Raw genomic sequence first — 57,394 nt, 5'->3', positions numbered from 1 at the left:
CAACGGCGTGCTGCTGGAGCGGATCGCGCTCAACCTGGTGCAGAACGCCGTGCGGTACAACGTTCCCGAGAAGGGCTGGGTCGAGGTGGCCACCGAGGTCCGGCACGGGCAGGCGGTGCTCACGGTCACCAACACCGGACCGGTGGTGCCGGCGTACGAGATCGACAACCTCTTCGAGCCGTTCCGCAGGCTGCGCACCGAGCGCACCGGCAGCGACAAGGGGGTGGGTCTCGGCCTGTCGATCGTCCGGTCCGTGGCCCGGGCGCACGGCGGTCACATCCTGGCCCAGCCCCGCGAGGGCGGTGGTCTGGTGATGCGCGTCACCTTCCCGGTGTGACCGAAAACGACACACGCGGGGGATGTTCGCTTTACGCGGAATTTTTCGACCGGTGGACCGGGTTCTTCCTGTGTGATCGATCACATGGGCGGAATTCCGGCCATGTACGCACTGTGATCATGACAGAAGGTGGAAAGCCGGGAAAGTCCTGGTTTTCAGGGCACTTGATCACGGGAAGTACACGGTGAGGCGCCTTTGAGGTGCGGCATTCGAACCGTGTACGGTCCTCACCGCCAGCCAAGCCGATCACTCTCGGGAGGTCGGGTTGGGTGTCGATTGAGTAACAGACCTTGATGTGAGGCAAAATCTCCGCCTCAGGTCGGGCACAAGTCCGGCCTCTCACGCGTTACGTGCGCTGGAGACACCGCAGACACCCAGAGGGGGAGAGCGATATGGCAACCGATTACGACACTCCACGCAAGACCGACGACGACGTCGACTCGGACAGCCTTGAAGAGCTGAAGGCCAGGCGGAACGACAAGTCCACCTCATCGGTGGACGTCGACGAGTTCGAGGCCGCCGAGGGACTCGAACTGCCCGGAGCAGACCTCTCCAACGAGGAGCTGGCCGTCCGGGTGCTGCCCAAGCAGCAGGACGAGTTCACCTGCATGAGCTGCTTCCTGGTGCACCACCGCAGCCAGCTGGCCCGGGAGAAGAACGGCCAGCCGATCTGCCGCGACTGCGACTGAGGACGGGTCGGCCATGTCCGGCTCGACCCCTCCTCGGAAGCGCCGCTTCCACCTGCGGAAAGCGGACCAAGGGCCGGTCGACGGCCCGCACGGCGCGCGTGACGACGAGCGGGGCTCACCCGGAACGGGAGCCTCGCTCGGGCAGGCGCCCGACCGGGGCGGCCCGCCGGCGTCGGCACAGCCCCCCGCACCCGTCGCCCGGCGCCGGGCGACGGCGATCCGTGAGAAGGCCCGGGAACTGACCCGGGAAGGCGCCCGCAAGGGCGGCAGCCGGGCCCGCGCGGGGCTGGCGTACCTCACGGACCGCATCATCGACATCGCCCCGCGCGTCCCCGTACGCGACCTCGCGACCCTGCGCGGGCAGTTCCCCGGGCTCGGACCCGAGGAACTCGCCGACAAGCTGGTGGCGGGCGCGGCGGCCGGCACCTCCACGGTCGGAGCCGGGATCGGAGCGGCGGCGATGCTGCCGGTGCCGCCGGCCATGCCGACCGAGCTGGCCGCGGAGATCACCGGCGTCGCCGCGATCGAGCTGAAACTGATCGCCGAACTGCACGAGGTCTACGGGGTCCGCCCGCCCGGCGGTCTCAAGGCCCGCACCACCGCGTATCTGTCCTCCTGGTCGGAGGAACGCGGGGTCGACGTGATGAAGCCGTCGACCTACGACACGGCCCTCGGCGGCCGGATGAAGCGCCAGCTGCGCCAGCAGATCATGAAGCGGATGGTCCGCAACCTGCCCAACCTGATGCCGTTCATGGTCGGAGCCGCGGTCGGGGCGGTCATGAACCGCCGGGACACCAGAAGCCTCGCCGCCCGCGTCCGAGCCGACCTGCGCAGGATCCAGGTGCCGTGGGACGCGCTGCCGGAGCTGCCGCCCCTGGAGAATCCGGCCGAACCCCTCTCGCTGCGCGACCTGCCCGACGAACCCTGAGGGGCGCGGCCGAGGCCGCCCGGGCGGGTTCTAGGCGTGCGCCGTGCGCGCCGCCTCGATGGCCGCGGCCAGCCGCTCCGGCTCCCGCGTCGACAGGTACAGGTACGGCGTCGGGTCCTGCGGGTCCGTGACCTCCACCCGCAGCGCCGTCGGGATGTAGGCGCGCAGCAGCAGGAAGGCACGCGTGTCGGCCTTGTACGTCCGCCAGGCGCGGGCCTCCTCCGCGTCCAGCACCTGCGTCGCGCCCAGCGCCGTCACCGGGATCTTCGCCTCGCCCGCGATCAGGGAGTCGCCCACGACCCGGATGCGCGGGGAGCCGTAGGAACTGGCCACCACGGCCGCGGCCGCCGTACCGCCCACCAGGCCGCCGAGCAGCGGCAGGGTGCCGAACGGCAGCAGGATCAGGGCGAACGAGACACCCACCAGGAAGCTGATCAGCCACCACGAGCGGGGGGCGGTGAGACGTTCTTCGTAGGGGGCGGCGGAGAGCTGCATGGAGCCAAGCTTGGCACGGGATCGGTAACCGGCCGACGCGCGGGTAAGGTCTGCGGCTGTGAGTGGTAGTTCCCCAGCTCTTCAGCCCCCCGCCGACGCGGCGAAACCGGTACGGCACCCCGACGCGCCCGCGCCCGGGGAGCTTCTCGGCGCCCACTACGAACACTGTTTCGGATGCGGCCCCGGGCAGCCCCACGGACTGCACCTGGAGGCCCGCGCCGGCGAGGGCGTCTCGCTGACCGCCGAGTTCACCGTGCGGCCCGCCCACCAGGGCGCCCCCGGCCTCGCGCACGGGGGAGTGCTCGCCACGGCCCTGGACGAGACCCTCGGCTCGCTGAACTGGCTGCTGCGCACCATCGCCGTCACCGGACGGCTGGAGACGGACTTCGTGCGGCCCGTGCCCGTCGGCAGCACCCTGTATCTGGAGGCCGAGGTGACGGCCGTCGCCGGGCGGAAGATCTTCTCCACCGCCACCGGACGCCTCGGCGGCCCCGACGGGCCGCTCGCCGTGCGCGCCGACGCCCTCTTCGTCGAGGTCAAGGTGGACCACTTCATCGACCACGGCCGCAAGGAAGAGATCCAGGCCGCCATGAGCGACCCCGACCAGATCCGGCGCGCCCGCGCCTTCGAGGTGAACCCGTGAGCCGAGACCCGCTGAACGTGCTGCTGCGGCGCATCGATCCGGACGTACCGCTTCCGGCGTACGAGCATCCCGGGGACGCCGGGGCCGACCTGCGCACCACCGAGGCGTGCGAGCTGAAGCCCGGCGAACGGGCCGTTCTGCCCACGGGCGTGTCGATCGCCCTGCCCGAGGGGTACGCGGCCTTTGTGCATCCGCGCTCCGGCCTCGCCGCCCGCTGCGGTGTCGCCCTCGTGAATGCCCCGGGGACGGTGGATGCCGGGTACCGTGGGGAGATCAAGGTGATCGTGGTGAATCTCGACCCGCGCGAGGCCGTGCGGTTCGAGCGCTTCGACCGGATTGCCCAACTGGTCGTCCAGCAGGTCGAGAGGGTCCGCTTCCAGGAGGTCGCGGAGCTTCCCGGCTCGGCGCGGGCCGAAGGGGGCTTCGGGTCCACCGGTGGCCATGCCGCGGTGGGCGACGAGAGCGGCACAAGCGGCCGGGCCGCCGAGGGCGGTCCGGCGGGTGGGAATCGATACGCTTCGGTCGTATCCGACCGGGAAGGACAGTGACGTGTTCGGACGTCGCAACAAGAAGGGTGCCGCCGAGGACGCGGCCGGCGAGGCCGAGCAGGTCGTCGACAGCGTCGACACCGAGGCGGACGAGGAAGGCGAGGCCGGGCGCGAGCGCGTCCGGCTGGAGCCCGGGCCCCGGCCCGACGGTCCGTGGGACAGCAGCGAGGTGCGCGACCCCGCCGAGGGCCGCGTGGACCTCGGCGGCCTGTTCGTGCCGGGCGTCGACGGCATGGAGCTGCGGGTCGAGGTAGCCGGTGACGCCATCGTCGCCGCGACCGTCGTCCTGCGCGACAGCGCCGTCCAGCTCCAGGCGTTCGCCGCGCCCAAGCGTGAGGGCATCTGGGGCGAGGTCCGCGAGGAGATCGCGTCCGGCATCACCCAGCAGGGTGGCATCGTCGACGAGGTCGAGGGCCCGCTCGGGTGGGAGCTGCGCGCCCAGGTGCCGGTGCAGCTGCCCGACGGCACCGGCGGCTTCCAGGTCGTACGGTTCGTCGGCGTGGACGGTCCGCGCTGGTTCCTGCGCGGTGTGATCTCCGGCCAGGGCGCGGTGCAGCCGCAGGCGGCCGGGCTGCTGGAGCAGATCTTCCGGGACACCGTCGTGGTCCGCGGCGAGGGCCCGATGGCCCCGCGCGACCCGATCGTCCTCAAGCTGCCCAACGACGCGCAGATGGTCCCCGAGGGGGTCCAGCAGGAGGAGGGCTCGCGCTTCTCCGGTGGCATGGGGCAGTTGCAGCGGGGCCCGGAGATCACCGAGGTCCGCTAGGCGCTCCGCTGGGTTCAGCGGTTGTTCACGTCGGGCCGTGCCCCAAGGGCGCGGCCCGCCTTGCTGTGGGGGCAGCGCCATCGAGGGCGAGCACCCCGCCCCGCTCGACTCCGCCCGCGCGGAGGGACCCCCCGCCCGCCCTGGCCGCCACCCGCGACACGGCCCTGCTCGACCTGGCCGGCCGGGTGCTGGAGCCACCCGAGGGGAAGATCACCGAGCGGTGAGTGCCGGGCCGCGGCGTCGGCCATCAGGGTTGCGTCAAAGTTGCCCCCTGCTCGCACTCCCGTACCGATCGCCGTGATCGCCGGCCGTAAGGTCGACGCTGCGCAGGCAACAGGCACGGGAAGACAATGGGGCCATGGCACGCGGCAAGCTTCGGATCTACCTCGGCGCGGCACCCGGCGTGGGCAAGACCTACGCCATGCTCGCCGAGGCGCACCGCCGGACCGAGCGGGGCACCGACTGCGTGGTCGCGTTCGTGGAGCACCACGACCGGCCGCGCACCGAGGTGATGCTGCACGGCCTGGAGCAGGTGCCGCGCCGGCAGCTGGAGCACCGGGGCGCCACGTTCGGCGAGATGGACGTCGACGCCGTGCTGCGCCGGGCGCCCGCCGTCGCCCTCGTGGACGAGCTGGCCCACACCAACGTCCCCGGCTCCCGCAACACCAAGCGCTGGCAGGACGTCGAGGAACTGCTCGCCGCCGGCATCGACGTGGTCTCCACGGTCAACATCCAGCACCTGGAGTCACTCGGCGACGTCGTGGAGTCGATCACCGGGGTGCGCCAGCGCGAGACCGTACCCGACGAGGTCGTCCGGCGGGCCGACCAGATCGAGCTGGTCGACATGTCCCCGCAGGCCCTGCGCCGCCGCATGGCGCACGGCAACATCTACCAGCCGGACAAGGTCGACGCGGCCCTCTCCAACTACTTCCGCCCCGGCAACCTCACCGCCCTGCGCGAGCTGGCGCTGCTGTGGGTGGCCGACCGCGTCGACGAGTACCTCAACGCGTACCGCAGCGAGCACCAGGTCTCGCGGATATGGGGCTCCCGGGAACGGATCGTCGTCGGCCTGACCGGCGGCCCCGAGGGCCGCACCCTGATCCGGCGCGCCGCGCGGCTCGCCGAGAAGGGCGCCGGCGGCGAGGTCCTCGCCGTCTACATCGCCCGCAGCGACGGGCTGACCTCGGCCTCCCCGAAGGAGCTGGCCGTCCAGCGCACCCTGGTCGAGGACCTGGGCGGCACCTTCCACCACGTGGTCGGCGACGACATCCCGGCCGCCCTGCTGGACTTCGCGCGCGGGGTGAACGCCACGCAGATCGTGCTCGGCTCCTCGCGCCGCAAGGCCTGGCAGTACGTCTTCGGGCCCGGTGTCGGCGCCACGGTGGCCCGGGACTCCGGCCCCGACCTGGACGTGCACATCGTCACCCACGAGGAGGTCGCCAAGGGGCGGGGACTGCCCGTCAACCGCGGCGGCCGGCTCGGGCGGGCCCGGATCGTCTGGGGCTGGGCGGTCGGCCTGGCCGGACCCGCGGTCCTCGCGGTGCTGCTGAACACCGTCGCCCTGGGCCTCGCCAACGACATGCTGCTGTTCCTGGCCGTCACGGTCGCCGCGGCCCTGCTGGGCGGCCTGCTGCCCGCGCTGGCCTCGGCGGCCCTCGGCTCGCTGCTGCTGAACTACTTCTACACCCCGCCGCTGCACCGGCTGACGGTCGCCGACCCGAAGAACATCGTCGCCATCGCGATCTTCTTCGGGGTCGGTATGGCGGTCTCCTCGGTGGTCGACCTCGCCGCCCGGCGCACCCACCAGGCCGCCCGGCTGCGCGCCGAGTCCGAGATCCTCTCCTTCCTCGCCGGGAACGTGCTGCGCGGGGAGACCAGCCTGGAGGAGCTGCTGGAGCGGGTCCGCGAGACCTTCGCCATGGAGTCGGCCGCCCTGCTGGAACGCGAGAGCGACGTGGCGCCCTGGACCTGCGCGGGCCGCGCCGGCTTCGGCCCGCCGCTGGAGCGCCCCGAGGACGCCGACGTCGACATGCCGGTCGGCGACCACATGGCGCTCGCGCTCACCGGCCGGGTGCTGCCCGCCGAGGACCGCCGGGTGCTGGCCGCGTTCGCCGCCCAGGCCGCCGTCGTACTGGACCGCAGGAGGCTCCAGGAGGAGGCCGACCGGGCCCGCGCGCTCGCCGAGGGCAACCGCATCCGCACCGCCCTGCTGGCCGCCGTCAGCCACGACCTGCGCACCCCGCTGGCCGGCATCAAGGCCGCCGTGTCGTCCCTGCGCTCCGACGACGTCGCCTGGTCCGAGGAGGACCAGGCGGAGCTGCTGGAGGGCATCGAGGAGGGCGCCGACCGGCTCGACCACCTCGTCGGCAACCTGCTCGACATGTCCCGCCTCCAGACCGGTACGGTCACCCCGCTGATCCGCGAGATCGACGTGGACGAGGTCGTACCGATGGCGCTGGGCGGTGTCCCCGAGGACAGCGTCGAACTGGACGTGCCCGAGACGCTGCCGATGGTCGCCGTCGACCCCGGGCTGCTGGAGCGGTCGGTGGCCAATCTGGTGGAGAACGCCGTCAAGTACAGCCCGCGCGGGCGGCGCGTCCTGGTGGCCGCGAGCGCCATCGCCGACCGCGTGGAGGTGCGCGTGGTGGACCGCGGGCCGGGTGTGCCGGACGAGGCGAAGGATCGTATCTTCGAGCCCTTCCAGCGGTACGGTGACGCTCCGCGCGGTGCCGGGGTCGGGCTCGGCCTCGCCGTCGCCCGGGGCTTCGCCGAGGCCATGGGCGGCACCCTCAACGCCGAGGACACGCCGGGCGGCGGACTCACCATGGTGCTCACCCTCCGCGCGGCCGGATCCCCTCCCCAGCCGATCCCCTCCGCAGGCATCGCAGAACCAGAAAGGCAGACCCTATGACCCGGGTGCTCGTGGTCGACGACGAGCCGCAGATCGTGCGCGCCCTCGTGATCAACCTCAAGGCACGCAAGTACGAGGTCGACGCGGCCCCCGACGGCACGACCGCCCTCGAACTCGCCGCCTCCCGCCACCCCGACGTGGTCGTCCTCGACCTGGGCCTGCCCGACATGGACGGCGTCGACGTGATCAAGGGCCTGCGCGGCTGGACCCGGGTGCCGATCCTGGTGCTGTCCGCCCGCCACTCCTCCGACGAGAAGGTCCAGGCGCTGGACGCGGGCGCCGACGACTACGTGACCAAGCCGTTCGGCATGGACGAGCTGCTGGCCCGGCTGCGGGCCGCCGTCCGCCGGGCCGAGCCGGCCGGGCCGGGCGAGGACGACCTGACGACCGTCGAGACCACGGGCTTCACCGTCGACCTCGCCGCCAAGAAGGTCAACCGCGGCGGCCGGGACGTGCGGCTCACCCCGACCGAGTGGCACCTGCTGGAGGTGCTGGTCCGCAACACCGGCCGGCTGGTCAGCCAGAGGCAGCTGCTGCAGGAGGTGTGGGGGCCGTCGTACGGGACCGAGACCAACTACCTGCGCGTGTACATGGCCCAGCTGCGGCGCAAGCTGGAGACGGACCCCTCGCACCCGAAGCACTTCATCACCGAGCCGGGGATGGGCTACCGGTTCGAGAAGTAGACGGGTTCGCCCGGGGACCGGCGGGCCGACGGTCTTGTCGGTGGTGCCCGGTACGCTTCAGATATGAGTGCTGTTCCTCGTTCCGAAAAGCCGGCCGGCCGGTTCCGGCGCATGCTCGACCGGCTCTCCTCGTCGCAGGAGGACCTGGAGTCCGAGGAGCTGCGCGAAGACGCCGAGACAGCGGGCTGTACGAAGATCGGCGACTGCCAGGACCGCCAGATCGTCACCGTTACTGGTACCTTGCGCACGGTCACCCTGCGCCCGCGCGCGGGAGTCCCGGCCCTGGAGGCGGAGCTGTTCGACGGCTCCGCCGCGCTGGACGTGGTGTGGCTCGGCAGGCGCTCCATCGTGGGCATAGAACCGGGGCGCAAGCTGATCGCATCGGGCCGGATCTCGATGAGCCGGGGCCGCCGGGTGCTGTTCAACCCGAAATACGAACTGCGACCCCTCGGACGGGAGTAGCCGGTGACGTCCCTCGACAAGCCGACCGAAGACACCGACCAGACTCAGCCCGACGACGCCCGCGCGGTGACCGAGGCGGCGCTGTTCGAGGCCTTCGGCGGGGTCCGAGGCATGGTCGAGACGGTCCTGCCGGGCCTGCTCTTCGTCACGATCTTCACGGTCGACAAGGACCTGCACCTGTCCGCGATCGCCGCGCTGGCGGTCTCCGTGGTGCTGGTCGTCGTCCGGCTGGCCATGAAGGACACCGTCAAGCACGCCTTCAGCGGTGTCTTCGGCGTGGTCTTCGGCGTGGTGTTCGCCATGTTCACCGGCAACGCCAAGGACTTCTACCTCCCCGGCATGCTCTACACGCTGGGCATGGCGCTGGCCTACATCATCACGACCCTCGCGGGCGTCCCCCTGATCGGCCTCATCCTCGGCCCGATCTTCAAGGAGAACCTCTCCTGGCGCACCCGCAACCCCGGCCGCAAGAAGGCGTACGCCAAGGCCAGCTGGGCCTGGGGCCTCATCCTGCTCGCCAAGTGCGCGATCCTCTTCCCGCTGTACTGGTGGGCCGACACCGCGCAGCTCGGCTGGGTCCTGGTCATCCTGAAGATCCCGCCGTTCCTGCTCGCGGTCTGGCTGACCTGGGTCTTCCTCGCGAAGGCGCCCGCGCCGATCGACGTGTTCGCGGAGCTGGAGGCCGAGGAGGAGCGCCGGGCCGCGCAGGCCGCGGAGAGCGGCGAGACGACCGGGGGGCGGCACCGCCGGGAGGCGTGAGCGGACCGTCCTACGACGCACAAGGGCGCCCCCGGCGACAGGGGCGCCCTTCGCAGCGTGCGCGCGGTCAGTCCTCGCGCCGCACCGACAGCAGGTCCTCCAGCTGCTCCTCCCGGGCCTGAGCGGCCACGAACAGCAGCTCGTCACCCGGCTCCAGGGAGTCCTCCTTGGAGGGGGTCAGCACCCGGGTGCCGCGGATGATCGTGACCAGGGAGGTGTCCTCGGGCCACTCCACGTCCCCGACCTGGGTGCCGGCCAGCGCCGACTCCTCCGGCAGGGTCAGCTCCACGAGGTTGGCGTCGCCGTGGCTGAAGCGCAGCAGCCGGACCAGGTCGCCGACGCTCACCGCCTCCTCGACCAGGGCGGACATCAGCCGCGGGGTGGAGACGGCGACGTCCACGCCCCAGGCCTCGTTGAACAGCCACTCGTTCTTGGGGTTGTTGACCCGGGCGACGACACGCGGGACGCCGTACTCCGTCTTGGCGAGCAGCGAGACGACCAGGTTCACCTTGTCGTCGCCGGTCGCGGCGATCACGACGTTGCAGCGCTGCAGCGCCGCCTCGTCCAGGGAGGTGATCTCACAGGCGTCGGCCAGCAGCCACTCCGCCTGCGGGACGCGCTCGACCGAGATGGCGGTCGGCGCCTTGTCGATCAGCAGGACCTCGTGGCCGTTCTCCAGCAGCTCGCCCGCGATCGAGCGGCCGACCGCGCCGGCCCCGGCAATGGCGACCCTCATCAGTGACCGCCCTCCTCTTCCGGGCCACCGGCGAACGCCGCCTCGACCTTGTCCACGTCGTCCGTCCGCATCATCACGTGCACGAGGTCGCCCTCCTGCAGCACCGTCTGCGAGGTGGGCAGGATCGCCTCGCCCAGCCGCGTCAGGAACGCCACCCGGACGCCCGTCTCCTCCTGCAACTTGCTGATCTTCTGACCCACCCACTTCGCGGAGGCGTGCACCTCGGCGAGCTGCACCCCGCCGGTGGGATCGCGCCACAGCGGCTCGGCCCCGGAGGGCAGCAGCCGGCGCAGCATCTGGTCGGCGGTCCACCGGACCGTGGCCACCGTGGGGATGCCCAGGCGCTGGTAGACCTCGGCGCGGCGGGGGTCGTAGATGCGGGCGGCCACGTTCTCCACACCGAACATCTCGCGGGCCACGCGCGCGGAGATGATGTTGGAGTTGTCCCCGCTGGAGACCGCGGCGAAGGCGCCGGCCTCCTCGATGCCCGCCTCGCGCAGGGTGTCCTGGTCGAATCCGACGCCGGTGACCCGGCGGCCCCCGAATCCCGGGCCCAGCCGGCGGAAGGCGGTGGGGTCCTGGTCGATCACGGCGACCGTGTGTCCCTGTTGCTCCAGGGTCTGGGCGAGAGCGGAACCCACTCGTCCGCAGCCCATGATGACGATGTGCACGACCGTCCTTCCGGTGTCCAAAAGTTACTGCTCAGCCTCAGGGTCTCAGACCGACGCCCAAAGCTACACACGGGCGCCGCGCGGTGGGCACCCCCGTGCCGGAGCCGGTCGCAGGCGCCGGCGAGTGATGCTGCGCACGCTGCACAGGGTCAGGATTCCGAGGCCGACGAGCGCGAGCAGCGCCCCGATCAGCTCCGCGGTCGCCGGCATGGAACCTCCGAAGTGCGATGACAGGCGGGGTTTGCCATCTAGGCACGGGGGGCACACGCACCACGGATTCCGCAGTTCCGCGCGCCCCCGATTTCACTCGTGAGGCAGATCAAGCACGCCGGGTGGGCGGGTGCCAGTTCGAAGGCTTACGATCCTCTCTCGTGTCCAAACTGACCGACGTGCCCAAACGGATCCTGATCGGGCGCGCACTGCGCAGCGACCGGCTGGGCGAAACGCTCCTGCCGAAGCGCATCGCTCTCCCCGTCTTCGCCTCCGACCCGCTGTCCTCCGTCGCCTACGCGCCGGGGGAGGTCCTGCTGGTCCTGTCCATCGCGGGCGTGTCGGCGTACCACTTCAGCCCCTGGATCGCGGTCGCGGTCGTGGTGCTGATGTTCACGGTGGTCGCCTCCTACCGGCAGAACGTCCACGCCTATCCGAGCGGCGGCGGCGACTACGAGGTCGCGACCACCAACCTCGGCCCCAAGGCCGGCCTCACCGTGGCCAGCGCGCTGCTCGTCGACTACGTCCTGACCGTCGCCGTCTCCATCTCCTCCGGCATCGAGAACCTCGGCTCCGCGGTCCCCTTCGTGGTCGAGCACAAGGTGTTCTGCGCGTCCGCCGTGATCGTGCTGCTGACCCTGATGAACCTGCGGGGCGTGAAGGAGTCCGGCAAGCTCTTCGCCATCCCGACGTACGTCTTCGTCGGCGGCGTCTTCATCATGATCGCGTGGGGTGCCTTCCGCGGACTGGTCCTCGGCGACACCATGCGCGCCCCCACGGCCGACTTCCACATCAAGGCCGAGCACCAGGGGCTCGCCGGCTTCGCGCTGGTCTTCCTGCTGCTGCGCGCCTTCTCCTCCGGCTGCGCGGCCCTCACCGGCGTCGAGGCGATCTCCAACGGTGTCCCGGCCTTCCGCAAGCCCAAGTCGAAGAACGCGGCGACCACCCTCGCGATGATGGGCCTGCTGGCCGTCACCATGTTCTGCGGGATCATCGCGCTCGCCATGGCCACCAAGGTCCGCATGGCCGAGAACCCGGCCACCGACCTGCTGCGCGGCGGCGCCCCGCTCGGCTCCGGCTACGTCCAGAACCCGGTGATCTCCCAGGTCGCCGAGGCGGTCTTCGGCAAGGGCAGCTTCCTGTTCGTCGTCCTCGCGGCGGCCACGGCGCTGGTCCTGTTCCTGGCCGCCAACACGGCCTACAACGGCTTCCCGCTGCTCGGCTCGATCCTCGCCCAGGACCGCTACCTGCCGCGCCAGCTGCACACCCGCGGCGACCGGCTCGCCTTCTCCAACGGCATCGTGCTGCTCGCCGGCACGGCGGCGCTGCTGGTGGTCATCTACGGCGCGGACTCCACCCGCCTGATCCAGCTGTACATCGTCGGCGTGTTCGTGTCCTTCACGCTCAGCCAGACCGGCATGGTCCGGCACTGGAACCGCCACCTGGCGGTCGAGAAGGACCCGGCCAAACGCAGCCACATGATCCGCTCCCGCGCGATCAACGCGTTCGGTGCCTTCTTCACCGGCCTGGTGCTCGTCGTCGTCCTGGTCACCAAGTTCACCCACGGCGCCTGGGTGGCCCTGCTCGGCATGTGCATCTTCTACGCGACGATGACCGCGATCCGTAAGCACTACGACCGGGTCGCCGACGAGATCGCCGCGCCGGAGGGTCCCAGCGACGACCTGGTCCGCCCGTCCCGCGTGCACTCGGTCGTCCTGATCTCCAAGATCCACCGCCCCACCCTGCGCGCCCTGGCCTACGCCAAGCTGATGCGCTCGGACACCCTGGAGGCGCTGACCGTCAACGTCGACCCGGCCGAGACCAGGGCACTGCGCGAGGAGTGGGAGCGGCGCGGGATCGACGTACCGCTGAAGGTCCTGGACTCGCCGTACCGCGAGATCACCCGGCCGGTCATCGAGTACGTCAAGAGCCTGCGCAAGGAGTCCCCGCGCGACGCGGTCTCCGTGATCATCCCCGAGTACGTGGTCGGCCACTGGTACGAGCACCTGCTGCACAACCAGAGCGCCCTGCGCCTGAAGGGCCGGCTGCTGTTCACCGCCGGCGTGATGGTCACCTCCGTCCCCTACCAGCTGGCGTCCTCCGAGGCCGCCCGGGCCCGCGCCCGCAAGCGGCAGGAGTGGAACGCCCCCGGCGCGGTCCGGCGCGGCCCGGCCGTGGAGCGGCCGAAGGAGCCGTCGGCCAGGGACTGAGGCGCGGCGGGGAGGCCGTAGACTGGTGGGCTGTTGTCGGTCCCGCCGGTGCGGGCCGCCCCCGCTGTCGATCTGGAGTCACCCCACCATGCCCGCAGAACCGAAGAAGTCGCTGGTGGGGGAGGAGTACGAGGTCGAGATCGGCCCCGTCGCCCACGGCGGCCACTGCATCGCCCGTACCGCCGAGGGCCAGGTGCTGTTCGTCCGGCACGCGCTGCCCGGCGAGCGGGTGGTGGCCCGGGTGACGGAGGGCGAGGAGGGCGCCCGCTTCCTCCGCGCCGACGCGGTGGAGATCCTGGAGGCGTCCAAGGACCGCATCGAGGCCCCCTGCCCCTTCGCCGGCCCCGGCCGTTGCGGCGGCTGCGACTGGCAGCACGCCAAGCCGGGCGCCCAGCGCCGGCTGAAGGCCGACGTCATCGCCGAGCAGCTCCAGCGGCTCGCCGGCCTCACACCCGAGGAGGCCGGCTGGGACGGCACGGTGGTCCCGGCGGAGGGCGACAAGCTGCCCGCCGGCCAGGTCCCGCAGTGGCGCACCCGCGTCCAGTACGCCGTCGACGCCGAGGGCCACGCCGGTCTGCGCCGGCACCGCTCGCACGAGGTCGAGCGCATCGACCACTGCATGATCGCGGCGGCGGGCGTGAGCGAGCTGGGCATCGAGAAGCGGGACTGGACCGGCATGGAGTCGGTCGAGGCGATCGCCGCGACCGGATCCCAGGACCGCCAGGTCATCCTCACCCCGCGCCCCGGCGGCCGCCTGCCGCTGGTCGAGCTGGACAAGCCGGTGTCGGTCCAGCGGGTCGACGAGAAGACCGGCGGCGTGCACCGCGTCCACGGCCGCCCCTTCGTGCGCGAACGCGCGGACGGCCGTACCCACCGGGTGGGCAGCGGCGGCTTCTGGCAGGTCCACCCGAAGGCGGCCGACACCCTCGTCACGGCCGTCATGCAGGGCCTGCTGCCCCGCAAGGGCGAGACGGCCCTGGACCTCTACTGCGGTGTCGGCCTCTTCGCCGGCGCGCTCGCCGACCGCCTCGGCGAGAAGGGCGCGGTCCTCGGCATCGAGTCCGGCAAGCGCGCGGTGGAGGACGCCCGGCACAACCTGGCCGACTTCCCGCGCGTCCGCATCGAGCAGGGCAAGGTCGAGTCGGTCCTCCCGCGCACCGGCATCACCGAGGTCGACCTGATCGTCCTCGACCCCCCGAGGTCAGGCGCCGGCCGTCAGACGGTCGCCCACCTCGCCTCCCTGAACGCCCGCCGCATCGCCTACGTCGCCTGCGATCCCGCTGCGCTGGCCCGGGACCTGGGGTACTTCCGGGAGGGCGGGTACCGGGTGCGGATGCTTCGGGCGTTCGATCTGTTTCCGATGACGCATCATGTGGAGTGCGTGGCGATTCTGGAGCCCGCCCAAAAGGGTCTCTGACCTGCGGTTTTCTCGGGTTCTTCAGGGGTGATCGGCGGTGCTCGACCTGTTTTCCGAAGTGCATGACGTGAAGCGCGTCGTACGCCTCACGATGACGCTCTTTCTGATGGTCTGTCACCTTGCGGCCGGGTGCATGGAGTGATCTTCTGCCGCCTTGGTCCGCCAGCGCCTGGCGCTGCTCGGCCTCGGCGGCCTTCATGGATAGCCGTGCCGCCATCGACCGGGCGGGGCCGGGCGCTCTGAAGCGGTCATCGTGCCCGATCCCAGGTCGCACCTGTGAGTGTGGCCGAACCGCCATTGCACCATCAGGGCGCTTCGTAGCTGTCACGTTCGTGCCGCCCCTCGTCGAAGACGAACAGTGGCTTGGTGCCGTGTGCGGGTGCTTCGGCGAGCGTGACGGCTTCTGCGAAAGCTTCGAGTGGGAACGGCCGGCCCTGCGGAATGCTCAGCACCCCATCGACGACGAGACCGCGCACCTGGGCCAGCGCGTGCAGCGTTTCCTCCGGCGTGGCGCTGCCGAACCAGCGATTCAGCCAGAACCCACGGACTGTTTTGGTCTCGTAGATGACTGAACGGGCCTGGAGCGGGATCGTCAGCGCCGCCGGGTCGGTCTGCCGGTGGGTGGAGAGCGCGCCGTACACCACCAGCTCTCCACGCGGAGCCAGTGCCTGGGACACTTGGGCGCCGACGGGGCCCGCGACACAGTCGATGGCCTTCCGCACGCCGGCCGGTCCCGCGATCTCAGCGACGCGCTGCACCAGGTCCTCGTCCTCTGTGCAGATGACCTCGTCTCCACCGAGGGCTGTGATCTCCTCGACAGCAGCACGCCGGCGCACGACATTGATCGTACGAAACCCCAGATGCCGGGACAGCTGGATCACGAGCCGGCCGACGGTGGAGCCCGCGGCGGTCTGCAACATCCATTCGCCCGGCTGTACGTCGAGTTCGCGCGTGACGAGGAGCAGCGCGGTCAATGGATTGACGGCGAGTTGGCAGGCGCTGGAGTCACTCAGATCGTCGGGGACCGGCAGCAGCCTGTGTGTGTCGGCGACGAGGTATTCCTGCCAGGTGCCTGTCGCAGCGGGCCCGGGTACAGCCGGGATCGCGGCGGCCACCACGCGCTCACCGACCTTCAGCCCTTCGGTTTGCGGGCCCAGGTCCGCGACACGGCCCACGCACTCCATGTAGCCCCCGACAGCGGGAAACTCCGGCGTGAAGCCGTACCGGCCGCGCAGCACGTGCAGATCACTCGCGTGAACCGGGGTCGCCTTCACACCGATCAACGCCTGACCGGCGTCCGGCGTGGGAACAGGCCGGGATTCCAGCCGCAGCACATCGGCGGGCTCGCCGGCCGCTACGGCTACGAGCGCTCGCATGGATCGAGGCATGAGTGGCCTTTCGTCTCTCGGTCCGCGAGGAACCCGGCTGACGGTCCAGGGCAAATGCCGGGGTCGGCATCGGACCCCTCCAGATCCTTGGCGGCTCACCCGAGGTGATGATGCAAGTGCTCGGGGCACACTGATCTGCCGAGTCTCGTGTCCCGGACCCGCTCGCTGCTGCACGAGTCCAGAGACGCATCCCTCACCTCACGCTACGCCGCGCGTCGGGAACGTTCTCGGCGGTGGACCACGACCACGGAGAGGAAGCCCGCCGTGCCGATGCGGGAATCCGCGTCAGCCGCTTGTGTCGGCGTCGCCGTCATCAGGGGGTTCCTCCCGTCGCCTGCCGCCCGGAGGGGAGCCGTCCCCGTGCTCTTCCAACAGTTCGAGGAGCGCGGCATCCGCTCTTTTCTGGTCTTCCTTCGTCAGCTCGACCGGTGCGTTGTCGTAAACGGTGTAGCGGTCTGGATCGATGATGTTGGCGGCCCTCAAGATGAACGTCAGCAGGGGGCGCCACCCCTTGCGGTGGCCGACCCGCACCTGTATCTGGGCCTTGTAGTCACGGGCCTCCGGGAGGAATCCGGAAAACGGTGCCTCGAACTCGAGGAAGAGCTGTTGCGCTTCTCTGCCGGGCACGACGAACCCCGCCGGCAGCTTCGCCTCCTCGTCCGGCCCCGGTTGGAGCCGGGACGGGGAGGACACCCACAGGAGTGGCAGATGAGAGGCGGGCTCATCAGGGAAGGTCAGGATGAGGTCCTGCACGACGATCGGTTGGGGACCGGTGTTGTGCAGGACGAGAGGCAGTCGTAGGCGTGCCGTCGAACCGTGGACGATCGCCGCGAAGGAATGAGGTTCCCACGCCTGCAGGCGTCCCTGTCGGGCGTTGAGCCACCAGAACGACGCGACGGTGAAGAGCAGTGCGCAGACTGACACCACACTGGCGCCGGTAAGCGATGAGGACGCGATCTGATCCGCCGCGACCATCAGCGGAACCACGGATTCAGTCTGCCAGCCCCGCCGTGGGCTCGCTAACAGGACGAGTGGCCGCCGGCAGTCCCCCGGAACGGGTCAGAGGCCGGGGAGGAGTACGAGATACCAGGCGGCCAAAGCAGCGCATGTCACCGCGGGGAGGAGCTTGGTCAGCCCGTCGCCCTTGCGTACGTGCGTGGTCACGGCACCGGCGAGCAGCATCAGCAGCCCGATACCGGCCAGGTCGCCGCACAGCGGTACGACCGGGCCGAGGGCCACGCCGATGGCGGCCGCCAGCTCCAGGCCGCCGATGACCCGGTAGGCCGCAGTGGTGAAGCCGGCGTGGGCGGCCAGCTCGGGCATCGGACCCAGGGCCAGAATCTTGGCCGCGCCCAGCAGGGCGAAGATCAACGCGATGAGACAGGTCAGCGAGGCGGAGAGGATCACGAGACGTCCTCGGGGGTGAGCGGACAAGGGGCCTGGCGGCGTTCGGCTCCCAGACCGGCGAAGTAGGCGATCAGGTCGGGGTTGTCCACCGCGGAGGGATTGAGGACCTGCTCGGCGGGTGCGCCCTGGAGGAGGCGTTTGACCGGGACCTCAAGCTTCTTGCCGGTCTTCGTGTGCGGGATGGCCGGCACGGCGAGGATCTCGTCGGGGACGTGGCGGGGGGAGGCGCCGGTGCGGATCGCGTCGCGGATCTTCTCGCGCAGGGGCTCGTCCAGGACGGTCCCGTCGGCGAGGACCACGAAGAGCGGCATCCAGTAGCCGCCGTCGGGTTCCTCTGCACCGATGACGAGGGCCTCGGTGATCTCGGGGAGGCGTTCGACGATGTCGTGGATGTCGGCGCTGCCCAGGCGCACCCCGTTGCGGTTGAGCGTGGCGTCGGAGCGGCCGTGCACGATCACCGAGCCGTGGGAGGTGAGGGTGATCCAGTCGCCGTGCCGCCACACGCCCGGGTAGGCGCTGAAGTAGGCGTCGCGGTAGCGGCTGCCGTCAGGGTCGTTCCAGAAGTACAGCGGCATCGAGGGCATGGGCCGGGTGACGACCAGTTCGCCGACCTGGTCGACGACCGGCCGTCCCGCGCCGTCGTACGCCGCGAGCGCCACGCCGAGGTTGGGAGCCGACAGCTCACCCGCCCACACCGGGGTGGTGGGGGCGCCGCCGGCGAAGCCGGAGACGACGTCCGTCCCGCCGCTGGTGGAGGCCAGCTGGACGCCTGCGCCGACGTGGTCGCGGACCCAGGGGTATGCGGAGGCCGGCAGGGCTGAGCCGGTGCAGCCGATGACGCGGATCGCCGAAAGGTCGTGCACGGCGGGGTCGACGCCGAGCTTGGCCATGGCCAGCAGGTACTGAGGACTGGTGCCGAAGACGGTGACCTTGTGGCGGGCCGCCAGCTCCCACAGGACGTCCGGGCGCGCCACCGGCGCGGGGCTGCCGTCGTAGGTGCAGGTGGCGGCACCGGTCAGCAGGGTGGAGACGACCAGGTTCCACATCATCCAGTGGGTGGTGGTGTACCACAGCAGGCGGTCACCGACGCCCAGGTCGCAGTGCAGGCCGAGGGTCTTGAGGTGTTCCAGCAGGACGCCTCCGTGACCGTGAACGATGCCTTTGGGCAGTCCGGTGGTGCCGGAGGAGAAGACGATCCACAGCGGGTGGTCGAACGGGACCGGGGTGATGGCGAGGTACTCGGTGCGGCCGGCCGCGTCCTCCCAGGGAACCGTCAGACTCGCGGCCCGGGTCGCTGGCCACGCGAGGCCCAGGTGATCCACGAGGACCGTGGCCTTGAGCGTGGGCAGGGCGTCGGCGAGGTCGAGGGAGGCGGGGCGGCGGTCGTGCCGGGTGCCGTTGAAGAGGTAGCCGTCCGCGGTGATGAGGACCGTGGGTTCGAGCTGGGCGAAGCGGTCGGCTGCGGCCTTGGGGGCGTAGTCCTGGCCGCACACGGACCACACCGCGCCCAGGCCGGCGGTGGCGAGGAAGGCGATGATGGCGTGGGGGGTGTTGGGCAGGTAGCCGACCACCCGGTCGCCCGGTCCGACGCCCAGGTCGCGCAGGGTGGCTGCGACGGAGGCGACCTGGGCGCGCAGCTGCCGGCCCGTGATCTCGTAGGCGGCTCCGGTCTCGTCCAGGGCGGTGATCGCGGGTGCGTCCGGGTGCAGGTTGCGCAGTGCGTGGTGGGCGTAGTTGAGGGTGGCGCCGGGGAACCAGCGGGCGCCGGGCATGGCTTCCTCGGCCAGCACTCGCTCGTACGGAGTGGTGGCGTCGATGTCGAAGTACTCCCACACCGCGGCCCAGAATCCTTCCAGGTCCGTGACGGACCACTGGTGCAGGGCCTGGTAGTCGGTCGGGTCCGGAATCCCTTCGGCGCCCCGGTGCCGGGTGGCCCAGCGGGCGAAGTCCGCGATGCGGCTGCCGGCGGCCGCTTGGGGGTCGGGCGGCAGGAAGGGCTCCGGACAGGGCGTGGAGTGCGGGGTGGTCATGGTGTGGTGTTCCTCGTCAGGGTGCCGGCCGGGCAGCGGCGGGGCGGCGGGCCGTGTGCAGCAGGGGAGCCCAGGCGGCGGCGTCGGTGAAGTCGCCGGTGCCGGTGGGGACGGTGTCCATCACGACGCGGTCGGGGCGCAGGAGGACGGCGTTCGCCCGGCCGCGTGACAGCCAGGCGGTCAGCGTGCCGTCGTCGTCCATGTCGACGACATGGATCAGGGATGCGCCCAGGGCCGTGGCCACGCCCGTCATCCGTGCCGTGGGCGGCACGGCGGTCAGCACGGCGAAGGAGTGCCCGAGGATGTCGTCCAGGCGCTCTCGCCTGCCGTCGACGACCACCCAGGGTTGCGGGCAGAAGGTGCCGGCCAGTGAGCGGCCGGTCAGCCGGGGGCGGCGTCGTACCAGCGGATTGGCGGTCAGTGCGGGACTGAGGTCGCGGCTCACCGCCGCGGTCACACCGGGGATGCGGCAGGCCGCGCCCACCGCGGCCCGGCGGATGGCCGCACCGCGGTCCTGTCCGCCGGTCATGGCCCATCCGACGGCGACCGCGACGCGGATCACGTGGCGGGCGTGCGGCTTGCGTTCCTGCTGGTAGGTGTCCAGCAGCCGGTCGTCCGCGCCCTGCTGAAGGACGCGGGCGAGTTTCCAGGTGAGGTTGCGGGCGTCGCGCAGGCCCGTGCACAGGCCCTGCCCGATGAAGGGCGGGGTGAGGTGGGCCGCGTCGCCCAGCAGGAAGACGCGTCCCCGGCGCCACCGGTCGGCGAGGCGGGCCCGGAAGGTGTACCGCGCCTGCCGGATCACCTCGAAGCCGTCGCCCCCGCCCCCGTGGGCAGCGGACGGCAGGTCGACCCAGGGGGCGACCAGCTCGTGCAGCTGTTCCAGCTCTTTCGGGCCGTCCAAGGTCTCACCCTCGGCCAATCGGAACTCCCAGCGGTAGCGGTCTTCGCCGACTCGCATGAAGGTGGCCGGGCGGGTGGGGCAGCAGATCTGCTCGGCGCCTTCCCAGGTGCGCACCGGGAGGCTGGTGCGCACGTCGATGACCCGCCAGCTCTCCTCGAAGTGCAGGTCCTCCCACACGGCGCCGATGGCGTCGCGGGTGATGCTGCCCGCGCCGTCGCAGCCGAGGACGGCGTCGGCCCACACGTGCTCGTCCTCATCGCTGCCGTCGCGGCGGAAGGTGACCCGGACCGGAGCCGTTCGGTCGGTGTCCTGGCTGACGGACCCGACCTCCACCCCGCCTCGCAGCTCGCACTCGGGGCGACGGGCCAGGGCGTCGCGCAGCAGCCGTTCCAGCTCTGGCTGGTCGAACATGCTGGTCTGCGGGAAGCCGTGGTGGCCGTGCAGGGACCGTGGGAACTCGGCGATCACGCGGCGCCGGGCGTCCAGCAGCCGCAACCCGGGCGCTGGCCTGGCGAGAGTGGCGAACTCCTCGTGGACGCCGACGCTCTGCAGGATCCGGCGAACCTCGTCGTCCACGACGACGGCGCGCGGCAGGGGGTAGATGTCCCGGTGGCGTTCGAGGAGCAGGCTGGGCACTCCGTGCTGGGCGAGCAGGAGCGCGGCGGTGATCCCCACGGGCCCCGCGCCGATGATCACTACCGGTCTGCGGGCGGCTGGGGCGCTCACCTTGCGTCCGCCACAGGGTTTCGCTGCTCGCCGAGGTCGATTCGCCCGTCCGGGGTGGCGATCGTGGCGGTGACGAGGTCACCGTTGCGCAGGTAGAGGGGGTTCTTGGCCTGCCCCTTGAAGAACGCCTTCCACTTCAGCGCGGGCGGCAGCAGCGCGGCGATCTTCTCGATCGGCTTGGGCGGAGCCTTCAGGGCGGTGCCGCCGGGCGTTCCGGTCAGCAGCAGGTCGCCCGGGTCGAGGGTCTGGAAGCGGGCGAGCAGGGTGAGGGCCTGCGCGGGCCGCACGATCATGTCGGCCAGTGTGCGGTCCTGACGCGTTACGCCGTTCACCGACAGCCGCAGTCGCAGGTCGATCAGACGGTCGAAGTCCTCCGGCTCCAGCAGGGCCAGGTACGGACCCGTCGGCGTGAAGGTCGGGTACGACTTGCTCTCGTAGAACTGGGTCTTGGTCAGCTGCACGTCGCGTGCGCTGACGTCGTTGGTGAGGACCAGCCCGGCGACGTAGCGCGGCAGGTCCCGCTCTTCCACGACGGTGCCTACGGGCAGGGTCGCGCCCATGACGAGGCCGAGTTCCACCTCGTAGTCGAGGAAGTCGACGCGTGCCGGGCGGACGATCGTGTCGTGCGGGCCGGTGACGGAGCCGGACGCCTTGCGGAAGAAGGTGGGCGGTATGTCGCCGTTGAACCCGGAATCCCTGGCGTGGCTGCGGTAGTTGACCATCTGGGCCACCACCCGGCACGGGGTGGTCACCGGGGGCAGCGCCACCAGGTCGGCGACCGGCGTGCCGCTTTCGCCGGAGGCGGTGGCCTCACGGACGGCATCCCGGTCGGCGAGCAGCTCGGCGGTGGTGACGGCCTTGGTCTCGATGCGGACGGCGCGCTCGTCGCGGACGGCCCACCAGCCGTCGGGGGTGCGCAGGACGTTGGTGCTCATGAGCTCATCGCTTTCATCAGGCCCAGCAGGCGTGCGGGGTCGAGTTCGTTGTCGCCGCGCAGGGCATGCGTGACTTCGCGCAGCTTGGCGGGTGACGGGCTGGCGCCGAGGAAGTCGCGAGTGACGGGCGGGCCCCACTGGGCCAGGCCGCTCGCGGACATCGGTGCCCATCCGGGTTCGAGGTCGCAGGAGAACAGGTCGCCGTCGGCGAAGTGCTCCAGCATGAAGCGGTCGGGGTCGCGCCAGTAGTCGAAGAGCTGGCTGCCCTGGATGTGCCGGCCGATGCCCCAGCTGCGCCGGTAGCCGCGCTCGGCGAGGTACTCGCCGCCGGCGGCTATCGCGTCGAGGTCGGTGACCTGGTAGGCGGAGTGGACGTAGCCGGTGCCGGGCCCCAGGTGCAGCGCGAGGGTGTGGTGGTCCACGGGCAGGCTGCCCTGGTCGCAGCGGATGAACGCCATGGTCGGCCCGCGCCGGCGCTGTCCGTCCAGGAACAGGAAGTCGGACACGATCATCCCGAGGGTGTCCAGATACCAGTCCAGGGCCCGCATGAACACCCGCGTCTCCAGCACCACGTGCCCGAGCCGCTGAATGCGCGACGGCTCGCGGGGAGGACGCTGGGTGGCGTTCGCGCGTCGGTGCTCGGTGCCGGTGTTGAGAATCAGCGGCTGTTGCTCGGACAGTGCGGGCAACTGCTCGGCGCAGTGCACGACCCGGACCGGGAAGCCGGAGGGATCGAGCAGGGCGACCGCCTGTCCGCCGCCGGGGACGTCGATGTCGCGTACGTCATTGCCGGTCGCGCGGGCCAGCCGGTCCAGATCGGCCCGTTCGGCCGCGTGGAACGCCGGCCCGACGAAGCGGGACGTCTGCCCGCGCCGGATGACCATGCACGGTGAGCCCGCGAAGGTGCCGCGCAGCCACAACTCCCGCTCGGTGCGGGCGGCGATCGCGAACCCGAAGTCCCGGGCGAACACCTCGGCCCGGTCCAGGTCCGGTTTCTCGAACTCCAGCCAGGCCAGGTCCGCCACCTTGATGACGGGGTTCCGGGACCGGCCGGGATGCTCACCGCGTAGGGCGCCCTGCTCACTGTGGAGGTCTTGGTGGGGCGTCAGAGGACCGCCCTTGTTAACGGGGATGTGGGACATGGTGTCCTCCAAGCAACACTGCCGCAATGAGGAAATCATCAACTCTGCTGTTTCCCTCCGTCAATAGGTGCAGCCCAAATAATTGAGGATCTCATCAGTAATGCCAGTGTCATCGTTGCGGCGGTTACACTGGGCCGTATGCCGACGTCAGCCCCGCCCAAGAACCGCTTCGAGCGACGCCGTGCCGAGACCCGCCAGGCGCTCGTCCGCGCGGCCCGGCAGATCCTCGCGGAAACCGGGGACACGAGCGCGAGCATCCAGGCCATCGCCGAGCGCGCCGATGTCGGCTTCGGGTCCTTCTACAACCACTTCGAGTCGAAGACGGAGCTGTTCGACGCGGCGGTGACGGACGCCCTGGAGGAGTTCGGGCAGGTCATCGACGCGTGCGTGGAAGGCATCGACGACCCGGCCGAGCTGGTCGCGGCCGGCTTCCGGCTCACCGCCCGGATGGCCGACTCCCACCCGGAACTCATGCGGATCCTGCGCGACCGCGGCCTGTCCCACATCCACTCCGACCGCGGCCTCGCCCCACGCGCCCTGCGCGACCTGGAGACCGGCATCGCCTCAGGCCGTTTCACCTGCGGCAACGCGACCACCGCCCTGTCCGCCCTGGGCGGCACCCTGCTGTCCCTGGTGGCTCTGCGGCTGGACCGTCCGGACCTCGACGGCGACGAGGCCGCCTCCGACCTGGCCGAGATGGTCCTGCGCATGCTCGGGCTCCCGCCGGAGGACGCGCACGAAGTGACCCGGCGCCCGCTGCCCGATCTCATCTGAGGATCCGGATTGGTGCGCCGCCGCTGGCCAAGTCGGGTGGGCCCCGTGCTACGGCATCGCAGCCCTGCAGGCTGGGGCGTCGGCGATCCACGATGTCGTGGAAACCGATTTACATGTGGCGGCCCAAGCGCGCTGTTGCTGGACGCGCCACTCACCCCCGAGAGCTGCTCCAGTGCTCCTCGAGGGCGGCGGCGACCTCGGCCGGCTTCTGGATAGGCGTCCAGTGGCTACTGTCCAGCCTCAGAAAACGGGCGGCGCGCACGGAAGCCGCCATCTTCTCGCCGAAGTCGACGGGGCAGACTGGGTCGAACGCCCCCCAGAACACCAGGGACGGTCCGGCCAGGTCCGCCAGACCCGCTTCCCACTCCGCACCGACCGTCAATGCGGAGCGGTACAGCTGGAGAATGCTGTCGCGCATGGTCTCGTCCACGCGGCCGGCCGTCTGTTCGGCCAGCTCAGCCGGGATCTGGAGGTTGTCGGTCAGGTCCTTGGCGAACTCGCCGGGGTCGTACTCGTTGGCCCAGTGGTCGCCCGCGACCGGGTCCTGCCACAGCTTGGCCAGTGGATGCCAGACGTACTCGGCGCTGACCGGACCGTTGCTGCCAGCCCATGTGCGGATCAGCTCCGGCCGTATGGAAGCCACGCGCGCGGTGAGGAGGCAGCCCCAGTCATGGCCGACCAGGCCGACCGGCTCGCCGATTGCCTGCAACCGCTCGATGATCCAGGAGACGTACTCCTCCTTGGTGCAGTGGAAGCCCTCGGGTCGCGGCGAACCGAAACCGGGCAGGTCCCAAGCCTCCACGCCGCTGCGGATCAGGTGCTCGCTGGCCGCAGCACAGACACCACATGCTCATGCAACACGGCTCGAACCCGGCGGGATGCGATCTGCGGTGCTACGCCGGCGGCGACGAGGGCCGCGGTCGCCGCGGCCTCACCCGTGGGGTCCGCCCAGGTGGACGTGGTGTTCTCCTCGGCGAGGGCCAGCATCAGTGCTTCCAGCGCTTGTGCGAGGACGGGCGCGGGGACGTGGTTCGCGAACACGCCTTCGTGCTGGCCACGTCGTATTGCCGCGATGGCCTCTTCGCGGGCAGGTGCCAGAGTGGCGCGTATCGTCTCCTCTCCGAGGTGGCGGCGACCGAGGGAGATGAGCATGCGGTACTGGTCGTCCACCGCCCATGCCGCCAGGGCCATCCGCGCCATCGCCTCCAGCGGATCAGCACCTCGGATGCGTGTCAGGGCGAACGCTTGGTGAAGCGCCTGGGCTGCTTCCTGCGCCAACTCGGTGAGGAGAGCTTGCCGGTTGGAGAAGTGTCCGTAGAAGGTGCGCCGCGCGAGGCCCGCCGCCACAGCGATGCTGTCGAGACTTGCGTCGGGGTCGTCCCGCAGTTTCCGCCGAGCGGTGGCAAGGATGCGTTGACGGTTCGCGCGAGCGTCGCTGCGTTGCGGTGCGCCGCTCGGGGTGTCGGTCGTCTGCATGGTTCTGTCTCTCCACGGTTGCCGGAAAGCCGTGGGCGCCGGTGCTCCCTCACGCACCGGCGCCCACTCACCCCTGCCCAGGGTGGCTTGGTGTCCAGCTGATGGACGTCAGGGGACGAGGATGAGCCGGATCGGGTCGCCGATCTTGTTCTCGAGACGGTTGACCGCGTCGGCCGCGTCCACCAGCGGGATGTGGTCGGTGATGGAGGGGGCCAGGTCGAGGCGGCCGGCCGCGGTCAGCTGCACCAGCTCGGAGACGGACTCGGGGAAGCCGCCGTAGTGGCCGCGCACCTGCTTCTGCAGGTAGTTGAAGGTCAGGCCCTCGGTGATGGTGAGCGGCCGGGGTGTGATGCCCACCAGGATGAGGGAGCCGCCCAGGCCGAGCACGGAGGCGGCCTGGTCGTGGACGGCGGGTACGCCGGCGCAGTCGAAGGCGAAGTGCAGGCCGCGTCCGCCGGTGGCCGCGCGGACCTGGTCGGCGAAGTCGGGAGCTGCCGGATCGAGCGCGAGGTCCGCGCCGAAGGCCAGGGCGCGCTCGCGGGCGCTGGGCAGCGGGTCGACGGCGATGATCGGGGCGGCGCCGACCAGGCGGGCGAGGCGTACGTTGTGCGCGCCGACGCCGCCCACGCCCCAGACGCCGACGGACTGGGCGGCACGGACGCCCGCGGTGGCGACGACGGCGGCGTAGGGGGTGGAGACCGCGTCGGGGATGATCGCGGCCTGGTCGAAGGGGAGGCTGTCGGGGATGGTGATGAGGGTGTCCTCGCGGGCGATCACGTACTCGGCCCAGCCACCGTCGTAGTCGATGCCGGCGGTGAGCATCTGGGTGCAGGGCCGGCGCCGCACGCAGCCGGCGCACGTGCCGCAGGTCTTGCCGGCCTCCAGGGTGACGCGGGTGCCGACGGGCAGGCCGCGCTTGAGGTCGGGGCCGAGCGTGTGGATCACGCCGGAGACCTGGTGGCCGACGGTGACCGTGTCGGAGGTGGCGAACAGCGGGACGAGGGAGCCGTCGAGGAGGTGGACGTCGGAGAGGCAGACGCCGGCGGCCTTGACCTCGATGAGGACCTCGCCCGGGCCCGGCACGGGGATCGGGACCTCTTCCACGGCGAACTTCTTGCTGTCCAGGTGGAAGCGTCCGGCGAGCATGCTGTCCATGACGGTCTGCTTTCTGTGAGCGGCACGGCCCGGTGGTTCGGGCCATGGGTGCCCATGGGATGTCTGAATGGCTGGTGGGACCGGGAGGCGTGCGGGGGCGGCAGGACGTCCGCACGCCTCCCGGCGGCTGGGGGGGAGCGCGCCTTGACGGCGTGCGACGGTCAGGCGAAGACGTCCTGCTGGTAGCGCTCGTCGGCCTCGAGCTGGGCGAGCCACTGCTGGGCGGTCGCGTCGTCGCTGCCGGTCTTCTGGCGGTGGATGGCGGCGAGGGCCTCGCGGACGGCTGGTGCCATGCGGCGGCCGTCACCGCAGACGTAGACGTACGCGCCGTCCTCGATGGCCTGCCACACCGTGTCGGCGGCATGGGCGATGGCGTTCTGCACGAACCGGGCCGGGTGGCCGGTCACCGCGGAGAAGGCGGTGTGCACCTGGGCGATGCCGGCCTGCTCCCAGTCCTGCATCTCCTGCTTGTAGAAGTAGTCGTGCTCCGGGTGGCGGCAGCCGACGAACACCTGGGACAGACCGACCTGGGTGCCGTTCGCGTGCTGTGTCGCCCGCTCCTCCAGGAAGCCGCGCAGCGGCGCGATGCCGGTGCCGGGGCCGATGAGGATCAGCGGCGTGGCCGGGTCGGCGGGCGGGGCGAACGTCGGGGAGGGCACGCGGACGTAGCCGTAGACGACGTCCCCGGGCTCCAGGCCCGCGACGTAGGCGGAGCAGGTACCGCGGTACTGGCCGTCGCCGGACAGGGCCGGCCCTTCCAGCAGGCCGACGGTCAGGCGCACATGGCGCGGGTTGGCGGACGGGGCGGAGGAGATGGAGTAGAAGCGCGGGCGGATGGGGCCCATCATCTCCAGGAAAACCGCCAGCGGCAGTTCGACGGCCGGGAAGCGCTCCAGCAGGCCCAGCACGGAGATGCGCTTGCCGAGGATCTCCTTCTGGTAGCGCTCCTCGGCCTCCTGGGTGTCGGCGGTGTACGCCTGGAGCTGCGGCCGGGTCCACGGGCACTCGGTGTGCTCGGCGAGCGTCTGGATCTGGGACCGGGTGGCCACGTCCTGCAGCTCCAGGAACTCGGTGAGCAGGATGCCGGCGGTGACCGGGGTGCCGACCGGCAGGTGGGAGCGGCCACCGGCCGGCTGGTCGAGCCGGAGCACCTGGTCGTAGTCGACGCCGAGCCGCCTCAGTGCGCGCTCCACCAGGGCGAGTTCGTTCTTGGCGAAGACGGCCAGGTGGTTGCCGGTGTCGTAGGTGACGCCCTCGGGCAGCTCGAGAGTGATGGACTTCGCGGACGGGCGCGGCGGCTCGATGCTGAAGTCCCACAGTCCGGTCGCGTCGGCCACGAGCTCCTCGTTGGCCACCACGGTGAGCGGGTACGCCTGCTCGGAGACGATGGCGGGACGCACGTCGGACTCGGTGAGCAGCTGGACCTGGTAGCGGGGGCCGCTCGCCTGGGAGGTGTCGGCGGCGTACTCCTCGGCCAGAGTGGCCCACAGGTTGTCCATCCACCGCGTGGCCATGCCGTCGAAGTCACCGGCGGCGTCCGCGATACCGCGCTCGACGATGGGGGTGGCGCCGGCGGCCAGCAGGCCCTCCTCGATCCGCTTGGGGAATGCCTGGAAGGTGGCCACCCACTGGGTGTTGCCGGCACCCAGCAGCGCGTACCGCACATTCGCCAGCGAGCCCTCGGGCAGCCCGGCGGCGAGCAGGTCGTCGAAGCGCTGGGCGTTGTCGGGAGCCTTGCCGTTGTAACTGGCGGCCACCACGGCGAGCAGGCCCTCGGTGGGCAGGTTGTCGCTGAGCTCGTCCAGGCTCACCAGCGTGGTGCCGAACCCGGAGCGCTCACCGCGGTCGGCGATGGTGCGGGCGAGGTCCTCACACGAACCCAGGCTGGAGCCGTACGCCACCGTCAGGTTCACACCCACACCGCTGACCGCGGCCTGGGCCTGGGTGTCGTCCGTCTTCAGGTCCACGGCACCGAAGACGTTCCGCTCGTGCTCCTTGCGGCGGCGCACGACCAGTTCGAAGTCGCCGGGCTTGCGCGTCAGCGCCTCCCGGACGTCCATCTTGTAGTCGGCCGTGTCGGAGAACTTGAACTTCCGCAGCACCAGCGCCAGGACCAGACGGGCCTCGGTGAGCGCGAACTGCCGGCCGATGCAGGCACGCACGCCGTTGCCGAACGGCTTGTAGGCGTGCGGGTGCTGCTTGGCGCGGTTCTCCGGAAGCCACCGGTCGATGTCGAACTCGTGGGGACGGTCCCATGCCTTGGGGTGGGTGTGCAGCGGTTCTTCGAGGATGTTGACCCGCGTGCCCTTCTTCAGCTCGTAGCGGCCGCCGATGACGGTGTCCTCAAGCGGGGCCTTGCCGATCAAAGGGATGGGGGCCCACAGGCGCAGGGTCTCGTCCAGGATCCGCGGGATGACGTCCATCTGCATGATCGTGTCGTAGTCCGGGACGGTGTCGCCGGGCATCAGCCGGTCCACCTCGGCATACGCCTGGGCCAGCACGTGCGGGTTGCGCATCAGTGAGTAGGTGGCGAACGACAGCAGGCCGCTGGTGGTCTCGTGACCGGCGATCAGGAACGTCAGCACCTGGTCACGCACGTTGTCATCGGCCAGCAGCTTGCCGGTCTCCGGGTCCGTGGCCTCCAGCATCAGGCCCAGCAGGTCCTCCTCACCGCCGCCCTTCCCTTCGCGGCGCTCCTTGATCACGTTCTCGACCAGGTCCTGCATCAGCCGGATGTTCTCGCGGTACTTCCGGTCGTCCGCCTTGCGCAGCTTGGTCATCATCGGCAGCTCCTGCGAGCGCCGCAGCGACTCGATCAGCGCCTCCAGCAGCGCGTTCAGGAACGGGTGCAGCTCCTCCTTGTCGAAGGACTGGAACCGGTAGCCGAACCCCGACAGGGCGATCGTGTCCAGCGTCAGGCGGGTGTAGTCGTCGGTGATGTTGACCGGCTGCCCCTCCCTGGCCTCCCACTTGCCCGCCAGGTTCTGGGCGATCTCCAGCATCTGCCCGAAGTACGCCTTCATGGCCCGCTGGCTGAAGGCCGGCAGCAGGATCCGGTGCGCCCTGCCCCATTCCTCTTCGTGCTGGTGCGCGGTGAACAGGCCCGCGTTCAAGTAGTCCCGGACATGGCTCAGCGGCGTCTTGTCGATCTGCTTGAAGAACCGCGTTTCGTCGCTGACCTCGGCTACCAGGTCCGGGTCGTAGACGAAGACCTGCTCGATGCCGGCGATGTCCATGCCGTAGATGCCCTCGGGGAACTGCTTGGCCAGTTCGGCGAAGTACCCGAACGGGTTGGTGCCGGGGATCTGCGGCGTGTGGCCGAGGAGAGGGATCCCGCGCGGGGACCGGATGGGGCGAAGGCCGTTCGCGGAGTGCGTGGTCATGTCTTGCTCCTCTGCGGAGGGGGTGTAGGGGGTGGGCAAGGGCGCGCTGCGTAGGTCGATGCCGGGGGCCCTGCAGAAACATACGTCGTATGGAATTAGTACCGTACGGCGTATGGAAATGTGAGGCAAGCCCGGCCACCCTGGTGGGCGCTGTGGTTCAGGTCATTTCCATACGGTGTAGGGAACTGGTACCGTACGAGGTATGGAAAAGAAGGTGAGGCGTCCCCCGCGGGGAACGAGGAAGAGGGACGTGCCTCTGACCGAGGCCGGGATCTATGCCGCCGCCCTGCGGCTCATCGACGAGGACGGGGTCGAGGCGCTCACCATGCGCAAACTTGCCACCGAGCTCGACGCGAACCCGATGTCGCTGTACCACCACGTGCCGAACAAGGAAGCCGTGCTGCGCGGCGTGACGAGAATGGTCGGCGCCCAGTTCCGCACCGTGACACTGGAGGACGCGCCCTGGCAGGATCGGATCCGCCTGCTCGCCACGGACTTCCGGACCCTGGCGCACCGTCACCCCGAGCTGATGGCCTACTCGTTCAGCCACCAACCGGACTTCATCCAGCCCGACGACCCGTTCTGGACCGCGCTCACCGCGATCGTGGAGGCTGCCGGGGTTCCGCAGTCAGAGGTCTCGGAGATCGCGGCGCTGATGGTCGCCGTCGTCATCGGTGTCCTCGCCGCCGAACTCAACGGCTCGCTCCGCAAGTGGTCGACCCTCAAGCCCCCCGGCTTCGACGATGGTGAAGACGGTGATGGGGGTGCGGACTCTGCGGACGTAGCTCCTGAAGGCCCTGACCAGGACCACATGTTCCGCCTCGTGATGGACACACTGATCACCGGTCTGGAAAGCCGGCTCACCGGCGATCGTGACGGCCGGGACGCCGGCCTTTGAGCCACACCTTCCGAGGCGTTGCGCCCCAGGCACCGGCCCCTGAGCCGCGCCCGCAGTCGGGCGATCTCAGGCTGCGACATGCGGGAGCCACCCCCGTCATATCGGGGAACACCGCCCGGCAGGGTGGTTCCGCAGCCTCTGCACGGCAGCCGTGTGACGCTGGCCCGTGAAGTGACCACGGTCGTCGGCTTGTTCCCGATCTCCTTCCCGAAGTGCGAGATCTGGCCTCCCGAAGCGGGAGATCGCCGGCCTCGTCGAGCTGCATCGCCCATCCGCTGACCGAGGCGGCCATGCCGCCCAGCGCTCCCGCCGTGAGCTCTTCTCGTAGGCGGAGAGCGCGTCGGAGCTGCGCAGGGTGTAGACGCGAAGCTGGTACTGGGGCATGACACTGGTTCCTTTACTTCTGAGCATGGATGGTCGGCGGTCAGCCTCGGGGGAGGAGGTGTGCCAGTTCGGCATCCCAGTCGATGAGGCCGGACTCGGTACCCCGTGGCACCAAAGCCTGGGTGTCCTGAAGGAAGGACGAGATGTCCTGCACGGGGACCTCGAGCAAGGCGTTGCCTCCGGAAGAACCGAGGGCGATGTAGATCGACTCGTCACCCCGCCCTGCGGCCGACCAGATCCGGACGTCCGCGTAACCTGCGGAACCCTCCAGACCGTCAGCCAGAAGATCCCGTCCCAGGACCCATTCGACCGGCTCGTCGCTGTGGACGAAAAAGGCGGCGCGGACGACGTAGGGATCTGCAGGCTCGTACCGCAACTGCATACACAAGGGCTGTGAGTAGGTGCGTGAGACGACGAGCTGCGCGGTCACCGCCCGAGTCACGGTCCTCGAAGACTCCATGAGCATTCTCTCCAAGGCGTCCCCCTTGCCTCGGCTGCGCCCCGGCGCTCGTGGCGACAAGTACGCATCGAATCAGGGGGTGTTCAGCTGGGCCCGGGCGCCGGACAGCGTCGGCGGACCGCGGGGTCGTGGGGGTCGTGGCGTAGCGGCAGTTGGGCGACGCGCGCCTGTGGCACGAGGTGGTGCCGCAGGCAGGTTCAGAGGGGAGCAGGGGGCAGGCACTCGCTCGATCGCCCGCCCGGGCGGCGGTCAGGGGACCGCTGATCCGTGACCAGCGGTCGCATCCCTGCCGCCGGCAGGCATCGAGGCGAGGGGCACGGCCTCCACTCAGGGGTACAGGCGGGACCTGTCTTACCGGTCACCGTGGTTCCGGTCGTAGTGGTCCCGGCCGAAGTAGTCCCGGTCACTGCGGTTCCGGTCATGGTGGTCCCAGCCCCGGCCGTCGCTCTCGTAGCGGTTCCAGTCGAGCCGGTAGGACCTGTCGGACTTCCACTCGTGCCGTTCATCGTCCCAGCGGCAGCAGCGACCGTCGTGGCTATGCCAGAGGGAGCCGGCGACATGGTCGTCGTGGTGCCAGCCACGCTTTCCGTCCCAGCAGTAGCCCTGCTCGATCAGGTACCCAACGCCGTGGTCCCAGCGGTAGTCGGTGAGGTTGACCTCGGCCGACCGCTGGACCTGCACAGAGGCGGGAGTCGCGGCCGAAGCGGTGCCCCCGGCACCGACAACGGCGACACCCGCGACCGACACGGAGGAAACGGCGACAGCGATCCGATTCGTGAGCTTCTTCATGATCTTTCCTTCCGGTTGGTGCGATCTGCGCCAACGGTTGCTTTTGCAGGCGATGTGAGGCGCCTGGCGTCGTGGCGTTGTCCGTCAAGCAGTTCCATACGTTGTATGGAACGCCCTGCCAGGATAACCATACGACGTATGGAAATGGGGAGGCGGTGACAGTGACCCGGGTCACCCGGACCACTTGGTCGAAGGAGACGCACCTGAACGCTTCTCCAGTAACTGGGGCGTCATTGCCGGGAGTTCATCTCCTTCCCCGTCACCCTGACCGGCTCGAATATCAGCGCTCGATCACAAGGCATGCAGGGACTCAGCTCTGGCCTCATGCTGGAGGGGAGGGGGGTGTGACAACGGAGGAAGAAGTGGTGGAGATGCGGACCGTTGTCGACCTCACACGCTGCCAGGGCTATGCGCAGTGCGTATTCCTCGCGCCGGAGGTGTTCGAGCTGCACGGCGAGGAGGGGCTGCTGTACGCCACGGCCGTTCCAGACGATCAGGTGGAGCGTGTGCGCCAGGCCGCGGCCGCGTGTCCGGTGCAGGCGATCCTCCTCGGGGAAGAGGTGAGCACCGGTGCCCGGTGACCTGAAAGACGGCCGCATCGTCATCGTCGGCGCGTCGCTGGCCGGGCTGAGGGCAGCCGAGGCGCTGCGCGAGGAAGGGTTCACGGGCTCACTGACGGTGGTGGGGGACGAGCCCCATGCGCCCTACGACCGGCCGCCGCTGTCGAAGCAGGTGCTGCTGGGCCAGGCGACGGCGGACACCCTCGAGCTGCCGATGCGGCGGGACCCGGACGCCGAGTGGCGCCTCGGCGTGCGCGCCACCGCTGTGGACCTGCTGGCGAAACGGGTGTCGCTCGACGACGGTGAGTCCCTGCCCTACGACCGGCTGCTGATCGCCACCGGGACCCGCGCGCGGCCCTGGCCCAAACCGGAGGAAGGTGCCCTGGACGGGGTGTTCACCCTGCGCACGCGCGAGGACGGCGCGGGACTGGCCGAGCGGCTCGGCGCGAGGCCGGAGCGGGTGCTGGTGATCGGTGGTGGCTTCACCGGCTCGGAGATCGCCTCGGCCTGCCGGGAACTGGGGCTTGAGGTGACCGTCGCCGAACGCGGTCCCGCCCCCCTGGTGGGCGCGCTCGGCGGCACCCTGTCCAAGCTCGCGGCCGTCATGCAGCGCAACCACGGCGTGGATCTGCGCACCGGTGTGACGGTCACCGCCTTGAACGGCAAGGGCAGCTTCACGGGCGCGCAGCTGTCCGACGGCAGCCGCGTCGAGGCGGACGTGTGCGTCGTGGCCCTGGGCGCGATCCGCAATGTGGAGTGGCTGGCGGAGTCGGGGCTGGCGGCGGGCCCGCGCGGCATTGCCTGCGACGCAGGCTGCCGGGCCTTCAACATGTACGGGATCGTCACCGACGACGTTTTCGTGGCCGGTGACGTCTCCCGCTTCCCCCACCCGCTGTTCGGCTACCAGATGCTGTCGCTGGAGCACTGGGGCAACGCGGTCGAGCAGGCCGAGGTCGCGGCCCACAACATGGTCAACCCCGGACCGCTGCAGCGCCCGCACCTGGCCATCCCGGTCTTCTGGTCGACCCAGTTCGGGCTCAACATCAAGTCGGTGGGCGTGCCCACCTACTCCGACCACGTGGTCATCGCCCAGGGCTCCCTGGAGGCCCGCCGTCTGGCGATGGTCTACGGCTACCAGGGTCGGGTCACCGCGGCGGTCACCGTCGACATGGCCAAGGCGCTCGACTACTACCGGCACCTGATCGAGACCGCCGCTCCGTTCCCGCCGCCGCCCGGCGCGCAGGACCGTGCGATCGCGGCCGACGTCCCGATCCCCTCCGCCGTACCGGACCCCTCCGTGCTGTCCCACGGCCCGACCGTCGCACTCACCGGTCACCTGCCCGACCGTCGGCTGACGGTGGTGTAGCCCCCATCCCGCCCCCTACGAGGAGCCGTCATGGACTCCGCGACCCTGCTGGCACGGATCACCGACTACGCCAGCCGTCCCAACCCCTACCCGTTGTACGCGGAACTCCGCGAGGCCGGTCCCGTGGTGCCGCAGGCCGACGGCAGCTACCTGATCGGCACCTACCACCACATCGCCGCGCTGCTCCACGACCCACGGATGAGTGCCGACCCACGCACCCGCGGCGAGGCAACCAACAAGCCGCCGTTCCTGCGGCTCGACGACCCCGAACACCACAGGCTGCGCACCCTCGCCATGCGGCCGTTCGGGCCCCCGCACAGCCCTGGCCGGGTCGACGGCATGCGCGGCGAGATCGACCGGATCACCCGGGAACTGCTGGAGCCGTTCGAGGCGGGCCGGCAGATCGACATCGTCGACGACTTCGCCTACCCGCTGCCCGTCACCGTGATCTGCCGCCTGCTCGGCGTGCCGCACGAGGACGAACCCCTCTTCCGGGCCTGGTCCGACGCGATCGTCGCAGCCGCCGACGTCAGGCCCGACGACGACTCCACCGAGCAGGACAAGGCCGGCGACCAGGCACGGATGGAGATGGGCGGCTACCTGTTGAACCTGGCCGAACAACGCCGCGGCAAGCCGGGCGACGACATGCTCTCCGCCTTCGTCAACGAGCCGGACCCGGCCCTGCGCCTCACCGACGAGGAACTCGCGGAAACCGCCGTACTGCTCCTCATCGCCGGACACGAGACCACGGTCAACCTCATCACCAACGGCGCCCTCACCCTCCTGCGCCAGCCCGAGCAGCTGGACCGGCTGCGCCGGGAACCGGAGTTGCTCCCGCGAGCGGTGGAGGAACTGCTGCGCTACGAGCCCCCGGTCCACATGCGCGAACGCATCCCGCACGCCGACACCGACATCGCCGGCACCCTCGTCCCCGCAGGCGCGTCCGTCATTCTGGTCCTCGCCTCGGGCAACCGCGACCCGATGCGGTTCCCCGATCCCGACCGGTTCGACCCCGCCCGCCCGGACAACCAACACCTAGGCTTCGGCAGCGGTATCCACGCCTGCTACGGCGGACCCCTGGCCCGCGTCGAGGCGTACGCCGCGCTCGGCGCCCTGCTTCCCCGTCTCGGCAGCGCCCGCCTGGTTGAAGACCCGCCCCCGTACCGGCAGAACGCGATGCTCCGCGGACCCCGCCACCTGCCCATCCACCTGTGAACCCGAGGGGGCACGGCGTCCCGTCAGGCTACGACGGGAAGGGGGCGCCGTACGCTGCCGCGGGCTCCGCGGGTGAACGCCATCTGATCCGTTGGTCCACGGTGGCGTCCGCGGGTAGCCCTCGTACCGTTTCTGAAGTATGGCCAGTCGACCTTGTCGGTGTAAGAGTCGCCGTATTACCCACAACCTGGGCCACCTTCGCAGAGATCGCGGCACGCCGACCGAGGCGGCGCCGATCGCAGGACCTTCCGGCGGGCGTTGCTCGCCGAGGGCCCTGCGCATGTCCGCTCCCGCAACACCTTCAGCCCTGAGCAGCCCTGACCGAACTCGTGGAGTCCTGCCAGGGCGAACCCGGTCTGCGTACCGTCCGCACCACGAAGTGATCGCGTCCATCCCGGCCGTCGCGTGATGGCCGGGTGGCTCAGCCGATCACCGAGTACCGGGAAGAGCCGTCCGAGGCGGGCAGTACAGTCCTCGCCCTCTGCCTGCGTTGATCAGAACTTAGCCACCCCTTGGCCGGGGTCGCGGACGCCATTCCGCAGCAATCCCAACTACCACGGTGAACCGGTCCGCCTCATCTCCTGCTACTCGGGCGCGGACGCGAGACCGCCCGAGCTGCCCCTCGCGCAGTCCGTCGCCAACGAGCTCGGCGTGCCCGTGACAGCGCCCACGAGCAAGGTGGGAACGTCCCCCCAGCTCGGCCTCAACCAGACCCCCACCATCGGCAACAATGGCTACTGGCGCACCTACCTGCCCATGGCCCACTGACGGCAGGCTCACAGGAGTGGAAATGATCAGGCGAGCGGGCTTCTACCGGGAGACCGGCGGCCAGGCCACCGCGGCAGACGACGCGCCGTCGCTTCGAGATGCCGTACAGGACAGTGGGCCCTGGGACGAGGACCGTATCGTCGCCTACCTGGAGTCGGGCCTGGAGATCTTCTCCACGATGGGCGCCGAGCGTGACGTCCTCAGCGGCGAAGAGTGGATCGCGGGCTCCGGATCCCTGATGACGGACGGCACCTGGCTCTGGCCCGTCGATCTCACGCACTACGTACGTCGTCACCACGCTGCCCTGCCACAGGAGTTCCTGGACCACCTCCGGACCAGCAACTACACGGTCCCTGTCGTGCCCGACGAGCAGGCCAGGCGCATCTTCCAGGAGGAGTTCCCGGACAACGCCCCCGCTGCGACCCCGCCCGGGGCCGCGGGCTTCTTCACCTGGTACGTGCCGAAGCTGGACAACGCGCGCGCCCATCAGCTCCTCACGCATCTGGAGACCGCCGGGCTCTCCGCCGTGCACCCGCTGACCGATGCCCTCTTCGGGTTCCGCGAGACGCCGGTCGGTAACCGCGAGCCGGTGAGGGGTGAGAGCGCTGCCCTGGCCGCTGCCCTGGCCGACGATCGGTACTCGAAGGTCGAGTTCACCTGCTGGCAGGGCTACGACCAGTCCCTGACCGGCATCGTGCGACGAACCGACGAGACGACGCAGAGCATCACGCTGCGCCTCACCGACATCCCCTTGCCCGACCGCGAGGAGGCGGTCGCCGCACTGGTGCGCACGCTCGATCAGGACGCGGCCGTCTGCCGCGGTTTCGTCATCGACCGAGTCGGCGTGTCGGCTTCCCAGGACTGGGACCGCATCCTCGTCGGCAGCGGAGGGCACTTCACCGTGTGGCCCGACACCGTCGGCATCCTCCGGGACCGCGTGGGCAGCCATCCCGAGCTGGCCGGCAGAGAGCCGAGGGGGGCGGTTTTCGGGATTCTTGATGCTCGTTGACGGTCGTGATCTGTCGGGGGGACAGGCGCGTTGACGGGATGCGGCGAGGCCTGCGCGGGCTCGGGCCGAGCCACTGAACTCGGTGGCACGGTGATCGGGCCCAACCCGTCGGTGTGTCCGGTTTCGTTCGTCCGCGGCGCCAAGGAACTCGGTGGCGGTGCGGTACCGGGTAGTGGCCGGGGCCCCTGCTGCGGCGCCCCGACCGGCTTCTTCCCGGGCCGCAGGTGCCGGTACCTTCGTCCGGGTCCGGGCGAGTCTCCGGCCTCGCCACTCCGGCACCGGGCGCGGACCGGCCCTTTCATGGCAATGCTGTCCAGGCTCTTGAGCCCGCCCCCGTTGTGTGCCAGCCTCGTTTCAACAACAGCGCACACATTCCGTTCGGATCCGAACACATTCCGTCGGAGAACGACAAGCGTGTCGCGAACCCACAGGATCGTGAGCGCCAACCGTAGAGGTCTAGCCGATTGGGAGCGCTCCCACCTCGCAGGGAGGCCACTTGGCGCCGGCAACAACGGACGGCCCGAAGTGGTCCGGGAGCCGACCAGCGGCGCCACGCCTCCCCGACGCGCACGAACCCGGGTCCCGCGCATGCGCCACCGTCCCGCGTGCATCACCACCCCCCCATGCGTGCCCTCGCCAACTCCGCGCAAGGCGATACCCGTTTCCGGAGGTCCACGGCAATGCCCGCACACATTCCCCCCGCACGACGAGGACTGCGCCGTCTGGTGCGCCGGTCAAGGGCGTTGGCGCTCACGGCGGCCGGCGCCCTTCTGGCGTTCGCGCTTCCACTGCTCGCTGTCGGTACGGCCCAGCCCGCGGCCGCGCTGGGCAACGGCCTGGCGTCGACGCCACAGATGGGATTCAACGACTGGAACGCCTACGGCTGCAACGTCTCCGAGGCGCTCATCAAGTCCACCGCACAGGCGATGCACACCAACGGCATGCAGGCGGCGGGCTACACGTACGTCAACATCGACGACTGCTGGTTGACGCACTCCCGGGACTCCTCGGGCCGGCTGGTCCCCGATCCGGCGAAGTTCCCGGACGGTATCAAGGGCACCGCCGACTACGTCCACTCGCTCGGCCTCAAGCTGGGCATCTACGAGGACGCCGGCACCGCCACCTGCGCCGGCTACCCCGGCAGTCTCGGTCACGAGACTACCGACGCCCAGTCCTTCGCCTCCTGGGGCGTGGACTACCTGAAGTACGACAACTGCAACAACAACGGGGTGTCCGCCCAGACCCGCTACACCGCTATGCGCGACGCCCTCGCCGCGACCGGCCGGCCCATCCTGTACAGCCTGTGCAACTGGGGCCAGGACAACGTGTGGACCTGGGGCGCGGGCGTCGGCAACAGCTGGCGCACCACCGGGGACATCACCGCCAGCTACTCCAGCATGCTCTCCATCTTCCACGCCAACGTGGGCCTGGCCTCCTACGCCGGCCCCGGCCACTGGAACGACCCGGACATGCTGGAGGTCGGCAACAGCGGCCTGACGGACACCGAGGCCCGCACGGAGTTCAGCCTGTGGGCTCAGATGGCCGCACCGCTCGTCGCCGGCACGAACCTGACCTCCGCCAGTTCCACCACGTTGTCCATCTACACCAACTCCCGCGTGATCGCGGTGGACCAGGACTCGCTGGGCAGGCAGGGAACCATGGTGTCCTCGTCGAACGGCCTGGACGTCCTGGCCAAGCCGCTCGCGGGCGGCGACGTGTCCGTCGCGCTGTTCAACGAGACCGGATCGACCGCGAACATCAGCACCACCGCGACCGCGGTCGGCAAGACCGGCGCCTCCAGCTACACCCTGACCGACCTGTGGTCCGGGGCGACGTCGACCACGTCGGGCGCGATCAGCGCATCGGTACCGGCGCACGGAACCGTCATGTACCGGGTCGCCGGTGGCAGCGGCACCGGAGGCGGGGAGGCCACGGGCGAGATCCACGCGGGGGTCGCCGGCAAGTGCCTCGACGTGCCCGACTCGACCACCACCGCCGGCACACAGGTCCAGATCTGGACCTGTGGCGGCGGAGCGAACCAGCGCTGGACGCACACCCCCTCCCAGCAGCTGACGGTCTACTCGGGCGGTTCGCAGATGTGCCTGGACGCGTTCGACAACCAGACCACGCCCGGCACCAGGGTGGGGATCTGGCAGTGCAACGGCCAGACCAACCAGCAGTGGAGGATCAACACCGACGGCACCATCACCGGGGTCGGGTCCGGACTCTGCCTGGACGTCACCGGCGCCTCCACCGCCAACGGTGCCCTGGTCGAACTGTGGACCTGCAACGGCCAGACCAACCAGCAGTGGAAACTGAGTTGAGCACGCCGGAACCTTCGTAGGAATCGCCGTCCGGGCTCCGAGCCGCAGAGCCCGGCCCGGCGTCGGCACACCGTTCCCCGTGGCAACGCCCTGAGACGCTCTCGTCCCCGCAAGGCGTCCCGGCCGCGTCCGGGTCGCCGGCGCACTGCCCATGAGCCCGATCGACGCATCAAGCCGTCAAGCGGTGACGTTCGTCCTTCTACGAAGGGGCAGTCGTCGCGGGATACCCGTCCGGCGCGACGGACAACGCGGTGCAGTCCGACATCACCGCTGCCGCTTACCGCTGACGCCGGACCACACAGCGGGGAAGGTGGCGGACCTCAGGCCGGCCCGGAGGACCACCACGTGATGTCCCCGGACGTCACCCAGGCGCCTCGGCAACCGACGGCGCCCTCCCTGAGCCGCGAACCGGCGACGGCGGCTCCCGCAGGCAGGACACCTTCGCCCCCGAAAGGAAACCACCGTGTCAGCTTTCATCCGGTTGCTCCGGCAGTTACGCACGTCGACGGCCGTGCTCATCGGCCTCGTCCTGGCCGCCGGCGGCTTGGTCACCGGCATCGCCGAGCCGGCCCACGCGGCCAGCTCGATCACGATCAACGGCTCCTCCGGAGGCCGCACGTTCGACGGAGTGGGCGCGATCAGCGGAGGCGGTGGCAACAGCAGGCTCCTGGTCGACTATCCCGAGCCCGAGCGAGGCCAGATCCTGGACTACCTCTTCCGGCCCGGCTACGGCGCCTCCCTGCAGATCCTCAAGACCGAGATCGGAGGTGACACCAACTCCACGTCGGGGGCCGAACCAAGCCACGAGCACACGCGGACGGACCTGAACTGCGACCGGGGCTACGAGTGGTGGCTGATGGAGCAGGCCAAGGCGCGCAACCCGAACATCAAGCTGTACGGCCTCGCCTGGGGCGCGCCCGGCTGGGTAGGCAACGGCAACTTCTGGTCCACCGACATGATCAACTACCTGGTCTCCTGGCTGGGCTGTGCCAAGCAGCACGGGCTGACCATCGACTACCTGGGCGGATGGAACGAGCGCGGCTACAACATCTCCTGGTACAAGCAACTGCGCAGCGCGCTGGGCAGCAACGGTTACGGCAGCGTCAAGATCGTCGCAGCCGACTCCGACTGGGCCGTCGCCGACGACGTGGACTCCGACTCGGCCTTCGCCTCCTCGGTCGACATCATCGGCACCCACTACCCGTGCGGGTACCGGTCCACGCAGTCCAGTTGCAGTGTCCCGTCATCCGCCACGTCGTCCGGCAAGCAGCTGTGGGCCAGCGAGAACGGCTCCGACGACTACAACGCCGGAGCCAACGCGATGGCCCGCGGCATCAACCGCGGCTACATCGACGGCAAGATGACCGCGTACCTCAACTGGCCCGTCGTCGCCGCGATCACGCCGAACCTCCCGTACCCCACCATGGGTCTCGCGCTCACCCCGCAACCGTGGTCCGGCTACTACGCGATCGGCAAGAACACCTGGGTGGCGGCCCAGACCAGCCAGTTCACCGCCCCGGGCTGGCAGTATCTCGACTCCTCCAGCGGTTACATCGGCGGCAACCGCGGCAACGGCAGCTACGTCTCCCTGAAGTCCACGAACAGGTCCGACTACTCCACGGTCATCGAGACCATGGACGCGAGCAGCACCCAGACGCTGAACTTCAACGTCACCGGGGGGCTGTCCACCGGCACGGTCCACATCTGGGCGACCGACGTCAACTCCACCAACCAGGCGGACTACTTCGTGCACTCCGCCGACATCACCCCGTCGAACGGCGGCTTCAGCCTGACCGTGCAGCCCGGCCGCGTCTACACGATCACCACCACCACAGGCCAGGGTAAGGGGAAGGCCGCGGGACCGGCCCGGAGCGCGATGAGCCTGCCCTACAGCGACACCTTCGACGGTTACACCACCGGCGCCGAGGCGAAGTACCTCATGGACTGGCAGGGCGCCTTCGAGGTCGCGGCCTGCGGCGGCGGACGCGGCGGCAAGTGCGTGCGGCAGATGAGCGCGCAGGCACCGATCACCTGGGACCCGCTCACCGATCCGCACGCCCTGCTCGGCGACCTCGGCTGGAGCGACTACACCGTCTCCTCCGACGTACTGCTCGAGAAGTCCGGATACGCCGAGCTGCTCGGCCGGGCCAACACCCAGAGCTACAGCGGGGCCGCGGGCCTGAACGCCTACCACCTGCGCGTGAGCGACACCGGAGCCTGGTCGGTTCTCCGCACCGACACCGGCGGCAGCGTGACCACGCTGGCACACGGAACGACCGCGGCGATCGGCACCAACCGGTGGCACACCCTGTCACTCACCTTCTCCGGCAGCACCATCACCGCCTCGATCGACGGTTCCACGGTGGGTTCGGCCGACGACTACGGCTACGCAGGCGGACAGGCCGGCTACGCCACCGGCCAGGGCGAGACGGCGCAGTTCGACAACCTGTCCATCACCCCCGGCCCGGGCGGCCCGGGCGGCGGTACCACCGGCCCCATCACCGGCGCCGGCTCCGGCCGCTGCGTGGACGTGCCCAAGCAGTCCCAGACCGACGGAACCCAGGTGGAGCTGTGGGACTGCAACGGCGGCAGCAACCAGCAGTGGACCAGCACGTCGGCCGGTGAGCTGCGGGTCTACGGCGGCGACTGCCTGGACGCTGCCGGGCAGGGCACCAGCCCCGGCACCAAGGTGGACATCTACACCTGCAACGGCGGCGGCAACCAGAAGTGGACACTCAACGCCGACGGCACGATCACCGGCAACCAGTCCGGCCTGTGCCTGGACGCCACCGGCAACGGAACCGCCAACGGCACCCTGCTGGAGCTGTGGACCTGCAACGGCGGCAGCAACCAGAAGTGGACCCGCTACTGATCCCTCCGGGCCCGGCAGACGACGTGGAACGGCGGCGACAACCAGCTGGGGGTGCCACCCCGCCCCGGGCGGCGAGTCGGCCGGGGCGGGGCGGGTTCCTGCGCCACCCGTGGCACGGTCAAGCAACTTTCCTGCTTTCCCAGGATCGGGCCGGCCACGCCGACGTGTTTCCGTGGGCGCACGTTCTGATGGTGCGTCAGGTTGTGGATGAAGGGGTGGACCGTGCGGTTCGTGCGCCGAGTCGGGCGGCGACCGGACCAGTCGCACCGTCCCTTTGGGGAGCAGCCGTTACGCCGGGCGCGCCCCCAGCGCCCCCGAAACGTTGCGCTCCGGCTGGGTCGAAATCTGTGCCCGCGAGCTGAGATTTCACGGGAACAGGCAGACAGATTCTCTTCCACATTAAGTGGAGTGGGTTTCTTCACCGAACACAGGCCGCTGCGGCGTGCTACTGTCGATCTCAGTTGCAGTTGTGGTTCCCAAAACTCCAAGTGTCCTCCGGGCGGCGTCTGTGCCGTTGGAAGCGCTTTTGTTATCCGGTTCCTTTTCCGGCGGGGTGATCATCGCGGCGACATGGAGTCCGTGACGTGCGGATCCCGATGCACTGCCCCGAAGGAGAAATGACATGGCTAATGGCACCGTGAAGTGGTTCAACGCGGAAAAGGGCTTCGGCTTCATCGAGCAGGACGGTGGCGGCGCCGATGTGTTCGCCCACTACTCGAACATCGCCGCCCAGGGCTTCCGCGAGCTGCTGGAGGGCCAGAAGGTGACCTTCGACATCGCGCAGGGCCAGAAGGGCCCGACGGCCGAGAACATCGTTCTCGCCTGACGCTGACTGTCGCGTACTTGTAGCTGGGGCCCGCGTCCTTCGGGGTGTGGGCCCCAGCTGCTCGCATTTTCCCGCAGTGGTCTCGCCTGCGGACGACACCAGGAAACCCGTAGGCTCACCCATACGGAGCATCCTTCAGGGGTGCACGCACCCCCCATGGCTTCACAGCGGCGGACGCCCGAACACTGCGTCCGCTTCGCGCCACTCATTCCAGCGGCTGTGCCTGCACGGATTTTCCGTCGGCCAGTTTCGCTCTCGCATTCCATCGGTCCATTCTTGCAATTCTCCGTGCTGCTCATCGCTGCGGGAATTCCTTGATATGTGCCGCATCGAGGAAGGTTCCGCATGAACCGCACACGCACGAACGACCGCTTCGCCCGCACCCGTGACGGCAGTACCGACTCCGGCAGGGGCGGCAGCCGATTCGGTTCGTCGGGCAGGAGCCGCTCCGGCGGCCCAAGCCGTTCCGGTGGTTTCGGCCGCCGGCCCGCCGCCGTTCAGGGGGAGTTCGCGCTGCCCAGGACGATCACTCCCGCGCTTCCCGCCGCAGAGGGCTTCGCCGATCTCGACATGCCCGGAGCACTGCTGGCCGCGCTCGGCTCGCAAGGCGTGACCGTACCCTTCCCGATCCAGGCCGCGACCCTGCCGAATTCTCTGGCCGGCCGGGACGTACTGGGCCGTGGCCGCACCGGCTCCGGCAAGACCCTCGCCTTCGGGCTGGCGCTGCTGGCCCGTACGGCCGGGCAGCGCGCCGAGGCCCGGCAGCCGCTGGGGCTGATCCTCGTACCCACGCGTGAGCTGGCGCAGCAGGTCACCGACGCGCTCGCCCCGTACGCCCGCTCCGTGAGGCTGCGGCTGGCCACGGTGGTGGGCGGAATGCCGATCGGCAGGCAGGCGAGCGCGCTGCGCGGTGGCGCCGAGGTCGTCGTCGCCACGCCGGGACGCCTGAAAGACCTCATCGACCGTGGCGACTGCCAACTGGACCAGGTCTCCGTCACCGTCCTCGACGAGGCCGACCAGATGGCCGACATGGGCTTCATGCCGCAGGTCACCGCCCTCCTCGACCAGGTCCGCCCCGAAGGCCAGCGCATGCTGTTCTCCGCCACTCTCGACCGCAACGTCGACCTGCTCGTGCGCCGTTACCTCAACGACCCCGTCGTGCACTCCGTCGACCCCTCGGCCGGCGCGGTCACGACGATGGAGCACCACGTGCTCCACATCCACGGCGCCGACAAGCACACGGCCACCACCCACATCGCCGCACGCGACGGCCGTGTGATCATGTTCCTCGACACCAAGCACGCCGTCGACGGCCTCACCGAGCACCTCCTGCACAACGGGGTACGGGCCGCCGCCCTGCACGGCGGGAAGTCGCAGCCGCAGCGCACCCGCACGCTGGCGCAGTTCAAGACCGGACACGTCAACGTACTGGTGGCGACCAACGTCGCGGCGCGCGGCATCCACGTCGACAACCTCGACCTCGTCGTCAACGTCGACCCGCCGACCGACCACAAGGACTACCTCCACCGCGGCGGCCGTACCGCCCGCGCAGGAGAGTCCGGCAGTGTCGTCACCCTGGTCACCCCCAGCCAGCGCCGCGGCATGACGCGCCTCATGGCGGCGGCCGGCATCGTCCCGCAGACCACCCAGGTCCGCGTCGGCGAAGAGGCCCTGCGCCGCATCACCGGGGCCCAGGCCCCCTCCGGCATCCCGGTCGTCATCACCGCGCCGGTGGCCGAACGCCCCAAGAAGCGCGGCGGCACCTCACGCGGTCGACGCCGCCCCGTCTCGGCGGCGCGCCGCGCGTCCGTACGGCAGTCCACCGCCGGTGCGGCGGCATAGGACCCTCGTGATCAGGAAGCCCGCCCCACTTCGCAGGAGGCACCCTTTGACTCTGGACCAGGCGCAGTTCCGCCCGGCGGGCACCCACCCCGCGTACGGCACGGAGGCCGGCACCACGGTCACGGCCGGACCGCAGGTCTGGGAGGACATGACCGTGGAGGTGGCACTGTTCGTGATGACCGCCGCCCGTACCGGTCATCTGGTCGTCTGCGACGAGGACGGTCTGTGCACCGGCCTGGTCACCCGGGCCCGGCTCACGGCCGTTCGTGACGGCTCCGGATACACGGACCGCATCCGCCTGCGTGACATCGCCGACGTCATCGCGCCCTTCGCCTCACCGCTGACCACGAGGGCCGAAGCCGAGCGTGCGATGCACAGCCGCCGGCTCGGGGCCCGGCCCGTGGTCGACGAACACGGCAACGCTCCGGGCGTCCTCGCCCTCTCCCGCTGAACCGCCCTCACGCCCCCGGCCCCGTCTTCTCGTCTCCTGGAGGCATCATGCGCTGTGTCATCGCCCGCTTCCCGTTCGACCTGACCAAGAGCGGCGTGGCGGAATCGATGAAGGGCGTCACGCCCGAGCCGGTCACCGGTGACTTCGTCATCATCGGACGACGCCACTACCCCGCCAAGCAGGTCGGCCAGGTCATCACCCGCCAGGACCGCCGTGATTTCAGCACCGGCGAAGTCCTCAGGGCCATGACCCGGCTCGGCTTCACCTGCCGCACCGGCCCCGCCGCCGCACCCGCGCCCATGGACGGCCCGTACCAGCGGGCGTCCGCAGCGCTCGGCGCTCCCCCTGTCCGCATGACGTACGGACAGGTGTGAGCCGAACCGAGCAGTGAGGCCCGACCGGCACGCCGGTCGGGCCTCACTGTGTGCCGGGTCCCGGCGGGCCAGTGGTCGGAGTGGCTGAAGTCGCCCACGGTCCAGGCACTGACGCGTCGAGCCGCGAGTGCGGGCCGCATCCGTCGAGGCCGGTCTCGCCACCAACTCGGCCTGCGGAAGCCGTGTAAGGCGCCTGGCCATGGGAAGGACCAAGGTTCCCGAGCGCGCATATCGCCCGCCTACGCCCAAGGACCGTCGATGCTTCCCGAGTTCCCCTCCCACGCATCCGCCCGCCTCGCAGATCAGCTGGAACAGAGACTGGGGCCCCCACAGTGCGAAACCGGCCGTATCGAGAGGGAGCGTGCCGCCGGCATCGCCGTCCTCGCGGCGGCCCACTCCGATGGCTACGCGGCCACCGCGCACCTCCTCGGACTGCTGGCCGCGCTCCCCGCCCCCACCGACACAGGAGAACGCTTCTGGTCGAACCTGTGGAGATCCTCGGGCACCGCCTACCTGCTGCCGACCAATATCAAGGACATGGTGCTGCGTTCGCTGACCGGAGAAGGAACCGGTCTGGCTGGACAGATCCTCTCGGCCGTCGACGAGATGACGCCTCCCCAGCGCGTTGCGGCCGCAGAGGTGATCGGCCAGGCGCTCGCCGAGTCCGACCACCTTCCTGACCTCAAAACACAGGTCATCGGCGAACTTTGGCTCCGGGACCTGGAACTCACCGCCTGGCGCGTCCTTCACGCGGACCACAAGTCGCCCGGTGCGGCCGAACGTCACGCCTTCATCGAAGCATGGACGAGTGTCTGATCCCGGCCGGGCCGGCAGACGCAAGCATCCGAACGGTTCCCCGACATGTTCGAGCAGTGACCTGTGATCGAACGGATCCGGCCATGATCCAGGCAGCGCGCCTTCACGGACGCCGTTATCGCCGCCCAGCCGAGGGGGAGGCGGGCACCCGGGGCAGGGCAGGGCGCACTTCCGACGCAGGGCGGGGGCCGTCTGGGGGGACGGCACTCGGGCACTGCTGTAGACCGAGTGGACCAGCGCCGAGGCGCACCGGGAGGCCGTGGAGGCCGGCCACCACGACGAGAGGCAGGAGATCCCCGCCGGCACCACCGGGCGCACGGTCGACCCGCCGAAGGCGGTACCTCCTCGTCCCTCCCTGTCCGTCTCGTCCCTCCTTGTGTGGCTTGCCCCTCCCTGTCCGGCCGCGGCGTCATCCGATCGTCCTGGAGCAGCCGCTGTCGGCGGCCCCGGCCCTGTCGGGAGAAGGGATCACGCAGGCGATGGATCATCCCGCCCCACTCTCCGGGTAACGTCAGGGTATGAGTCATCCGCACCCCGAGCTGAAAGCCGCCCCACCGCTTCCCGAAGGAGGGCTGCGGGTCATCGGCCTGGGCGGCCTGGGGGAGATCGGCCGCAACATGACCGTCTTCGAGTACGCCGGCAAGCTGCTGATCGTCGACTGCGGCGTACTGTTCCCCGAGGAGACCCAGCCCGGCGTGGACGTGATCCTGCCGGACTTCACCTCGATCCGGGACCGGCTGGACGACATCGTGGCCGTGGTGCTCACCCATGGTCACGAGGACCACATCGGCGGCGTGCCGTACCTGTTGCGTGAGCGGTCCGACATTCCCGTCGTCGGCTCCAAGCTGACGCTGGCGTTCCTGGAGGCCAAGCTCAAGGAACACGGCATCCGGCCGCGCACGGTGCGGGTGCGGGAAGGCGACCGGCGTAGCTTCGGGCCCTTCGACTGCGAGTTCGTGGCGGTCAACCACTCCATCCCTGACAGCTTGGCGGTCGCGATCCGCACCGGCGCCGGGATGGTGCTGCACACGGGCGACTTCAAGATGGACCAGTTCCCTCTCGACGACCGCATCACCGATCTGCGCGCCTTCGCCCGCCTCGGCGAGGAAGGTGTGGACCTGTTCCTCACCGACTCCACCAACGCCGAGGTGCCCGGCTTCACCACTTCCGAGCGTGAGCTGAATCCGGCGATCGAGCAGGTGATGCGCACCGCGCCGCGCCGGGTCATCGTCTCCAGCTTCGCCAGCCACGTGCACCGCATCCAGCAGGTCCTGGACGCCGCCCACCAGTACGGCCGCAAGGTCGCCTTCGTCGGCCGGTCGATGGTCCGCAACATGGGCATCGCCCGTGACCTGGGCTATCTGAAGGTCCCCTCCGGTCTCGTCGTCAGCACGCGGGAGCTGGAGAAGCTCCCGGACCACAAGATCACTCTGGTGTGCACCGGCTCCCAGGGCGAACCGATGGCCGCGCTGTCCCGGATGGCCAACCGCGACCACATGATCCGCATCGGCAAGGGCGACACCGTCCTGCTCGCCAGCTCCCTCATCCCCGGCAACGAGAACGCCATCTACCGGGTGATCAACGGGCTCACCCGGTGGGGTGCCCACGTGGTCCACAAGGGCAACGCCAAGGTGCACGTCTCCGGGCACGCCAGCGCCGGCGAACTCGTCTACTGCTACAACATCGTCAAGCCGCGCAACGTCATGCCCGTGCACGGCGAATGGCGCCACCTGCGGGCCAACGGCGACCTCGCCATCCGTACCGGCGTCGACCCCGACCGGGTCGTCATCGCCGAGGACGGCGTCGTCGTCGACCTCGTCGACGGGCGTGCGTCCATCACCGGCAAGGTCCCCGCCGGCAACGTCTACGTGGACGGCATGGAGGTCGGCGGCGCCACCGAAGCGTCCCTCAAGGACCGCCTCACCCTGGCCGCCGAAGGCGTGGTCACGGTGGTGGCGATCGTCGACGCGGACACCGGCGCGCTCGCCGAGGCGCCCGACTTCCTGGCCCGCGGTTTCGTCCACGACGACGCCACCTTCGAGCCGGTCGTGCCCGTCATCGAGAAGACCCTGGCCACCGCGGCCGAGGAAGGCGTCGGGGACGCGCGCCAGCTCGAACAGCTCATCGCCCGCGCCGTGGCGAACTGGGCGTTCCGCACCTATCGCCGCAAACCCCTCATCATCCCGGTCATCATCGACGCCTGAGCCACAACCCGGCAGGCGCCCGGGGGTCGGACGCCGGTGTGTACGAGGTGAAACCCGGCGACGAGTCGTTGCTGATGTCCAGCCTCGTCACCGGCTACCGGGTCGGCCCGGACGCATCGCGCCCGGGCCACCCCGGACGCGCCCGGGGTGGCCCGGTGGCGGGAACGCTGCGCCGGGCATCCCGCAGCCCTCTCCAGCAGCTGCCCTGTCGCCCGAGCAGCGACATGACGGCCACGGGGATCAGGAACGCGGACGGCCCGGTGCGCCGCGATCAGCATGACCAGGGGGCGCATCGAGTCCTTCCACGGCGCGGGTACGACCATGAGCTGCCCACGTCAGGGCGGGAATCTTGCCGGTGGCCTCGGTCGGCTGGATCTACCGAGGCCGTCACGCAGGGACTCCGTGACGGGCGAAGGCCGGACGGGCCGACGGGGCTGACAGGGCTGCCGCACGAACGGCCCTCGCGCCAGCCAGAGGTCGTTCCAAGGGCGGTCACGAGTCAGCTATTACCTGCGCGAAGGCTCCGACCGGCGTCCTCGGCTGCGTGCGCGCCCGAGGGACGGTAGGAATGGCAGAGAGAAATTCGGCTCTGATAGCGGGTATCGGATCTGCCTATGGCCAGGCCGGAATCCCTGGAAGTCGCAGGCGCTTGGGACTCCTGTCACCTCACGGACGAGGCGACGGGGCGACGGAAGGCGGTCCACCGCACCTCCGTTCGGCCCGCACTTCTCGATACGAAGGACGGCCCTCATGGGTTCTGTGGATCTGGCCGGGCGTGTGGCCCTGGTGACCGGAGCGACCAGCGGTATCGGCGCCGCGACCGCGGCGCTGCTCGCCGAGCGCGGCGCGTACGTGCTGGTCGCGGGACGCGACGCAGCACGCGGCGAGACCGTCGTCGCCGCAGTCCGGGCGCGCGGCGGCAAGGCGGACTTCGTCGCCGCCGACCTGCGGGACGCGGCTTCGGCGAGGCAGCTGGCACGCAAGGCCGCCGAGCTGGGCGGCGGCCGCGTGGACATCCTGGTCAACAGCGCGGGCATCTTCCCGTTCGGTCCGACGGCGCAGGCGTCGCCCGACGACGTGGACGCCGTCTACGACCTGAACGTGAAGGCACCGTTCCACCTGGTGGGGCAGCTCGCCCCGGCGATGGCCGAGCGCGGGCACGGGGCGATCGTCAATGTCAGCACCATGGTCGCCGAGTACGGCGTCGCGGGCATGGCGCTGTACGGCTCCAGCAAGGCGGCGGTGAACCTGCTGACCAAGGCGTGGGCCGCCGAGTTCGGCCCGCGCGGGGTCCGGGTCAACGCCGTGGAGCCCGGTCCCACCCGTACCGAGGGCACAGCCGGTATGGGCGAGGCTCTCGACGCCCTCGCCGCGCAGGCGCCGGCCGGACGGCCCGCTGAGGCGCGGGAGATCGCCGAGGCGATCGCCTATCTGGTCGGTGATGCGGCGAGTTTCGTGCAGGGCGCGATCCTGCCGGTCGACGGCGGTCGTACGGCTGTCTGAGGCGCACCGACCCCCGCGGCAGCCGACGGGTGTGCCCGCGGCGTTTCCTGTCCCCAGCGCACCCGCGAGGGACCTGACCTCAGTCGCTTTCCCACTGGGAGGGTCCGGGTCAGCTGCTCACCGAGCGGTCGAGCGCGGCGATGAACCGCCCGAGGTCACGGCGGCGCGAGTCGGCCGACCACACCGCCCAGGTGCGCCGGACCAGTGGATGCCCGACCAGTGGTGACCAGGTCACCTGGTCGGGCAGGGGCTGCTGCCAGCCTGACGGAGCCAGCGCGAAGGCCCTCCCGGAGGCGACCGCCGCCAGCTTCACCTCCGCGATCAGCACCTGCCCCTGCGGTGCCTCCGGCCCCAGGTCCAGGCCGTGCCCGCGCAGGACCGCGGTCAGCTCGTCGTACCAGGCGGGGCTGCCGGAGCGAGGAAATCCGACCCACTGCAGGCCGACGAGCGCCTCCAGCGCGATGCCGTCGGGTCCGGCGAGCTCGCCCGCCTGCTCTGCGGCCAGCAGCACACCCAGGTTCTCCCGTACGACGAGCAGCGCGTCGAACTGCGGTCCCGACGGGCGCTCGCGCAGGAAGCCGACGTCCAGTTCACCGGTGCGCAGTGCCGCCAACTGCTCCGCCGAGGACAGATGCCGCGCCTGCACATTCGTGTCCGGATGCGTCTCGGCCAGGTCGGCCAGTGCCGGATCGAGCAGCCCTGCGGGCAGTTCGAGCGGGATCCCGATCCGCAGCGCCCCGCCACCCGGCCCGGTGTACCGGGCCATCACTCGCAGGGCCTGATCGTTCCGGGCGAGCACTGCGCGCGCCTCCGCCAGCAGAGCGGTACCCGCTTCGGTGGCCCGCACCCCGGTGCTGCCGCGCACCAGCAGCCTCACCCCCAGCTGTCGCTCGAGTCCGCTGACCGTCTGGGACAGCGCGGGCTGACTCACATGCAGCCGCCGCGCAGCAGCGGACAGCCCGCCTTCCTCCACCACAGCCACGAACGCCCGTAGCTCCCGCAACTCCATGCCCCCATGCCACCATGCCGGTCGAACATGCCGCCATGCCGCCCGGCGGCACACCGGCTGCCGACGCTGGAGCGCGTCGGCGAGCTGATGAAGGTGCCGGCGCCAACCGGTTGTCGACGACAGCGGCGTTCGAAGCCTCAGCCCACCGGCTCAGGAGCTGCGACAGTCTCCCGTTGCGCCCACTCGATTCGCCTCACGCGCGGGTCAGGCGGGTCCTACGGGAGGGGGCGTTCGCAGCGCGATCATGGCGACGTCGTCATCGTTGTCGCTGGGGCGTACCTGGTCCAGCAGCAAGTCGCAGAAGGAGTCAAGGGGGCGGTGGGCGAGGGAGGCCGCGTGTCGGCGCAGCCGGTCAAGCCCGTCATCGATGGAGTGGTGCGGGGATTCGACCAGTCCGTCGGTATAGAGCAGGAGCGTGGCCTGGGGTGGCAGAACGGTGCCGGCGTCGGGGCGAGGTCTGGTGACTCCGGTTCCGAGGAGCATGCCGTGAGCCTCGTCGAGGTAGCGGGTCTGACCGTCGTGGGCGATGAGCAGGGGCGGCGGGTGACCGGCGTTCGTCCAGCGTAGGCGCCACAGTGTGTCATTCCCGAGGGTGAGTCTGGCGAGGATCACGGTGGCCATGGGTACCTCGGCTATGTGCATCACGGCATCGTCGAGCCGTGTGACGACGGCGCTGGGTGCGGCCTCGGGGTGGGACCAGGCGAAGGCGCGCAGCATGTTGCGGACCTGCGCCATGCCGGCCGCGGCGTCGAGATCGTGTCCGACGACGTCGCCGATGGCCAGTGCGTGGACGTGGGGGGCCAGAGCGAAGGCGTCGTACCAGTCACCGCCCACGGATGAGGCGTCCGGAGCGGGTACGTAGCGCGCGGTCATCTCCAGCCCGGGCAGGACCGGCAGCTGGGGCAGCAGGTGGCGTTGCATGGTCTCGGCGACTTTGCGCTGGCGCTGGTACAGGCGCGCGTTGTCCAGCGCGAGGCCCGCCCGGCGGGTGAGGTCCTCCAGCAGCGGCAGGTCGGCAGGGGTGAAGGCGCCCTGACGCTGGGCGCGGCCCAGGGTCAGGGCGCCGATTACGTCGCGCAGACCGCGAATGGGTGCGATGACGGCTGAGTGCATGCCTGTCGCGGTGAACAGGCGCTGCTGCTCGACCGCTATGCCGGAGTCGGGCGGACCCTGGTAGGTGGCGGGGCCGGCGAGGGAGGAGGCGGCGCCGCGCAGGGCCCGCGACAGGGGCATCGGTGACTCTGCCGGCACGGGAGGCATCGGGCCCTGCAGGTCGTCCCGCTCGACGAGGATGCCGTCCTTGTGCTCCATCACGAGAACGCGTCGTACTTCGTCACGCTCGGTGAGTAGGTCGAACACGGCCCAGTCCGCGAGCCGGGGCACGGTCAGGGCCGCCAGTCGGTGCAGCGCCTCGTCCGCGTCCAGGGTGGACGTGAGCTGCGTGGTCGTCTCCGCCAGCAGGGACAGGCGGTCCAGTTCCGACAGCGGCGCGGCGTGTCCGCCGTCGCGGTGACGCACCTCCGCTGACTTCGGCTCGTACAGCAGCGCCAGCGCACCTGCCCCGCCCGGACCGGGCGAGTAGGGCGTGACCAGCCAGGACAACCGGACGAGAGTGCCGTCCCCGCGGGCGAACCACTCGGTGTCGCCATGCCTGGTGTCGCCCGTGAGGAGCGTCTTCCTGATCTGGCAGCGCGTGCGCGGCACCGCGTGCCCGTATTCGTCCCGGTGCAGCAGGTCGTGGAAGTCCTGACCGATGAGGTCTGAGGCTTCCCTGCCCAGCAGGCTTTGGGCCGCGTCGTTGACCGCGACGATGAGGCCATCGTCATCGACCGCGATGGCGGACGCCCGCAGGTTCTCCAGCGTTCCGTCGAGCAGGGCGCCAGATCGCGCCTGGTGCCCGGACAGGGGCACACTTTCCCTGCCGGGAGTGGCGACGTCGTCCATGTCCCTCCTCTGTTCAAGCCCGAATTTGTTCGGGTACCCCCACCGGATGCCGGCATGCATCGAAGGGACGCAGTTGTCCGGGTGACACGACCGGCCATGGGCCGCCCAGGGGAGTGGGCTCGGCGGGTCCGGCCGGCGGGGCCGCCAGCGCGCCTTGCGACTACTTGGCAGGCCCGGCCAGCCCGGCTGAATGGCTCAGGCGGCCGAGGCGGGCCGGCAGGTCGGGTGCGGCGTCCTCGTTCGGTCCCAGGGCCGCAGCCGTCTGCTTACCGATGCTGAGCGATCCCGTTGAACTGGCGGTCGTCCTCCGGGCCGGCCGAGGATCGCACCGCGGAACAGTGGCCGTGCCGCGCCCAGTGCTGTGACCGGGAAGGTTCGCCGGCTGGCGGTCGTGGCGGACGGATGGGCTGTGGCGTCCGTTGCGGCGCATGTGCACGGCCGCGCGGCGCCCCCGGCGACCTCGATGCCGTCGGCTTTCGCCACCGCCACACCGCCACCGGGGCTGCTTTCTGGGCGCGCGTCTGAATAAAGTGACGGACCGCTGTCGATCCGGCCACATCCCGTTCGACGTCATGATGTGCGGCGCCTCGCCACACGATGACGCGACACGACCTGACGAGGAAACACGTGGATCAACTGCTGAGAGTCATGAACTTCAACGTCTCGAGTGACGGCATCGGTGCCGGTGAGCACCAGAGTCTTGAGCGGCCGTTCGGCCTCGACCATCCCGAGAGGCTGTTCGCCTGGGCCGGAGCCACGGCGAGCTGGCCCATGCGCACGGAACCCGGAGGGAGCCGGGGCCTCGACGACTACTTCACGCGAGACTTCGCACGCAACATCGGTGCCGAGATCATGGGCCGCAACAAGTTCGGGCCCCAGCGCGGGCCCTGGCACGACCACGAGTGGCGCGGCTGGTGGGGAGAGGAGCCCCCGTTCCACACGCCGGTGTTCGTCATGACCCACCACGAGCGTCCGTCGCTCACGCTCTCCGACACCACGTTCCACTTCGTCGGCGGCAGCCCGGCAACGGTCCTCGAACGGGCGCGGGAAGCGGCACAGGGCAAGGACGTCCGACTCGGCGGCGGGGTCACCACGGTCCGGCAGTTCCTCGAGGCCGACCTCGTCGACACCATGCATGTGGTGGTCTCGCCGGTGAAGCTCGGATCCGGACTACGGCTCTGGGAGTCCCCCGACGAGCTGCTGGACCGGTTCCACCTGGAGGTCGTGCCCAGCCCGAGCGGCGTGACGCACCACCTGTTCTGGCGAAGGTGACGTGAGCGCCCACTCCCGTTCAGGCCGCGGTGGTGGGAGTCGGCCGCCCGTACGGGGAAGCCGGGCCACTTGATGGACGTCTCACACCGCTGCCCGGGCAACAGCCGCTTCTGTGCCTCAACTGGTGTGGGAGGGGCCCGTGTCGGCGATCGTGAAGTGGCTGATCGTCCCGCTGAGGGACAGCAGCCGGCCCACCGTCGCGGGGAGGGGGCCGAGGAGGACGAGTCGCCGGCCGCCGGCCGCGTGCCGGCGCCTGGCGTCCAGAAGTGCGTTGAGGAGCATGCTGTCGGCGAAGGTGACCTGGGACAGGTCGATCGCCGTGGTGGGCAGCGCGGCCTGGTCGGCCGCGTCCCAGGCCGCTTCGAACTCCTCGGTGTCATCGTGGTCCGTCTCACCGCGCACCGTGATCACTAAGACCTCTTCATGGCGGGTGAGGTGCACCTTCTGCTCGGGGGCCGCATGCATGACGACATCCTCACACCGTCGGGCCGGAACCCACCAGCCACCTCGGCGGCCGGACCGGCGGAGCCGGCCGGCTGGACGGCCGGGGGTGATCCCGTCCTTCGGCCGCCGCGGCTGCGGCGGCTTCCCCCAGGGAAACGCCACCCGTTCCACGCATACCCCGAAGGGCCTTCCCAGGTGACCGGGAAGGCCCTTCGGGGAAGACGGACGCGGTCAGTGCTTGAAGACGTCCTTGGCCTTCTCCTTGGCCTCACGGGCATCCCCCGTGCTCTTCTCGGCCTGTCCTTCGGCGGCCATGCGGTCGTTCCCGATGGCGCTTCCCGCCACCTCCTTGGCCTTGCCCTCGGCCTGCTCGGTCTTCGCCTTGGCCTTCTCGCCGGCAGTCATGGAATGCGCCTCCTCGTCACTGCGGTGCCGTTCTTGCGGTAGCCCCCTCGTGCCCCGGACCACCCCGTACAAACACGTAGGGACTGCCGCGGGCCTGCGCCGGTCCGCGGGCGTGTGGCCGCCGCTTCCGCAGGTCGAGACGGGCTCAAGGACAGCTCCGGGGGGCGGCCCTAGCGTCGGGCAGGCCAGCCGCCGCATGCGAGGAGACCGCACGAGATGCGCATCCTGTTCTCAACCTACGCCGCGCGCCCCCACGTCTATCCGCTCGTGCCGACCGCATGGTCCGCGATCGCGGCGGGCCACGAGGTGCGGATCGCCAGTACGCCCGCGCTCGCCGACGCCGTCGAGCGCACCGGGATCCCCTCCGTCACCGTGGGCCGGGACATCGACGCGGCCGCCTGGTACGCGCGGGACGTGTTCCGGCCCCGCAAGGCGCACCCGGACGAGCCGGACGACGCCGCCTGGGTGCGGGTCACCGACCAGCTCGCCCTCAAGCAGTTCAGCGTCGCCGAGCACATGGTCGACGGGCTCATCGAGTACGCCCGCGCCTGGCGCCCCGACGTCATCGTGCACGACCCGGTGACGTTCGCCGGGCCCGTCGCCGCCCAGGTGCTGGGCATCCCCAGCGTCTCCCACCTCTACGGCATGGCCCGCCTGCTGCGCCTGGAGATCGCCGACCGGACCGGTACCGAGCCCCACCCGGAGTACCTGCGCCTGTTCGCACGCCACGGGGTGGAGCCGCGGGTGGACCCCACGCTGTGGATCGACCCGTGCCCGCCGAGCCTGCGCTGGCCCGGGCAGCGGGACATCGCCCGGCAGCAGATCCGCTACGTTCCCTACAACGGCCCCGGCGCCGAGCCGGACTGGCTGTTCGAACCCGCGCGCCGCCCCCGGGTCTGCGTCACCTGGGGCACCTCGCAGCAGAAGAAGATGGGCGTCGGCGTCATCGAGACGTTCGGGCGGGTCGTGCGGGCCGTCGCCGGTCTCGACGTGGAGGTGCTGCTCACCGTCGGTGCCACCGAGCAGGATCACCTGCGCCACCTCGGGGAGCTGCCCGAGAACGTGCGGCCCGTCGGCTGGGTGCCGCTGAGCATGCTCCTCGACGGCTGCGACGCCATCGTGCACACCGGCGGCACCGGTGTGATGATGACGGCCGCCGCGCAGGGCGTGCCGCAGGTCGGCATCACGAAGATCCCCGAGGGACGGTTCAACGTCGACCGGCTCGAAGCCGTCGGCGCCGGCCTGCAGATCGACCAGGACCTCCTCGACCCGGACCGCGAGGACGGCGGACAGGCCGGTTCCGACGCCGTGCGTGAGGCGGTCGCCCGTGTCCTGGCCGAGCCGGGCCTGCGCAAGGGCGCCGCCGCCCTGCGCGCCGACATCGAGGCACAGCCGCTGCCGGCGAGCGTGGTGCCGGTCATCGAGGGACTGACCACCGATGCCCACCGCTGAGACGGTCACCCCGGGGACGGGCCTCGCGGGGACGGCTGTCACGGGCACGGGCACGCGTACGGCTGTCACGGGCACGGGCACGGGTACGGCCACGGAGACGGCCGCCGGCGCGTCCTCGGCGCTCACCGCCCGCGCCGTACGCGACGCCCTCGCCCTCTCCGCGCGCGCCGACGACAGTGCCGTCACGCCCAACGACGTCTTCGAGCGGTGGTTCGCCGAGCGGCAGGCCCGGGAGGGGTTCACCGTGCGGCGGGTGCCGCTGGAGGCGATGGGCGGCTGGCACTTCGCGCCGGACACCGGGGACCTGCGGCACGACAGCGGTCACTTCTTCGCCGTCGAGGGGCTGCGTGTGCGCACCGGCGACGGCGGCCCCGGCGAGTGCTGGGAGCAGCCGGTGCTCAGCCAGCGCGAGATCGGCGTCCTCG

The 57,394-nt window shown here is 70.4% G+C and carries 50 protein-coding genes and 1 pseudogene (2 of these 51 only partly in view); 31 read left to right on the top strand and 20 right to left on the bottom strand.

Features of this window, described 5'->3' with window-relative positions; genetic code table 11:
- The 3 genes from ACZ3ZD_RS24575 to ACZ3ZD_RS24565 form a co-directional block, all read left to right on the top strand.
- On the top strand, positions 1-337 hold the 3' portion of the coding sequence (locus tag ACZ3ZD_RS24575; protein ID WP_467401121.1) for a sensor histidine kinase. The gene continues 920 nt to the left of window position 1, outside the view; 337 of the gene's 1,257 nt are visible here — the last part of the coding sequence; its start codon lies beyond the left edge, outside the window; it ends in the stop codon at positions 335-337.
- A 392-nt stretch (positions 338-729) separates the two neighbouring features.
- A complete protein-coding gene (locus ACZ3ZD_RS24570) occupies positions 730-1,026 on the top strand; it encodes a DUF4193 domain-containing protein (RefSeq protein ID WP_003997302.1) in 297 nt (98 codons plus the stop codon).
- A gap of 13 nt (positions 1,027-1,039) precedes the next feature.
- Positions 1,040-1,954 (top strand): hypothetical protein, encoded by a 915-nt coding sequence (locus ACZ3ZD_RS24565; RefSeq protein WP_467401119.1) that lies wholly within the window; start codon positions 1,040-1,042, stop codon positions 1,952-1,954.
- A 30-nt stretch (positions 1,955-1,984) separates the two neighbouring features.
- Here the strand turns inward: ACZ3ZD_RS24565 and ACZ3ZD_RS24560 are convergent, their stop codons facing one another.
- Positions 1,985-2,449, bottom strand: a complete 465-nt coding sequence (locus ACZ3ZD_RS24560; RefSeq protein WP_467401116.1) for a DUF3093 domain-containing protein — start codon at positions 2,447-2,449, stop codon at positions 1,985-1,987.
- Positions 2,450-2,507: 58 nt separating this feature from the next.
- Here ACZ3ZD_RS24560 and ACZ3ZD_RS24555 point away from each other — a divergent pair, with 58 nt between their 5' ends.
- The 7 genes from ACZ3ZD_RS24555 (at position 2,508) to ACZ3ZD_RS24525 (ending at position 9,221) form a co-directional block, all read left to right on the top strand.
- A complete protein-coding gene (locus ACZ3ZD_RS24555) occupies positions 2,508-3,092 on the top strand; it encodes a PaaI family thioesterase (protein ID WP_467401114.1) in 585 nt (194 codons plus the stop codon).
- Positions 3,089-3,640 (top strand): dUTP diphosphatase, encoded by a 552-nt coding sequence (gene dut / locus ACZ3ZD_RS24550; protein WP_467401109.1) that lies wholly within the window; start codon positions 3,089-3,091, stop codon positions 3,638-3,640. The genes ACZ3ZD_RS24555 and dut overlap by 4 nt, the downstream gene beginning before the upstream one ends.
- Before the next feature lies 1 nt (position 3,641).
- Complete coding sequence (locus ACZ3ZD_RS24545; RefSeq protein ID WP_467401106.1) at positions 3,642-4,406, top strand: DUF3710 domain-containing protein; 765 nt, start codon at positions 3,642-3,644, stop codon at positions 4,404-4,406.
- Positions 4,407-4,764: 358 nt separating this feature from the next.
- A complete protein-coding gene (locus ACZ3ZD_RS24540) occupies positions 4,765-7,317 on the top strand; it encodes a DUF4118 domain-containing protein (RefSeq protein WP_467401104.1) in 2,553 nt (850 codons plus the stop codon).
- Positions 7,314-8,000 (top strand): response regulator, encoded by a 687-nt coding sequence (locus tag ACZ3ZD_RS24535; RefSeq protein ID WP_467401099.1) that lies wholly within the window; start codon positions 7,314-7,316, stop codon positions 7,998-8,000. Before ACZ3ZD_RS24540 ends, ACZ3ZD_RS24535 begins: the two co-directional genes overlap by 4 nt.
- A gap of 63 nt (positions 8,001-8,063) precedes the next feature.
- On the top strand, positions 8,064-8,462 hold the full coding sequence (locus tag ACZ3ZD_RS24530; protein ID WP_189983965.1) for an OB-fold nucleic acid binding domain-containing protein: 399 nt from the start codon (positions 8,064-8,066) through the stop codon (positions 8,460-8,462).
- Between the two features lie 3 nt (positions 8,463-8,465).
- Positions 8,466-9,221: a DUF3159 domain-containing protein gene (locus tag ACZ3ZD_RS24525; protein WP_467401096.1), complete on the top strand. Its 756-nt coding sequence runs from the start codon at positions 8,466-8,468 to the stop codon at positions 9,219-9,221.
- A gap of 67 nt (positions 9,222-9,288) precedes the next feature.
- Here the strand turns inward: ACZ3ZD_RS24525 and ACZ3ZD_RS24520 are convergent, their stop codons facing one another.
- The gene (locus tag ACZ3ZD_RS24520; protein WP_189305043.1) at positions 9,289-9,957 is read right to left on the bottom strand and encodes a potassium channel family protein; all 669 of its coding nucleotides are present in this window, start codon (positions 9,955-9,957) and stop codon (positions 9,289-9,291) included.
- The gene (locus tag ACZ3ZD_RS24515) at positions 9,957-10,628 is read right to left on the bottom strand and encodes a potassium channel family protein (protein WP_467401093.1); all 672 of its coding nucleotides are present in this window, start codon (positions 10,626-10,628) and stop codon (positions 9,957-9,959) included. The genes ACZ3ZD_RS24520 and ACZ3ZD_RS24515 overlap by 1 nt, the downstream gene beginning before the upstream one ends.
- 371 nt (positions 10,629-10,999) lie before the next feature.
- Here ACZ3ZD_RS24515 and ACZ3ZD_RS24510 point away from each other — a divergent pair, with 371 nt between their 5' ends.
- Positions 11,000-13,048, top strand: coding sequence for an APC family permease (locus tag ACZ3ZD_RS24510; protein WP_467401090.1), 2,049 nt, complete (start codon positions 11,000-11,002; stop codon positions 13,046-13,048).
- Positions 13,049-13,136: 88 nt separating this feature from the next.
- Complete coding sequence (locus ACZ3ZD_RS24505; RefSeq protein ID WP_467401087.1) at positions 13,137-14,465, top strand: class I SAM-dependent RNA methyltransferase; 1,329 nt, start codon at positions 13,137-13,139, stop codon at positions 14,463-14,465.
- A 305-nt stretch (positions 14,466-14,770) separates the two neighbouring features.
- On the opposite strand, the gene ACZ3ZD_RS24500 is transcribed toward ACZ3ZD_RS24505, so the two are convergent.
- The 7 genes from ACZ3ZD_RS24500 to ACZ3ZD_RS24470 all read right to left on the bottom strand — a co-directional run bounded on the left by ACZ3ZD_RS24500 (position 14,771) and on the right by ACZ3ZD_RS24470 (position 22,994).
- Positions 14,771-15,841: a zinc-dependent alcohol dehydrogenase family protein gene (locus ACZ3ZD_RS24500; protein ID WP_467401084.1), complete on the bottom strand. Its 1,071-nt coding sequence runs from the start codon at positions 15,839-15,841 to the stop codon at positions 14,771-14,773.
- Positions 15,842-16,138: 297 nt separating this feature from the next.
- Entirely contained in the window at positions 16,139-16,840 is a 702-nt protein-coding gene (locus ACZ3ZD_RS24495) for a hypothetical protein (protein WP_467401080.1), read from the bottom strand.
- A gap of 72 nt (positions 16,841-16,912) precedes the next feature.
- Complete coding sequence (locus ACZ3ZD_RS24490; RefSeq protein WP_467401078.1) at positions 16,913-17,260, bottom strand: DoxX family protein; 348 nt, start codon at positions 17,258-17,260, stop codon at positions 16,913-16,915.
- Positions 17,257-19,290, bottom strand: coding sequence for an acetoacetate--CoA ligase (locus tag ACZ3ZD_RS24485; RefSeq protein ID WP_467401075.1), 2,034 nt, complete (start codon positions 19,288-19,290; stop codon positions 17,257-17,259). The genes ACZ3ZD_RS24490 and ACZ3ZD_RS24485 overlap by 4 nt, the downstream gene beginning before the upstream one ends.
- 16 nt (positions 19,291-19,306) lie before the next feature.
- A complete protein-coding gene (mhpA, locus tag ACZ3ZD_RS24480; protein WP_467401072.1) occupies positions 19,307-20,917 on the bottom strand; it encodes a bifunctional 3-(3-hydroxy-phenyl)propionate/3-hydroxycinnamic acid hydroxylase MhpA in 1,611 nt (536 codons plus the stop codon).
- Complete coding sequence (locus ACZ3ZD_RS24475) at positions 20,914-21,852, bottom strand: fumarylacetoacetate hydrolase family protein (RefSeq protein WP_467401068.1); 939 nt, start codon at positions 21,850-21,852, stop codon at positions 20,914-20,916. The genes mhpA and ACZ3ZD_RS24475 overlap by 4 nt, the downstream gene beginning before the upstream one ends.
- Positions 21,849-22,994, bottom strand: a complete 1,146-nt coding sequence (locus ACZ3ZD_RS24470) for a VOC family protein (protein WP_467401065.1) — start codon at positions 22,992-22,994, stop codon at positions 21,849-21,851. Before ACZ3ZD_RS24470 ends, ACZ3ZD_RS24475 begins: the two co-directional genes overlap by 4 nt.
- A gap of 138 nt (positions 22,995-23,132) precedes the next feature.
- Between ACZ3ZD_RS24470 and ACZ3ZD_RS24465 the strand changes: the two genes are divergently transcribed.
- Positions 23,133-23,768 (top strand): TetR/AcrR family transcriptional regulator, encoded by a 636-nt coding sequence (locus ACZ3ZD_RS24465; RefSeq protein ID WP_467401061.1) that lies wholly within the window; start codon positions 23,133-23,135, stop codon positions 23,766-23,768.
- A gap of 151 nt (positions 23,769-23,919) precedes the next feature.
- Here the strand turns inward: ACZ3ZD_RS24465 and ACZ3ZD_RS24460 are convergent, their stop codons facing one another.
- The 4 genes from ACZ3ZD_RS24460 to ACZ3ZD_RS24445 form a co-directional block, all read right to left on the bottom strand.
- Positions 23,920-24,570 (bottom strand): alpha/beta fold hydrolase, encoded by a 651-nt coding sequence (locus ACZ3ZD_RS24460; protein ID WP_467401059.1) that lies wholly within the window; start codon positions 24,568-24,570, stop codon positions 23,920-23,922.
- An 11-nt stretch (positions 24,571-24,581) separates the two neighbouring features.
- A complete protein-coding gene (locus ACZ3ZD_RS24455; RefSeq protein ID WP_467401057.1) occupies positions 24,582-25,244 on the bottom strand; it encodes a TetR/AcrR family transcriptional regulator in 663 nt (220 codons plus the stop codon).
- A gap of 108 nt (positions 25,245-25,352) precedes the next feature.
- On the bottom strand, positions 25,353-26,399 hold the full coding sequence (locus ACZ3ZD_RS24450) for a zinc-binding dehydrogenase (RefSeq protein WP_467401054.1): 1,047 nt from the start codon (positions 26,397-26,399) through the stop codon (positions 25,353-25,355).
- A gap of 161 nt (positions 26,400-26,560) precedes the next feature.
- Positions 26,561-29,782, bottom strand: a complete 3,222-nt coding sequence (locus ACZ3ZD_RS24445) for a bifunctional cytochrome P450/NADPH--P450 reductase (RefSeq protein WP_467401052.1) — start codon at positions 29,780-29,782, stop codon at positions 26,561-26,563.
- Positions 29,783-30,032: 250 nt separating this feature from the next.
- On the opposite strand from ACZ3ZD_RS24445, the gene ACZ3ZD_RS24440 reads away from it, so the two are divergent.
- The gene (locus ACZ3ZD_RS24440) at positions 30,033-30,680 is read left to right on the top strand and encodes a TetR/AcrR family transcriptional regulator (protein ID WP_467401050.1); all 648 of its coding nucleotides are present in this window, start codon (positions 30,033-30,035) and stop codon (positions 30,678-30,680) included.
- Positions 30,681-31,104: 424 nt separating this feature from the next.
- Here ACZ3ZD_RS24440 and ACZ3ZD_RS24435 read toward each other — a convergent pair whose 3' ends face one another.
- Both ACZ3ZD_RS24435 and ACZ3ZD_RS24430 read right to left on the bottom strand, forming a co-directional pair.
- Positions 31,105-31,494 (bottom strand): SsgA family sporulation/cell division regulator, encoded by a 390-nt coding sequence (locus tag ACZ3ZD_RS24435; protein WP_467401047.1) that lies wholly within the window; start codon positions 31,492-31,494, stop codon positions 31,105-31,107.
- Between the two features lie 381 nt (positions 31,495-31,875).
- Positions 31,876-32,313, bottom strand: coding sequence for a hypothetical protein (locus ACZ3ZD_RS24430; protein WP_467401045.1), 438 nt, complete (start codon positions 32,311-32,313; stop codon positions 31,876-31,878).
- A gap of 371 nt (positions 32,314-32,684) precedes the next feature.
- Here ACZ3ZD_RS24430 and ACZ3ZD_RS24425 point away from each other — a divergent pair, with 371 nt between their 5' ends.
- From ACZ3ZD_RS24425 to ACZ3ZD_RS24360, 14 genes and pseudogenes are all read left to right on the top strand, one after another.
- Positions 32,685-32,894 carry a ferredoxin gene (locus ACZ3ZD_RS24425; protein WP_030176846.1) on the top strand — a complete coding sequence of 70 codons (210 nt, stop codon included), beginning with the start codon at positions 32,685-32,687 and terminating at the stop codon, positions 32,892-32,894.
- Complete coding sequence (locus tag ACZ3ZD_RS24420; RefSeq protein ID WP_467401043.1) at positions 32,884-34,239, top strand: NAD(P)/FAD-dependent oxidoreductase; 1,356 nt, start codon at positions 32,884-32,886, stop codon at positions 34,237-34,239. Before ACZ3ZD_RS24425 ends, ACZ3ZD_RS24420 begins: the two co-directional genes overlap by 11 nt.
- A gap of 30 nt (positions 34,240-34,269) precedes the next feature.
- On the top strand, positions 34,270-35,454 hold the full coding sequence (locus ACZ3ZD_RS24415; RefSeq protein ID WP_467401039.1) for a cytochrome P450: 1,185 nt from the start codon (positions 34,270-34,272) through the stop codon (positions 35,452-35,454).
- A 790-nt stretch (positions 35,455-36,244) separates the two neighbouring features.
- Positions 36,245-37,231 (top strand): hypothetical protein, encoded by a 987-nt coding sequence (locus tag ACZ3ZD_RS24410; protein WP_467401036.1) that lies wholly within the window; start codon positions 36,245-36,247, stop codon positions 37,229-37,231.
- Between the two features lie 680 nt (positions 37,232-37,911).
- Complete coding sequence (locus ACZ3ZD_RS24405) at positions 37,912-39,555, top strand: glycoside hydrolase family 27 protein (RefSeq protein ID WP_467401033.1); 1,644 nt, start codon at positions 37,912-37,914, stop codon at positions 39,553-39,555.
- 206 nt (positions 39,556-39,761) lie between these two features.
- A pseudogene (locus ACZ3ZD_RS24400) lies at positions 39,762-39,842 on the top strand (arabinofuranosidase catalytic domain-containing protein); the annotation flags it as partial.
- A 176-nt stretch (positions 39,843-40,018) separates the two neighbouring features.
- Positions 40,019-42,427, top strand: coding sequence for a ricin-type beta-trefoil lectin domain protein (locus tag ACZ3ZD_RS24395; protein WP_467401029.1), 2,409 nt, complete (start codon positions 40,019-40,021; stop codon positions 42,425-42,427).
- A gap of 622 nt (positions 42,428-43,049) precedes the next feature.
- On the top strand, positions 43,050-43,253 hold the full coding sequence (locus ACZ3ZD_RS24390) for a cold-shock protein (RefSeq protein WP_030943126.1): 204 nt from the start codon (positions 43,050-43,052) through the stop codon (positions 43,251-43,253).
- Between the two features lie 345 nt (positions 43,254-43,598).
- Positions 43,599-45,095 carry a DEAD/DEAH box helicase gene (locus ACZ3ZD_RS24385; protein WP_467401026.1) on the top strand — a complete coding sequence of 499 codons (1,497 nt, stop codon included), beginning with the start codon at positions 43,599-43,601 and terminating at the stop codon, positions 45,093-45,095.
- Positions 45,096-45,141: 46 nt separating this feature from the next.
- Positions 45,142-45,546: a CBS domain-containing protein gene (locus tag ACZ3ZD_RS24380; protein WP_467401023.1), complete on the top strand. Its 405-nt coding sequence runs from the start codon at positions 45,142-45,144 to the stop codon at positions 45,544-45,546.
- A gap of 47 nt (positions 45,547-45,593) precedes the next feature.
- On the top strand, positions 45,594-45,920 hold the full coding sequence (locus ACZ3ZD_RS24375) for an SCO5918 family protein (RefSeq protein ID WP_467401021.1): 327 nt from the start codon (positions 45,594-45,596) through the stop codon (positions 45,918-45,920).
- Between the two features lie 258 nt (positions 45,921-46,178).
- Positions 46,179-46,736 (top strand): hypothetical protein, encoded by a 558-nt coding sequence (locus ACZ3ZD_RS24370; protein WP_467401018.1) that lies wholly within the window; start codon positions 46,179-46,181, stop codon positions 46,734-46,736.
- 518 nt (positions 46,737-47,254) lie between these two features.
- Positions 47,255-48,940 carry a ribonuclease J gene (locus ACZ3ZD_RS24365; RefSeq protein WP_467401015.1) on the top strand — a complete coding sequence of 562 codons (1,686 nt, stop codon included), beginning with the start codon at positions 47,255-47,257 and terminating at the stop codon, positions 48,938-48,940.
- A 750-nt stretch (positions 48,941-49,690) separates the two neighbouring features.
- Entirely contained in the window at positions 49,691-50,443 is a 753-nt protein-coding gene (locus tag ACZ3ZD_RS24360; protein WP_467401012.1) for an SDR family NAD(P)-dependent oxidoreductase, read from the top strand.
- A 109-nt stretch (positions 50,444-50,552) separates the two neighbouring features.
- Here ACZ3ZD_RS24360 and ACZ3ZD_RS24355 read toward each other — a convergent pair whose 3' ends face one another.
- Both ACZ3ZD_RS24355 and ACZ3ZD_RS24350 read right to left on the bottom strand, forming a co-directional pair.
- Positions 50,553-51,452 (bottom strand): LysR family transcriptional regulator, encoded by a 900-nt coding sequence (locus ACZ3ZD_RS24355; protein ID WP_467401010.1) that lies wholly within the window; start codon positions 51,450-51,452, stop codon positions 50,553-50,555.
- A 204-nt stretch (positions 51,453-51,656) separates the two neighbouring features.
- Entirely contained in the window at positions 51,657-53,396 is a 1,740-nt protein-coding gene (locus ACZ3ZD_RS24350) for a SpoIIE family protein phosphatase (protein WP_467401008.1), read from the bottom strand.
- A gap of 627 nt (positions 53,397-54,023) precedes the next feature.
- Between ACZ3ZD_RS24350 and ACZ3ZD_RS24345 the strand changes: the two genes are divergently transcribed.
- Positions 54,024-54,668 carry a dihydrofolate reductase family protein gene (locus tag ACZ3ZD_RS24345; protein ID WP_467401005.1) on the top strand — a complete coding sequence of 215 codons (645 nt, stop codon included), beginning with the start codon at positions 54,024-54,026 and terminating at the stop codon, positions 54,666-54,668.
- Between the two features lie 117 nt (positions 54,669-54,785).
- Here the strand turns inward: ACZ3ZD_RS24345 and ACZ3ZD_RS24340 are convergent, their stop codons facing one another.
- Positions 54,786-55,133, bottom strand: a complete 348-nt coding sequence (locus ACZ3ZD_RS24340) for an STAS domain-containing protein (RefSeq protein WP_467401003.1) — start codon at positions 55,131-55,133, stop codon at positions 54,786-54,788.
- Between the two features lie 210 nt (positions 55,134-55,343).
- A complete protein-coding gene (locus ACZ3ZD_RS24335) occupies positions 55,344-55,517 on the bottom strand; it encodes a CsbD family protein (RefSeq protein ID WP_467400999.1) in 174 nt (57 codons plus the stop codon).
- A gap of 216 nt (positions 55,518-55,733) precedes the next feature.
- Between ACZ3ZD_RS24335 and ACZ3ZD_RS24330 the strand changes: the two genes are divergently transcribed.
- The gene (locus tag ACZ3ZD_RS24330; protein ID WP_467400997.1) at positions 55,734-56,969 is read left to right on the top strand and encodes a nucleotide disphospho-sugar-binding domain-containing protein; all 1,236 of its coding nucleotides are present in this window, start codon (positions 55,734-55,736) and stop codon (positions 56,967-56,969) included.
- On the top strand, positions 56,956-57,394 hold the 5' end (the start) of the coding sequence (locus ACZ3ZD_RS24325) for an NDP-hexose 2,3-dehydratase family protein (RefSeq protein WP_467400994.1). Its footprint extends 1,100 nt past the window's final position; 439 of the gene's 1,539 nt are visible here — the first part of the coding sequence; it begins with the start codon at positions 56,956-56,958; its stop codon lies beyond the right edge, outside the window. The genes ACZ3ZD_RS24330 and ACZ3ZD_RS24325 overlap by 14 nt, the downstream gene beginning before the upstream one ends.

It is taken from the genome of Streptomyces sp. NPDC023481, from assembly GCF_055560195.1.
The sequence above is the reverse complement of the archived record's forward strand: the minus strand, read 5'-3'. Positions and strand labels throughout refer to the sequence as shown.

Coding starts and splice junctions, on each gene's coding strand:
- ACZ3ZD_RS24415 (WP_467401039.1), top strand. CDS start 34,270: ATGGACTCCGCGACCCTGCTGGCACGGATCACCGACTACGCCAGCCGT.
- ACZ3ZD_RS24530 (WP_189983965.1), top strand. CDS start 8,064: ATGAGTGCTGTTCCTCGTTCCGAAAAGCCGGCCGGCCGGTTCCGGCGC.
- ACZ3ZD_RS24450 (WP_467401054.1), bottom strand. CDS start 26,399: ATGGACAGCATGCTCGCCGGACGCTTCCACCTGGACAGCAAGAAGTTC.
- ACZ3ZD_RS24505 (WP_467401087.1), top strand. CDS start 13,137: ATGCCCGCAGAACCGAAGAAGTCGCTGGTGGGGGAGGAGTACGAGGTC.
- ACZ3ZD_RS24335 (WP_467400999.1), bottom strand. CDS start 55,517: ATGACTGCCGGCGAGAAGGCCAAGGCGAAGACCGAGCAGGCCGAGGGC.
- ACZ3ZD_RS24385 (WP_467401026.1), top strand. CDS start 43,599: ATGAACCGCACACGCACGAACGACCGCTTCGCCCGCACCCGTGACGGC.
- ACZ3ZD_RS24535 (WP_467401099.1), top strand. CDS start 7,314: ATGACCCGGGTGCTCGTGGTCGACGACGAGCCGCAGATCGTGCGCGCC.
- ACZ3ZD_RS24455 (WP_467401057.1), bottom strand. CDS start 25,244: ATGCAGACGACCGACACCCCGAGCGGCGCACCGCAACGCAGCGACGCT.
- ACZ3ZD_RS24470 (WP_467401065.1), bottom strand. CDS start 22,994: ATGTCCCACATCCCCGTTAACAAGGGCGGTCCTCTGACGCCCCACCAA.
- ACZ3ZD_RS24350 (WP_467401008.1), bottom strand. CDS start 53,396: ATGGACGACGTCGCCACTCCCGGCAGGGAAAGTGTGCCCCTGTCCGGG.
- ACZ3ZD_RS24375 (WP_467401021.1), top strand. CDS start 45,594: ATGCGCTGTGTCATCGCCCGCTTCCCGTTCGACCTGACCAAGAGCGGC.
- ACZ3ZD_RS24360 (WP_467401012.1), top strand. CDS start 49,691: ATGGGTTCTGTGGATCTGGCCGGGCGTGTGGCCCTGGTGACCGGAGCG.
- ACZ3ZD_RS24520 (WP_189305043.1), bottom strand. CDS start 9,957: ATGAGGGTCGCCATTGCCGGGGCCGGCGCGGTCGGCCGCTCGATCGCG.
- ACZ3ZD_RS24410 (WP_467401036.1), top strand. CDS start 36,245: ATGATCAGGCGAGCGGGCTTCTACCGGGAGACCGGCGGCCAGGCCACC.
- ACZ3ZD_RS24355 (WP_467401010.1), bottom strand. CDS start 51,452: ATGGAGTTGCGGGAGCTACGGGCGTTCGTGGCTGTGGTGGAGGAAGGC.
- ACZ3ZD_RS24500 (WP_467401084.1), bottom strand. CDS start 15,841: ATGCGAGCGCTCGTAGCCGTAGCGGCCGGCGAGCCCGCCGATGTGCTG.
- ACZ3ZD_RS24405 (WP_467401033.1), top strand. CDS start 37,912: ATGCCCGCACACATTCCCCCCGCACGACGAGGACTGCGCCGTCTGGTG.
- ACZ3ZD_RS24445 (WP_467401052.1), bottom strand. CDS start 29,782: ATGACCACGCACTCCGCGAACGGCCTTCGCCCCATCCGGTCCCCGCGC.
- ACZ3ZD_RS24485 (WP_467401075.1), bottom strand. CDS start 19,290: ATGACCACCCCGCACTCCACGCCCTGTCCGGAGCCCTTCCTGCCGCCC.
- ACZ3ZD_RS24430 (WP_467401045.1), bottom strand. CDS start 32,313: ATGAAGAAGCTCACGAATCGGATCGCTGTCGCCGTTTCCTCCGTGTCG.
- ACZ3ZD_RS24475 (WP_467401068.1), bottom strand. CDS start 21,852: ATGAGCACCAACGTCCTGCGCACCCCCGACGGCTGGTGGGCCGTCCGC.
- ACZ3ZD_RS24565 (WP_467401119.1), top strand. CDS start 1,040: ATGTCCGGCTCGACCCCTCCTCGGAAGCGCCGCTTCCACCTGCGGAAA.
- ACZ3ZD_RS24465 (WP_467401061.1), top strand. CDS start 23,133: ATGCCGACGTCAGCCCCGCCCAAGAACCGCTTCGAGCGACGCCGTGCC.
- ACZ3ZD_RS24570 (WP_003997302.1), top strand. CDS start 730: ATGGCAACCGATTACGACACTCCACGCAAGACCGACGACGACGTCGAC.
- ACZ3ZD_RS24390 (WP_030943126.1), top strand. CDS start 43,050: ATGGCTAATGGCACCGTGAAGTGGTTCAACGCGGAAAAGGGCTTCGGC.
- ACZ3ZD_RS24370 (WP_467401018.1), top strand. CDS start 46,179: ATGCTTCCCGAGTTCCCCTCCCACGCATCCGCCCGCCTCGCAGATCAG.
- ACZ3ZD_RS24540 (WP_467401104.1), top strand. CDS start 4,765: ATGGCACGCGGCAAGCTTCGGATCTACCTCGGCGCGGCACCCGGCGTG.
- ACZ3ZD_RS24365 (WP_467401015.1), top strand. CDS start 47,255: ATGAGTCATCCGCACCCCGAGCTGAAAGCCGCCCCACCGCTTCCCGAA.
- ACZ3ZD_RS24560 (WP_467401116.1), bottom strand. CDS start 2,449: ATGCAGCTCTCCGCCGCCCCCTACGAAGAACGTCTCACCGCCCCCCGC.
- ACZ3ZD_RS24330 (WP_467400997.1), top strand. CDS start 55,734: ATGCGCATCCTGTTCTCAACCTACGCCGCGCGCCCCCACGTCTATCCG.
- ACZ3ZD_RS24340 (WP_467401003.1), bottom strand. CDS start 55,133: ATGCATGCGGCCCCCGAGCAGAAGGTGCACCTCACCCGCCATGAAGAG.
- ACZ3ZD_RS24425 (WP_030176846.1), top strand. CDS start 32,685: ATGCGGACCGTTGTCGACCTCACACGCTGCCAGGGCTATGCGCAGTGC.